General features: G+C 52.8%; 56 protein-coding genes, 3 tRNA genes and 1 other annotated feature (1 of these 60 only partly in view). Of the genes, 39 read left to right on the top strand and 20 right to left on the bottom strand.

Features of this window, described 5'->3' with window-relative positions; translation table 11 throughout:
• Nucleotides 1-204 precede the first annotated feature (204 nt).
• Complete coding sequence (locus OGX97_RS04940; RefSeq protein ID WP_279850924.1) at nt 205-930, top strand: helix-turn-helix transcriptional regulator; 726 nt, start codon at nt 205-207, stop codon at nt 928-930.
• Nucleotides 891-1,568, top strand: a complete 678-nt coding sequence (gene bglJ, locus OGX97_RS04935; protein WP_008786120.1) for a DNA-binding transcriptional activator BglJ — start codon at nt 891-893, stop codon at nt 1,566-1,568. Before OGX97_RS04940 ends, bglJ begins: the two co-directional genes overlap by 40 nt.
• 57 nt (nt 1,569-1,625) lie before the next feature.
• On the opposite strand, the gene OGX97_RS04930 is transcribed toward bglJ, so the two are convergent.
• On the bottom strand, nt 1,626-2,084 hold the full coding sequence (locus tag OGX97_RS04930) for a YbaK/EbsC family protein (RefSeq protein WP_003830001.1): 459 nt from the start codon (nt 2,082-2,084) through the stop codon (nt 1,626-1,628).
• 235 nt (nt 2,085-2,319) lie between these two features.
• On the opposite strand from OGX97_RS04930, the gene OGX97_RS04925 reads away from it, so the two are divergent.
• Both OGX97_RS04925 and OGX97_RS04920 read left to right on the top strand, forming a co-directional pair.
• Entirely contained in the window at nt 2,320-2,463 is a 144-nt protein-coding gene (locus tag OGX97_RS04925; RefSeq protein WP_020996240.1) for a hypothetical protein, read from the top strand.
• Entirely contained in the window at nt 2,453-3,796 is a 1,344-nt protein-coding gene (locus tag OGX97_RS04920; protein WP_057067024.1) for a PTS sugar transporter subunit IIC, read from the top strand. The genes OGX97_RS04925 and OGX97_RS04920 overlap by 11 nt, the downstream gene beginning before the upstream one ends.
• 29 nt (nt 3,797-3,825) lie before the next feature.
• Here OGX97_RS04920 and fhuF read toward each other — a convergent pair whose 3' ends face one another.
• Nucleotides 3,826-4,614 carry a siderophore-iron reductase FhuF gene (fhuF, locus tag OGX97_RS04915; RefSeq protein WP_032942310.1) on the bottom strand — a complete coding sequence of 263 codons (789 nt, stop codon included), beginning with the start codon at nt 4,612-4,614 and terminating at the stop codon, nt 3,826-3,828.
• A 108-nt stretch (nt 4,615-4,722) separates the two neighbouring features.
• Complete coding sequence (locus tag OGX97_RS04910) at nt 4,723-5,799, bottom strand: GGDEF domain-containing protein (protein WP_279850923.1); 1,077 nt, start codon at nt 5,797-5,799, stop codon at nt 4,723-4,725.
• Nucleotides 5,800-6,054: 255 nt separating this feature from the next.
• Between OGX97_RS04910 and OGX97_RS04905 the strand changes: the two genes are divergently transcribed.
• Entirely contained in the window at nt 6,055-6,291 is a 237-nt protein-coding gene (locus OGX97_RS04905; protein WP_003019100.1) for a DUF1435 domain-containing protein, read from the top strand.
• 39 nt (nt 6,292-6,330) lie between these two features.
• On the opposite strand, the gene OGX97_RS04900 is transcribed toward OGX97_RS04905, so the two are convergent.
• The 4 genes from OGX97_RS04900 to rsmC all read right to left on the bottom strand — a co-directional run bounded on the left by OGX97_RS04900 (nt 6,331) and on the right by rsmC (nt 7,903).
• Nucleotides 6,331-6,416, bottom strand: a tRNA-Leu gene (locus tag OGX97_RS04900).
• A 32-nt stretch (nt 6,417-6,448) separates the two neighbouring features.
• Nucleotides 6,449-6,534, bottom strand: a tRNA-Leu gene (locus tag OGX97_RS04895).
• Between the two features lie 28 nt (nt 6,535-6,562).
• Nucleotides 6,563-6,649, bottom strand: a tRNA-Leu gene (locus tag OGX97_RS04890).
• A gap of 222 nt (nt 6,650-6,871) precedes the next feature.
• Nucleotides 6,872-7,903: a 16S rRNA (guanine(1207)-N(2))-methyltransferase RsmC gene (gene rsmC, locus OGX97_RS04885; protein WP_071446015.1), complete on the bottom strand. Its 1,032-nt coding sequence runs from the start codon at nt 7,901-7,903 to the stop codon at nt 6,872-6,874.
• A 103-nt stretch (nt 7,904-8,006) separates the two neighbouring features.
• Here rsmC and holD point away from each other — a divergent pair, with 103 nt between their 5' ends.
• From holD to OGX97_RS04845, 8 genes are all read left to right on the top strand, one after another.
• A complete protein-coding gene (holD, locus tag OGX97_RS04880) occupies nt 8,007-8,420 on the top strand; it encodes a DNA polymerase III subunit psi (protein WP_003829988.1) in 414 nt (137 codons plus the stop codon).
• On the top strand, nt 8,389-8,835 hold the full coding sequence (rimI, locus tag OGX97_RS04875; protein WP_003829985.1) for a ribosomal protein S18-alanine N-acetyltransferase: 447 nt from the start codon (nt 8,389-8,391) through the stop codon (nt 8,833-8,835). Before holD ends, rimI begins: the two co-directional genes overlap by 32 nt.
• A 14-nt stretch (nt 8,836-8,849) precedes the next feature.
• Complete coding sequence (gene yjjG / locus OGX97_RS04870; RefSeq protein ID WP_008786125.1) at nt 8,850-9,530, top strand: pyrimidine 5'-nucleotidase; 681 nt, start codon at nt 8,850-8,852, stop codon at nt 9,528-9,530.
• A gap of 92 nt (nt 9,531-9,622) precedes the next feature.
• Complete coding sequence (gene prfC / locus OGX97_RS04865) at nt 9,623-11,212, top strand: peptide chain release factor 3 (RefSeq protein WP_003829982.1); 1,590 nt, start codon at nt 9,623-9,625, stop codon at nt 11,210-11,212.
• 308 nt (nt 11,213-11,520) lie between these two features.
• On the top strand, nt 11,521-12,138 hold the full coding sequence (gene osmY / locus OGX97_RS04860) for a molecular chaperone OsmY (RefSeq protein ID WP_003829980.1): 618 nt from the start codon (nt 11,521-11,523) through the stop codon (nt 12,136-12,138).
• Nucleotides 12,139-12,265: 127 nt separating this feature from the next.
• Nucleotides 12,266-12,427, top strand: a complete 162-nt coding sequence (locus OGX97_RS04855; RefSeq protein ID WP_003019081.1) for a DUF1328 domain-containing protein — start codon at nt 12,266-12,268, stop codon at nt 12,425-12,427.
• Between the two features lie 120 nt (nt 12,428-12,547).
• On the top strand, nt 12,548-13,621 hold the full coding sequence (locus OGX97_RS04850; protein WP_008786128.1) for a patatin-like phospholipase family protein: 1,074 nt from the start codon (nt 12,548-12,550) through the stop codon (nt 13,619-13,621).
• Nucleotides 13,618-14,394 carry a metal-dependent hydrolase gene (locus OGX97_RS04845; RefSeq protein WP_213752488.1) on the top strand — a complete coding sequence of 259 codons (777 nt, stop codon included), beginning with the start codon at nt 13,618-13,620 and terminating at the stop codon, nt 14,392-14,394. Before OGX97_RS04850 ends, OGX97_RS04845 begins: the two co-directional genes overlap by 4 nt.
• Here the strand turns inward: OGX97_RS04845 and OGX97_RS04840 are convergent.
• From OGX97_RS04840 to OGX97_RS04830, 3 genes are read right to left on the bottom strand one after another with little or no spacing between them, the layout of a single operon-like run.
• A complete protein-coding gene (locus OGX97_RS04840; RefSeq protein WP_279850921.1) occupies nt 14,384-15,028 on the bottom strand; it encodes a hypothetical protein in 645 nt (214 codons plus the stop codon). The two genes, OGX97_RS04845 and OGX97_RS04840, sit on opposite strands and share 11 nt — an antisense overlap.
• Complete coding sequence (locus OGX97_RS04835; protein ID WP_071446020.1) at nt 15,029-15,892, bottom strand: YjjW family glycine radical enzyme activase; 864 nt, start codon at nt 15,890-15,892, stop codon at nt 15,029-15,031.
• A complete protein-coding gene (locus tag OGX97_RS04830; RefSeq protein ID WP_279850919.1) occupies nt 15,864-17,414 on the bottom strand; it encodes a YjjI family glycine radical enzyme in 1,551 nt (516 codons plus the stop codon). Before OGX97_RS04830 ends, OGX97_RS04835 begins: the two co-directional genes overlap by 29 nt.
• A 261-nt stretch (nt 17,415-17,675) precedes the next feature.
• On the opposite strand from OGX97_RS04830, the gene deoC reads away from it, so the two are divergent.
• The 4 genes from deoC (at nt 17,676) to deoD (ending at nt 22,112) form a co-directional block, all read left to right on the top strand.
• Complete coding sequence (gene deoC, locus OGX97_RS04825; protein ID WP_003019042.1) at nt 17,676-18,455, top strand: deoxyribose-phosphate aldolase; 780 nt, start codon at nt 17,676-17,678, stop codon at nt 18,453-18,455.
• Nucleotides 18,456-18,590: 135 nt separating this feature from the next.
• The gene (gene deoA, locus OGX97_RS04820) at nt 18,591-19,913 is read left to right on the top strand and encodes a thymidine phosphorylase (RefSeq protein ID WP_016151609.1); all 1,323 of its coding nucleotides are present in this window, start codon (nt 18,591-18,593) and stop codon (nt 19,911-19,913) included.
• 51 nt (nt 19,914-19,964) lie between these two features.
• Complete coding sequence (deoB, locus tag OGX97_RS04815; protein WP_003019037.1) at nt 19,965-21,188, top strand: phosphopentomutase; 1,224 nt, start codon at nt 19,965-19,967, stop codon at nt 21,186-21,188.
• A gap of 204 nt (nt 21,189-21,392) precedes the next feature.
• Nucleotides 21,393-22,112: a purine-nucleoside phosphorylase gene (gene deoD / locus OGX97_RS04810; RefSeq protein ID WP_000224864.1), complete on the top strand. Its 720-nt coding sequence runs from the start codon at nt 21,393-21,395 to the stop codon at nt 22,110-22,112.
• 150 nt (nt 22,113-22,262) lie between these two features.
• Here the strand turns inward: deoD and lplA are convergent, their stop codons facing one another.
• A complete protein-coding gene (gene lplA, locus OGX97_RS04805; protein WP_111466146.1) occupies nt 22,263-23,279 on the bottom strand; it encodes a lipoate--protein ligase LplA in 1,017 nt (338 codons plus the stop codon).
• A 37-nt stretch (nt 23,280-23,316) separates the two neighbouring features.
• Nucleotides 23,317-23,958 (bottom strand): YtjB family periplasmic protein, encoded by a 642-nt coding sequence (locus tag OGX97_RS04800; RefSeq protein ID WP_003829948.1) that lies wholly within the window; start codon nt 23,956-23,958, stop codon nt 23,317-23,319.
• Nucleotides 23,959-24,073: 115 nt separating this feature from the next.
• Here OGX97_RS04800 and serB point away from each other — a divergent pair, with 115 nt between their 5' ends.
• The 3 genes from serB to nadR all read left to right on the top strand — a co-directional run bounded on the left by serB (nt 24,074) and on the right by nadR (nt 27,826).
• A complete protein-coding gene (serB, locus tag OGX97_RS04795; RefSeq protein WP_003829946.1) occupies nt 24,074-25,042 on the top strand; it encodes a phosphoserine phosphatase in 969 nt (322 codons plus the stop codon).
• A gap of 83 nt (nt 25,043-25,125) precedes the next feature.
• On the top strand, nt 25,126-26,508 hold the full coding sequence (radA, locus tag OGX97_RS04790; RefSeq protein WP_003829944.1) for a DNA repair protein RadA: 1,383 nt from the start codon (nt 25,126-25,128) through the stop codon (nt 26,506-26,508).
• Nucleotides 26,509-26,596: 88 nt separating this feature from the next.
• Nucleotides 26,597-27,826 (top strand): multifunctional transcriptional regulator/nicotinamide-nucleotide adenylyltransferase/ribosylnicotinamide kinase NadR, encoded by a 1,230-nt coding sequence (gene nadR / locus OGX97_RS04785; RefSeq protein WP_032942319.1) that lies wholly within the window; start codon nt 26,597-26,599, stop codon nt 27,824-27,826.
• A gap of 99 nt (nt 27,827-27,925) precedes the next feature.
• Here nadR and ettA read toward each other — a convergent pair whose 3' ends face one another.
• Complete coding sequence (gene ettA, locus OGX97_RS04780) at nt 27,926-29,593, bottom strand: energy-dependent translational throttle protein EttA (RefSeq protein ID WP_032942320.1); 1,668 nt, start codon at nt 29,591-29,593, stop codon at nt 27,926-27,928.
• 331 nt (nt 29,594-29,924) lie between these two features.
• Between ettA and sltY the strand changes: the two genes are divergently transcribed.
• Nucleotides 29,925-31,862, top strand: a complete 1,938-nt coding sequence (gene sltY, locus OGX97_RS04775; protein WP_057067007.1) for a murein transglycosylase — start codon at nt 29,925-29,927, stop codon at nt 31,860-31,862.
• An 89-nt stretch (nt 31,863-31,951) separates the two neighbouring features.
• Nucleotides 31,952-32,278, top strand: a complete 327-nt coding sequence (trpR, locus tag OGX97_RS04770; protein WP_032934222.1) for a trp operon repressor — start codon at nt 31,952-31,954, stop codon at nt 32,276-32,278.
• An 89-nt stretch (nt 32,279-32,367) separates the two neighbouring features.
• Here the strand turns inward: trpR and yjjX are convergent, their stop codons facing one another.
• On the bottom strand, nt 32,368-32,892 hold the full coding sequence (yjjX, locus tag OGX97_RS04765) for an inosine/xanthosine triphosphatase (RefSeq protein ID WP_191215188.1): 525 nt from the start codon (nt 32,890-32,892) through the stop codon (nt 32,368-32,370).
• A gap of 71 nt (nt 32,893-32,963) precedes the next feature.
• Here yjjX and gpmB point away from each other — a divergent pair, with 71 nt between their 5' ends.
• On the top strand, nt 32,964-33,611 hold the full coding sequence (gpmB, locus tag OGX97_RS04760) for a 2,3-diphosphoglycerate-dependent phosphoglycerate mutase GpmB (RefSeq protein ID WP_003019006.1): 648 nt from the start codon (nt 32,964-32,966) through the stop codon (nt 33,609-33,611).
• On the opposite strand, the gene robA is transcribed toward gpmB, so the two are convergent.
• Nucleotides 33,608-34,477 (bottom strand): MDR efflux pump AcrAB transcriptional activator RobA, encoded by an 870-nt coding sequence (robA, locus tag OGX97_RS04755; protein ID WP_048214985.1) that lies wholly within the window; start codon nt 34,475-34,477, stop codon nt 33,608-33,610. The genes gpmB and robA overlap by 4 nt on opposite strands.
• Before the next feature lie 211 nt (nt 34,478-34,688).
• On the opposite strand from robA, the gene creA reads away from it, so the two are divergent.
• Genes creA through creD form a run of 4 tightly spaced genes read left to right on the top strand, consistent with a single transcriptional unit; the run spans nt 34,689 to nt 38,707 of the window.
• A complete protein-coding gene (gene creA / locus OGX97_RS04750) occupies nt 34,689-35,162 on the top strand; it encodes a protein CreA (RefSeq protein ID WP_003018998.1) in 474 nt (157 codons plus the stop codon).
• A 12-nt stretch (nt 35,163-35,174) separates the two neighbouring features.
• On the top strand, nt 35,175-35,864 hold the full coding sequence (creB, locus tag OGX97_RS04745; protein ID WP_008786140.1) for a two-component system response regulator CreB: 690 nt from the start codon (nt 35,175-35,177) through the stop codon (nt 35,862-35,864).
• On the top strand, nt 35,864-37,288 hold the full coding sequence (gene creC, locus OGX97_RS04740) for a two-component system sensor histidine kinase CreC (RefSeq protein ID WP_048214983.1): 1,425 nt from the start codon (nt 35,864-35,866) through the stop codon (nt 37,286-37,288). The genes creB and creC overlap by 1 nt, the downstream gene beginning before the upstream one ends.
• 57 nt (nt 37,289-37,345) lie before the next feature.
• Nucleotides 37,346-38,707: a cell envelope integrity protein CreD gene (creD, locus tag OGX97_RS04735; protein WP_235125497.1), complete on the top strand. Its 1,362-nt coding sequence runs from the start codon at nt 37,346-37,348 to the stop codon at nt 38,705-38,707.
• A 60-nt stretch (nt 38,708-38,767) separates the two neighbouring features.
• Here the strand turns inward: creD and arcA are convergent, their stop codons facing one another.
• Complete coding sequence (arcA, locus tag OGX97_RS04730) at nt 38,768-39,484, bottom strand: two-component system response regulator ArcA (RefSeq protein WP_001194359.1); 717 nt, start codon at nt 39,482-39,484, stop codon at nt 38,768-38,770.
• 95 nt (nt 39,485-39,579) lie between these two features.
• On the opposite strand from arcA, the gene yjjY reads away from it, so the two are divergent.
• From yjjY to thrC, 6 genes are all read left to right on the top strand, one after another.
• Entirely contained in the window at nt 39,580-39,720 is a 141-nt protein-coding gene (gene yjjY, locus OGX97_RS04725; RefSeq protein WP_042998021.1) for a protein YjjY, read from the top strand.
• 399 nt (nt 39,721-40,119) lie between these two features.
• A complete protein-coding gene (locus tag OGX97_RS04720) occupies nt 40,120-40,806 on the top strand; it encodes a tRNA/rRNA methyltransferase (protein WP_003829762.1) in 687 nt (228 codons plus the stop codon).
• 206 nt (nt 40,807-41,012) lie between these two features.
• Nucleotides 41,013-41,139 (top strand) — a sequence feature (Thr leader region).
• Nucleotides 41,018-41,083 (top strand): thr operon leader peptide, encoded by a 66-nt coding sequence (gene thrL, locus OGX97_RS04715; protein WP_032337689.1) that lies wholly within the window; start codon nt 41,018-41,020, stop codon nt 41,081-41,083. Its footprint overlaps the feature before it by 66 nt.
• 23 nt (nt 41,140-41,162) lie before the next feature.
• A complete protein-coding gene (gene thrA / locus OGX97_RS04710; protein WP_003829761.1) occupies nt 41,163-43,625 on the top strand; it encodes a bifunctional aspartate kinase/homoserine dehydrogenase I in 2,463 nt (820 codons plus the stop codon).
• Nucleotide 43,626: 1 nt separating this feature from the next.
• A complete protein-coding gene (gene thrB, locus OGX97_RS04705; RefSeq protein ID WP_128611311.1) occupies nt 43,627-44,556 on the top strand; it encodes a homoserine kinase in 930 nt (309 codons plus the stop codon).
• A gap of 3 nt (nt 44,557-44,559) precedes the next feature.
• Nucleotides 44,560-45,846 (top strand): threonine synthase, encoded by a 1,287-nt coding sequence (gene thrC, locus OGX97_RS04700; RefSeq protein ID WP_235125489.1) that lies wholly within the window; start codon nt 44,560-44,562, stop codon nt 45,844-45,846.
• 84 nt (nt 45,847-45,930) lie between these two features.
• On the opposite strand, the gene yaaA is transcribed toward thrC, so the two are convergent.
• Both yaaA and OGX97_RS04690 read right to left on the bottom strand, forming a co-directional pair.
• The gene (yaaA, locus tag OGX97_RS04695) at nt 45,931-46,704 is read right to left on the bottom strand and encodes a peroxide stress protein YaaA (protein WP_032942329.1); all 774 of its coding nucleotides are present in this window, start codon (nt 46,702-46,704) and stop codon (nt 45,931-45,933) included.
• Nucleotides 46,705-46,781: 77 nt separating this feature from the next.
• Nucleotides 46,782-48,212 (bottom strand): alanine/glycine:cation symporter family protein, encoded by a 1,431-nt coding sequence (locus tag OGX97_RS04690; RefSeq protein WP_020996236.1) that lies wholly within the window; start codon nt 48,210-48,212, stop codon nt 46,782-46,784.
• Nucleotides 48,213-48,485: 273 nt separating this feature from the next.
• Here OGX97_RS04690 and tal point away from each other — a divergent pair, with 273 nt between their 5' ends.
• From tal to OGX97_RS04675, 3 genes are all read left to right on the top strand, one after another.
• Nucleotides 48,486-49,439, top strand: coding sequence for a transaldolase (gene tal / locus OGX97_RS04685; protein WP_003829752.1), 954 nt, complete (start codon nt 48,486-48,488; stop codon nt 49,437-49,439).
• Nucleotides 49,440-49,549: 110 nt separating this feature from the next.
• Nucleotides 49,550-50,137, top strand: a complete 588-nt coding sequence (gene mog / locus OGX97_RS04680) for a molybdopterin adenylyltransferase (RefSeq protein ID WP_003829749.1) — start codon at nt 49,550-49,552, stop codon at nt 50,135-50,137.
• 124 nt (nt 50,138-50,261) lie between these two features.
• Nucleotides 50,262-51,569 carry an MFS transporter gene (locus OGX97_RS04675; RefSeq protein WP_032942331.1) on the top strand — a complete coding sequence of 436 codons (1,308 nt, stop codon included), beginning with the start codon at nt 50,262-50,264 and terminating at the stop codon, nt 51,567-51,569.
• A 34-nt stretch (nt 51,570-51,603) separates the two neighbouring features.
• Here OGX97_RS04675 and satP read toward each other — a convergent pair whose 3' ends face one another.
• Together satP and OGX97_RS04665 are read right to left on the bottom strand one after the other, a co-directional pair.
• Nucleotides 51,604-52,170 (bottom strand): acetate uptake transporter, encoded by a 567-nt coding sequence (gene satP, locus OGX97_RS04670; protein WP_003829744.1) that lies wholly within the window; start codon nt 52,168-52,170, stop codon nt 51,604-51,606.
• Between the two features lie 364 nt (nt 52,171-52,534).
• Nucleotides 52,535-52,939 (bottom strand): DUF2541 family protein, encoded by a 405-nt coding sequence (locus OGX97_RS04665; protein WP_057066993.1) that lies wholly within the window; start codon nt 52,937-52,939, stop codon nt 52,535-52,537.
• A 384-nt stretch (nt 52,940-53,323) separates the two neighbouring features.
• Between OGX97_RS04665 and dnaK the strand changes: the two genes are divergently transcribed.
• From dnaK to nhaA, 3 genes are all read left to right on the top strand, one after another.
• A complete protein-coding gene (gene dnaK / locus OGX97_RS04660) occupies nt 53,324-55,246 on the top strand; it encodes a molecular chaperone DnaK (protein ID WP_003829739.1) in 1,923 nt (640 codons plus the stop codon).
• Nucleotides 55,247-55,331: 85 nt separating this feature from the next.
• Nucleotides 55,332-56,465, top strand: coding sequence for a molecular chaperone DnaJ (dnaJ, locus tag OGX97_RS04655; protein WP_003829737.1), 1,134 nt, complete (start codon nt 55,332-55,334; stop codon nt 56,463-56,465).
• Nucleotides 56,466-56,671: 206 nt separating this feature from the next.
• Nucleotides 56,672-56,947: the beginning of a Na+/H+ antiporter NhaA gene (gene nhaA / locus OGX97_RS04650; protein ID WP_008786152.1), read on the top strand. The gene runs 891 nt beyond the window's last position; 276 of the gene's 1,167 nt are visible here — the first part of the coding sequence; the start codon lies at nt 56,672-56,674; its stop codon lies beyond the right edge, outside the window.

The raw sequence follows: 56,947 nt of genomic DNA, 5'->3' as shown, positions 1-56,947 counted from the left end.
TAATGTATTTATACGTAATTGTGCAATAATAGCTTAGAATTTGGCGCTATTTGGATGGTGCCGTCAATACTTTTTGAAATAAATACCAAGGATAACAATTCACCCCGCTTATTGTTCGGAGTATTTTCCTGTGAGTTAAGATTATTAATCCACTCGGGAGAATTTAATTAAGTACGATTGCGGACTGGTGAGTGTGGAGGGGATATGTTGCCAGGACGCTGCAAAAACGCAATTATTATTAGTAAATCACCGATTATACAAACTGGGCTTAAAGGTATAATGCAGAGAAAGTTTTCCGATTACGAACTTACCTACTGTCGTTCTGTTGAAGAACTGACGTTATTACAGCTACGGTGTGCTGATTTGGTAATTGCTGATTTAACCGGAGACTGCAATCATCCACGTGCAGTTTGCGAACAATATTATTCTTTATTATCTCAGTACCGTGATATTCACTGGGTATTTCTCGTATCTCGTATATTTTATCCTCTGGCGGTTGAACTACTGATGTGTCCTGTCAGCTCGCTGCTCTCTGACGCCGAGCCGATTGAAAGTTTAGTGAATGTCATTCACGCGGGAAATACGCGAGCAGAGAGAATAAGCAAGGCGCTGCTCTCTCCGCCTGCTATGCCGCAATTGTTAGACCATAGCGCACGATCTATCGTTCTCACTCTCTCTGAAAGAAAAGTATTGCGCCTCCTTGGGAAAGGCTGGGGGATTAACCAGATTGCGGCGTTGCTGAAGAAAAGTAATAAAACAATCAGCGCCCAAAAGAATAGCGCTATGCGTCGCTTGTCGATAAATAGCAATGCAGAAATGTATGCCTGGATAAATAGCTCTCAAGGATCGCGAGAGCTTAATTTACCTTCAGTTTATGGAGAAACCACGGAATGGAAAGCAGAATCATCAAAAGAAACGTTGCACTGGTAGAAAAGTGCACGATGAGCAGCGTGGGTATTAAGAGTTTATTTAATACCATGCCAGATGACCAATATAAACTTCATCTCTTTTCAAACCAGCCCGCTTTTAGCCAGGCAATGTTAAAGATGTCGTTTTCGGCAGTTATTTTTTCCCTCTCTGCAATCAGAACCGATCGAAGAGCAGGGTTGACCTATTTAACGGAGCTGGCGATAAATTATCCGCGGATTCGCCGTGTGGTGATTGCCGATGATGACGCTGAAGCGCGTTTAATTGGTTCCCTGTCCCCCTTGCCGTTAGATGGCGTTGTGAGTAAAGCTTCTTCGTTAACGGTGTTGCAGGACGCGTTATTTACGGCGTTAAGCAGCCCTGGCCGGGGAACCGAAGGCACGAAAAACCATTGGTATATTAATCAAAGCCGTATGCTCAGCCCGACAGAACGAGAAATACTGCGCTTTATGTCGAATGGTTATTCAATGCCACAGATTGCTGTTCAGCTTGAACGGAACATCAAAACCATTCGGGCACACAAATTCAATGTGATGTCCAAACTGGGGGTCAGCTCGGATGCCGGGTTACTGGATGCCGCCGACATCCTGCTGTATCTGCGTGCTGGCGAGCCAGCGCCTTTTATGCAGGCGGTTTCGTGACGGGCAACGTTGACGTGTTTCTTGCCGGGCTTGGTCGCCGGTTTAGTGCGTGGAACATTACTGACACACGTCAACCCAGGTGGCAGAAGTCAGTTCAGCCATCCTTTCAGGCGTGATGCGAACTGCGCTGTGGATGGCACCTGCGGCAGGCAGCACTTCAGCGTAGTGTTTCAGAGAAACATCACAGTACACTGATATCGGTGTTTCTAATCCGAAGGGGCAAACGCCGCCAACGGGGTGCCCCGTCGCGTTCACGACCTCATCACTACTTAACATTCGGGCTTTGGCGCCGAACGTACTCTTTAGCTTTTTATTATCCAGTCGGGCATCGCCTTTTGCCACGACCAGGATGATATCGTTCTTCACCTTTAGTGAAAGTGTTTTCGCTATTTGGCCAGGTTCAACGTTATGGGCTTTTGCTGCCAGATCAACGGTTGCTGTGCTCTGGTTTAATTCGATGATCTCGATATCTGGTGCATGTTGCGCCAGGAATTGGCGTACTGATTGCAAACTCATTCTTCTCTCCCTATCGCTTACAGATAGCCCTGCACAGCAGAAAACTGCAGGATGTAATTTGTCATAGGGGCAACCACACTGTAAATATTTTATTGTAACAACATAGCAACATTAGCAGTTTTTCGATCGTCTTCACAATCAAAGAAACCGGTTACAGTAACCGGTTGCAGAATGCTGAAATGACGATTAATACTGAAGTTGTCACTTCCTCTGTATCACATAATAAGAGCCATCTATGAAACTTAACTCGAAAAGCGGTAGCGCTGGTGTTCCTCCCGGCACGGTTGCGAAAAGTGGTAATGGGCTTTACGTGGTGGCGGTGTTGATGCCAGCACGGTTGCAGGGTTTTGCACAACGGGAGAACGGCTATGTCTACTAACCATGCTGTGTTTAACGTGATTTTCCGCTTTGTTGAAAATTACGTCAGCCCTGTTGCCGGGCGCATCTCTTCGCAACGACATGTAATGGCCATTCGCGACGGTTTTATTTCGGCGATGCCTTTTATGATTGTAGGCTCTTTTCTGCTGGTTTTTGCCTACCCGCCTTTTTCTCCGGATACCACCTGGGGATTTGCTCGCGCGTGGCTGGATCTGGCAAAACAGTTTGAAGGCCAAATCCTCACACCGTTTGATATGACGATGGGGATTATGTCGGTCTACATATGTGCGGCTATTGCTTATAACCTGGGCAAGCACTATGTGAAGTCGCATCAGTTAGATCCGTTTATGTGTGCGATGCTATCAATCATGGCTTTTTTGCTGATTGCCGCGCCAAAAACCAAAGGCACAATGCCGGTTGAAAGCCTGGGAGGAACGGGGATTTTCACCGCCATCCTGGTGGCCATTTACTGTGTTGAAATGATGCGCTTCCTGAAGGCGCACAACATCGGCATCCGTTTACCCGATCAGGTGCCGCCGATGATCAAAAACTCTTTCGATCTGCTGATCCCGGTGCTGGTGGTAGTACTGACGCTGTACCCGCTGAGTCTGGTGATACAGTCGCAGTTTGACATGCTGATCCCTCAGGCCATTATGGCCATCTTTAAACCACTGGTGTCGGCTGCAGATTCTCTCCCGGCGATACTTCTGGCGGTATTGATTGGACATCTATTGTGGTTTGCGGGTATTCACGGCGCGGCAATTGTGTCGGGAATGCTGCAAATGTTCTGGCTAACTAATCTTGGGATGAACCAGTCGGCGCTGGCGCAGGGCGCGCCGTTACCGCATATCTTTATGGAAGCGTTCTGGACGTTCTTTATTGTGGTCGGAGGGTCAGGTGCAACGATGGGGTTGGTGATTTGCTATCTGCGTAGTCGTTCGGCTCATCTACGCTCGATTGGGCGTCTGAGCGTAGTCCCCAGCATTTTTAATATTAACGAACCGGTGATTTTTGGTACGCCGATTGTCATGAACCCGGTGTTTTTTATCCCCTTCCTGCTGGCCCCAATGGTGAATGCGGTACTGGCCTGGGCGGCGATGAAACTGGATTTAATTGGGCGGGTCATTTCAGTGGTTCCCTGGACAGCACCGGCACCGGTTGGCGCGGCATGGGCATTAGGCTGGGATTATCGTGCGGCTATTCTGGTGGTGCTGTTGGCGCTGGTGTCGGCCGTTATCTACTTCCCATTCTTTAAGGTCTACGAAAAGCAGCTATTGGCGCAGGAAAAAGAAGAAGCGCAGCGTATGGAAGAGGAAAACCAGCAGGTTGCATAAATATCTGGCGAGGGGCTACGGCTCCTCGCTTACTTCAGCGTGCAGTCTCCGCATTGCTGAACGTCAGGCAGGCGATAGCGTTGGCAGCAGGTTCTGCGTACTAACAGCCCCTCGCGCGGAACAACGGTTCGCCACAGAGGGTTATCCTGACCGCAGGAGAGTTGTTTCTCAAAAAAGCAGGTCTGGCGCAGCGTGGTCAGCAGTTCCTCACCTAGCAACGGCTTCATTTCCGTTAAATACCAGTGAATTAAATATCCGGTGTTGCTCCAGATAAGCTTCGCGTTGATCTCGCCCGTCGCTTCCAGCGCCTGCACAACCGGCGTCAGCGCTGAGAGAATCAGCGTTTCCATGCGTTGTTGAGGGGACAGAGCTGTTGCCTGGTGATCCTGATGGACGTCGATCCAGAAGCAGGCCGCACGGCCCGTTTCGTGAAACTCTACGCGCATATGTTCAGGAGAGACGTCGATAGCCTCTTTTTGCGTCAGTAGGGCCACCATTAACGGAGGCATCATCAGGCCGATATACCATTGCGCCCAAAGAGAAATCAGGGGCTTATTTTCGCGGGGTAGCGTGGGTTGGTTGCGATAGATATGGTCTGAATAAACGGCCAGCAGCGAGCTAAGCGTCGCCGGTTGCGTCCATTCATGCAGCGTCATTGCACCTGGCACAGGCGTTTCGTCAAGACGAATGAAGTCCAGCAGGTGCTCGCGAGTTTTGGCTATCGTTGCGCGTACGGCAGCAGCCAGCGAGGGCATCTCTGAGGGGAGATGGCTACGCCAGATGACATCTTCAACGATCGGTGCGGAACGATAAGCCATGTCGATATAAGGATGTTAATCTTAATGATAATGATTGCTAATCCTATAATTGACATTGAGCGATGGCAAGATCTTTGTCGCCATCCCGAGCGGCAGCGCACAGAAAGCTCAGGTAGAGGGGCAGTTTACCCGCAGCTCATCGCTGACCAGCGTATTGTTACGTCCAAGATTCTTGGCCTCGTAAAGGGCTTTATCCGCTTTGGCGATAGCAGCATCAATATCCTGTTCTACCAGAGGTGCAATGCCGATACTGACGGTTACGTTGGTTGCCACGCTCTCATTAAACATGTGAGGGATTTTAAGATCGTACACTTTCTGGCGGATACGTTCGGCGGCAGCCTGGGCCTGCTGTGGATCGACCGCGGTCAGCAAAATCATAAACTCTTCACCGCCAAAACGCGCCACCACATCCCGGGAGCGTACGGAGTCTCGGATGGCGGCAGAAACACGGATCAACGCCTGGTCGCCCATCATATGTCCGTAATGATCGTTATAGGATTTGAAATGGTCGATATCCAGCAGCAGAACGAAGTGCCTCGAATTACTCAGAGCCAACAGCGTATCGAGCCGGTGTTGCAGCCCCCGGCGATTATACAAACCGGTTAGCGGGTCGAGCATGCTGAGCCCGTTCAGGGTTTCCCTTTCCTCCAGCAGTTTGTACATCAGTTGCTGAGCGAATCCATCGTAGCGCTTTTGTATCACATGCTGAATGGCGATACCGGCCATAGGCAGCGCCATAAAATAGAAAATCCGCAAACCATGTTCGCTGCCGTTAAGCCATAAACAAACGGCGACGGAGGGGAGTGAGTGGAGCGTAAACGCGATGATATTATTGGCAAAAGCGATAGAGCCAATAAACAGTACGCTGAGCAGCGCTATTAACAGGAAATAATAATCATTCTGACCTAGATCATTATATTTCAAGAATATATGTAACGCCCATAACAAGCCAAAAACGATTGAAATAAAAGGGAGATTAATTCTTTTATCCGCGTATTTCCCATGCCATACCAGCAGCAGTGTACTCATCACCAGCATCAGCAACGCCGGTACTGATAAGGCTTTGACCGCAAACAGTGGGAAAAAAAGCGTAAACAGCGCGGAGACTGCGTTGAGCAGCAGAAACAGTCGTAAAGAGAGTTGGTATTTTTTTGTGCGCAGAGTTCGCCAGGATTGTACTGTCATAGGTAAATATTGTTAGTTATCTGCAATGTACGAAGGTGTGTTGGTAAATAAAACAAATAACGAACGGGGTATCATTCGCAGAGGTTTTTATTGTTTTTAGTTGAAGAGCTAACCGGTGAGCAATTTATCACCTTGGATTATTCATGTCATCAATCGTTAAGTAAAACTCATATAATTGATAGTGCTTCACGGCTGACAAATGAGAAATTTTATCATATGATATTGGTTATCATTATCAATGTCATAGGTGAAATCATGTTGCAACGTACGCTGGGCAGTGGATGGGGTGTTCTGCTGCCGGGAATGCTGATTGCCGGGATGGCATATAGCGACCTGTCGGTCTACGTATGGAAGGTGATGATTGTATTAGGATTACTGCTGACTTCGCTCATGCTGTACCACAAACGTTTACGGCACTTTGTTTTGTTACCTTCATGCGCGGCACTGATTGGTGGCATTGTTTTGGTAATGATGAACTGGAATCAGGGATGAACAAAACAGAGAAGGAAATCGAGAGGGAAATAAGATAATTGGTGCGAGGGGGGGGACTCGAACCCCCACATCCTAAGGACACTAACACCTGAAGCTAGCGCGTCTACCAATTCCGCCACCTTCGCACAGTCATCTTATTTTTTTGATATCGCCTCGTTGGTGCGAGGGGGGGGACTCGAACCCCCACATCCTAAGGACACTAACACCTGAAGCTAGCGCGTCTACCAATTCCGCCACCTTCGCCCAGTGCGAGCAATATCAACGTGGATTATGGTGCGAGGGGGGGGACTTGAACCCCCACGTCCGAAAGGACACTAACACCTGAAGCTAGCGCGTCTACCAATTCCGCCACCTTCGCATACCATCGACACTCAAAAAGTATCGTTACCACGGGGGCGAATTCTAGAGATTTTATGCAGGGCGTCAACAGTTAATTTTCGAACTTAACGTGATTGCCGAAAAAAAAGGCGTTTCTTCGGTTTTTGGCGTTTTATGCAGGCCGGATAAGCGATAGCGCCATCCGGCGTTGCTCGGTATCACGCCGGATGGCGGCGTAAACGCCTTATCTGGCCTACAGCCGTTAGACTTTTTTCGCCTGGCGCGTCATCACGGTGCGATAGACCTTGAAACGTCCGGTCTGCGCGATAACTTCATGGAAGCCAAACACTTCATCCAGTACCTTCGGATAAGGCAGGAAGGCGTTCGCCACAATACGCAGTTCACCACCGCTGTTGAGATGACGCACTGCGCCACGAATCAGCGTTTGTGCGGCATCAAGGCTGGTCTGCATACCGTCGTGGAACGGCGGGTTGGAGATGATCATATCAAAACGACCCGTTACGTCAGAAAAGACGTTACTGGCGATGACGTCACCTTCAATGCCGTTGGCTGCAAGCGTTGCGCGGCTGGCTTCAACGGCGGCGGCGCTAACATCGCACAGGGTTAAGCGCACTTTCGGCGAGTGGCTGGCTAAGGCGACGGAGAGAACGCCTGCGCCACAGCCGACATCCAGCACTTTGCCTTTGGTGTGCGGCGTCAGCGTGGAGAGTAGCAGTTGGCTGCCAACATCCAGACCGTCACGGCTGAAGACGCCCGGCAGCGTTTTGATGGTCAGATTTTCTGTCTGGTATTCATCCCAGTATTTTTCTGCATCAAAGACCGGCTGTTTTTCCAGACGACCGTGGTACAGGCCACAGCGACGTGCGCTGTCGACTTTGTTTAACGGTGCGTATTCGGCCAGCATCTGCTCTGCGCTACGTACGCCGCTGCGATTCTCGCCGACAACAAAAATATCGGTGCCCACCGGTAACAGCGACAGAATGTTCATCAACTGGAACTGGGCTTCTGGCTTATTCTTCGGCCAGTAGTAGATCAGCGTATCGCTATCGGCAACGTCATCGGCCTGCGCGACGAGGCTGAAACGGACGTTGTCGCCCATCTGGCGGTTAAGCACCTGCCAGTGGTGAAGTTGCTGGGTGTGCGCACGGCTGGCGGCGCTTTCAAAATGGGCAGGCAGGTCATCCTGCAAATCACCGGCAAACAGAATACGGCTTTGTTCGAAATCATCACTGTGGCGCAGCAAGACTTCACTTGCCGGGGTAAAAGCAGACATGGAATGCTCCTTAAATTGTACAGCGGGGGATTATAGTTGTTTGATGGCACGGATTCGACAAATTTGCTATATTTGCGCCCCTGATAGACAGGAGTGTTTCGCTATGACATCCCGACGAGACTGGCAGTTACAGCAACTGGGCATTACGCAGTGGTCCTTGCGTCGTCCTGGCGCACTGCAGGGCGAGATCGCGATTTCCATTCCTGCGCATGTCCGTTTGGTGATGGTTGCTGCACAGTTACCCGCGCTAACCGAACCGTTGATCAGCGATATTTTACGCGCATTAACCGTTAGCCCGGATCAGGTTTTACAACTGACGCCTGACCGTGTCGCCATGCTGCCGCAAGGCAGTCGCTGTAATAGCTGGCGGCTGGGAACCGAAGAGCCGCTGCTGCTGGAGGGCGCTCAGGTCGAGAGTCCTGCGTTTAATGAATTACGGGAAAACCCAGCGGCACGCGCCGCGTTATGGCAACAAATCTGCGCATATGAACACGATTTCTTCCCTCGAGCCGACTGATTTACCCGCAGCATTTCAGATTGAAAAACGCGCCCACGCTTTTCCGTGGAGTGAAAAAACATTTGCCAGCAACCAGGGCGATCGCTACCTCAATTTTCAGCTGAGGGTTGACGACGTGATGGCCGCCTTTGCAATTACGCAGGTCGTACTGGATGAAGCGACGTTGTTCAATATCGCCGTCGATCCTGACTTTCAGCGCCGGGGCCTGGGGCGTGAGCTGCTGGAGCATCTGATCGATGAGCTGGAAAAGCGTGGCATTTTGACCCTGTGGCTTGAAGTGCGCGCCTCGAATGCGGCCGCTATCGCGCTGTACGAAAGCTTAGGCTTTAACGAGGCGACGATCCGTCGCAACTACTATCCAACGGCCGATGGTCACGAAGACGCCATCATCATGGCGTTGCCAATCAGCATGTAAGATAAGGTGTAATGATGAAGAAGTGGGACTGGATTTTCTTTGATGCCGACGAAACGCTGTTTACGTTTGACTCGTTTACCGGCTTACAGCGGATGTTTCTCGACTATAGCATTACCTTTACCGCTGAAGATTTTCAGGACTACCAGGCCGTGAATAAACCGCTGTGGGTGGATTATCAAAACGGCGCGATTACCTCATTACAACTGCAGCATGCCCGTTTTCAGAGCTGGGCCGAACGCCTGAAGGTTGAACCGGGCCAGCTTAATGACGCATTCATCAATGCGATGGCGGAGATCTGCTCACCGTTGCCGGGGGCGGTTTCTCTGCTCAATGCGATTCGCGATAAAACGAAAATCGGCATCATTACTAACGGCTTTACCGCGTTGCAGCAAATCCGCCTTGAGCGGACGGGGCTGCGCGACTATTTCGACCTGCTGGTGATTTCTGAGCAGGTTGGGGTGGCAAAACCCGACCCCCGTATTTTTGACCATGCGCTGGAGCAGGCGGGTAATCCTGACCGTTCTCGCGTGCTGATGGTGGGTGACACCGCAGAGTCCGATATTCTTGGCGGCATTAACGCCGGGCTATCCACCTGCTGGCTAAATACGCACCACCGCGAGCAGCCAGCGGGCATTCAGCCGACCTGGACCGTAGCGTCATTAAGCGAACTGGAGCAGCTCCTGTGTAAACACTGATTGCCTCCCCCCCGTTGATGGGTAAAATAGCCGCAATTTTTCGTATTCAACTTGCCCGGCCTGTTGCCGTGCTTACCTAAGAAGATTTGACTATGACGTTGTCTCCTTATTTGCAAGAGGTGGCCAAACGCCGCACTTTTGCCATTATTTCTCACCCGGATGCCGGTAAAACGACAATTACTGAAAAGGTACTGTTATTCGGACAGGCCATTCAGACCGCCGGTACGGTAAAAGGCCGTGGCTCCAGCCAGCATGCAAAATCTGACTGGATGGAAATGGAAAAGCAGCGTGGTATCTCCATTACCACCTCTGTGATGCAGTTTCCGTATCATGACTGCCTGGTGAACCTGCTGGACACCCCGGGGCACGAAGACTTCTCCGAAGATACCTATCGTACTCTGACGGCGGTGGACTGCTGCCTGATGGTTATCGATGCCGCAAAAGGCGTCGAGGATCGTACCCGTAAGCTGATGGAAGTTACCCGTCTGCGCGATACGCCGATCCTGACCTTTATGAACAAACTCGACCGTGACATCCGCGATCCGATGGAGCTGCTGGATGAAGTCGAGAACGAACTGAAAATCGGCTGTGCGCCAATCACCTGGCCGATTGGCTGCGGTAAGTTGTTCAAAGGTGTCTATCACCTTTATAAAGATGAAACTTACCTGTATCAGACCGGTAAAGGACACACCATTCAGGAAGTGCGTGTTGTTAAAGGTCTGAACAACCCGGAACTTGATGCTGCCGTGGGTGAAGACCTGGCACAGCAGCTGCGCGACGAGCTGGAGCTGGTGCAGGGCGCGTCCAACGAGTTCGACCATGAGCTGTTCCTCGCGGGCGAAATCACCCCGGTCTTCTTCGGTACCGCGCTGGGTAACTTCGGCGTTGACCATATGCTGGACGGCCTAGTGGAGTGGGCGCCTGCGCCGATGCCGCGTAAAACCGACACCCGCGTCGTCGAAGCCTCAGAAGAGAAGTTCACCGGTTTCGTGTTTAAAATTCAGGCCAACATGGACCCGAAACACCGTGACCGCGTGGCGTTCATGCGTGTGGTATCCGGCAAGTATGAGAAAGGCATGAAAATGCGCCAGGTGCGCATTGGTAAAGACGTGGTGATCTCCGACGCACTCACCTTTATGGCCGGTGACCGTTCTCATGTGGAAGAAGCGTATCCGGGCGATATTCTCGGTCTGCATAACCACGGCACTATCCAGATCGGCGATACCTTTACCCAGGGCGAAATGATGAAGTTCACCGGTATTCCGAACTTCGCACCGGAGCTGTTCCGTCGTATTCGCCTGAAGGATCCATTGAAGCAGAAACAGCTGCTGAAAGGGCTGGTTCAGCTGTCAGAAGAGGGCGCAGTGCAGGTATTCCGTCCGATCGCCAATAACGATTTGATCGTGGGCGCTGTCGGTGTGCTGCAGTTTGACGTGGTGGTTTCACGTCTGAAGAGCGAGTACAACGTTGAAGCGATTTATGAATCCGTCAACGTGGCGACTGCGCGCTGGGTAGAATGTTCTGACGTGAAGAAATTCGAAGAGTTTAAGCGTAAGAACGAAATTCAGCTGGCGCTGGATGGCGGCGATAACCTCACCTATATCGCACCAACCATGGTTAACCTGAATCTCACCCAGGAACGTTACCCGGACGTTCAGTTCCGTAAAACACGCGAACACTAATCGACCTTCCAGGGCACGGTATCCGCCGTGTCCTGCAACTTTTCCTGTCTTTTAAATCCCTTGCGGAATGTTCTTAAAACCTCGCGTTTTTCTTTTGTTTGCCTGTTTTTTAATCAATTCTGACTGCGATCACGAAATCGTGAACTATATTTAACAATGTGATGACATAAATATCGGCGTTAAATGCTTTTTAGGCTGCCTGTTGCAGCGTCTATTGCTGATATTTATTCCACTTACAAGATTAGTTGCTGGTTCAGGCCGTGTAACGGCAGAGCATAGCTTTTAGCAAAACATACAGGAATACATCGATGACAATGACAGGACTTAAGATTTCTAAAACGCTGCTGGCCGTGATGCTGACCTCCGCTGTTGCAACGGGTTCTGCTTATGCAGAAAACGCCACGATGGATAAAGCGCAATCCGGCGTCGAAAGTGCGGGGCAGAAAGTCGATAGCTCTATGAACAAAGTCGGTAATTTCATGGATGACAGCACCATCACCGCGAAAGTAAAAGCCGCGCTGGTGGACCACGAAAGCATTAAGAGCACCGATATTTCCGTCAAAACAGATCAAAAGGTGGTGACACTAAGCGGGTTTGTTGAAAGCCAGGCACAGGCCGAAGAAGCGGTGAAAGTGGCGAAAGGCGTTGAGGGTGTGACCTCCGTTAGCGACAAACTGCACGTGCGTGATAGTAAAGAAACCTCCGTTAAAGGCTATGCGGGCGATACGGCAATCACCAGTGAGGTAAAAGCCAAGCTGCTGGCCGATGATATCGTCCCTTCCCGCAAGGTGAAAGTTGAGACCACCGATGGCGTTGTGCAACTTTCAGGCACCGTCGATTCACAGGCTCAAAGCGATCGTGCTGAGAGCATCGCTAAAGCGATTGATGGCGTGAAAAGCGTCAAAAACGATCTCAAAACTCAGTAATTAGACTTAATTCGTCCTCCTGACGTTTGTCGGGAGGCGTGTTGTGCACCACACTGAAAATATCGCCGATGGGCAGCCTGAGCGCTCATATCAAGCGGTGAAATTAACTATGGTAAAGGAGAAGCATATGTTTCGATGGGGCATCATATTTCTGGTTATCGCGTTAATTGCCGCCGCACTCGGTTTTGGTGGACTGGCGGGTACTGCAGCCGGCGCAGCGAAAATTGTGTTTGTGGTGGGGATCATTCTGTTTTTGGTCAGCCTGTTTACCGGGCGTAAACGACCCTAGCCCATAGCCGTAAAGAAAAATTGCTACTAAGCCAGTCCATTGGACTGGCTTTTACGGTTTTAGCGTCAGGCAATTTGCGTTACTTTGTTGCTCTATTACAAAAACAACAGGAAGGCAGAGGTGGGGCAGAGAATACCCGTCACGCTCGGTAATATTGCGCCGTTATCGTTACGTCCGTTTCAACCAGGCAATATGGCGCTGGTGTGCGAGGGTGGGGGACAAAGAGGTATCTTTACCGCTGGCGTACTGGATGAATTCATGCGCGCGCAGTTTAACCCTTTTGAGCTCTTCTACGGGACGTCCGCTGGCGCGCAAAACCTTTCAGCCTATCTCTGTAACCAGCCCGGTTACGGTCGCAAAGTTATTATGCGATACACCACCCGACGCGAATTTTTTGACCCGGTGCGCTTTGTGCGCGGGGGAAACTTAATCGATCTCGACTGGCTGGTGGATTCGACTGCGTCCCAGATGCCGCTGGCAATGGATAACGCCGAGCGTCTGTTTGCCGCAGGGAAAGCGTTTTATATGTGCGCCTGTCGGGGCGATGATTACACGCCCGGATATTTTTCGCCGAACCGGCAAAACTGGCTCGACCTCATTCGAGCCTCCAGCGCGATTCCCGGGTTCTACCGCACAGGGGTTGTATTGGACGGCGTGAACTATCTGGATGGAGGAGTTAGTGATGCCATACCTGTGCAGGAGGCAGCGAAGCAGGGGGCAAAAACGTTGGTAGTGATTCGCACTGTGCCTTCGCAAATGTACTACACCCCGCAGTGGTTCAAACGTATGGAGCGCTGGTTGGGTGAAAGTAGCCTGCAACCGTTTCTGAATCTGGTGCAGCATCATGAGACCAGCTATCGTGCTATCCAGAGTTTTATTGAGAAGCCGCCGGGCAAGCTGCGTATTTTTGAGATCTATCCGCCAAAACCACTCCATAGCATGGCGTTGGGCAGCCGTATTCCGGCACTGAGGGAAGATTACAAAACCGGACGCCTGTGCGGTCGTTACTTTCTGGCGACAGTCGGCAAACTGCTGGCGAAAAATGCGCCCTTGCCTCGTCAGACACCGAAGATTGTGGTGCCGGGACCGGTGGTAGTTCCTCCCGCACCGGTGGCCAACGATGCCCATGTGCCAGTGGTGACCGATGCGCCTCAGGCGAACGACACGACGTTTGATAATGAGGATTTGGCGTGAGTTATCGTTTTATCGATACGCATTGTCACTTTGATTTCCCGCCGTTTACCGGCGATGAATCTGCCAGCATTCAGCGCGCGGCGGAGGTTGGTGTACAGAGCATTATCGTTCCGGCCACCCAGGCGGCGAATTTTCCCCGCGTACTGGCGTTAGCGGAAAATTATCCTCCATTGTTTGCCGCGCTTGGTCTGCATCCCATTGTTATTGAACAACATAGCGATGACTGCCTGGACCAGTTGCAACAGGAGCTGGATAAGCGCCCACAAAAGCTGGTGGCGGTAGGCGAGATTGGATTGGATCTGTATCGGGACGATCCGCAATTCGATAAGCAAGAGCGGGTGCTGGAAGCGCAGCTAAAGCTGGCGAAGCGGTATGAATTGCCGGTGATCCTGCATTCGCGGCGTACCCATGACAAGCTGGCGATGCACCTGAAACGTCATGCTTTGCCGCGAACTGGCGTGGTGCATGGTTTTTCCGGGAGCGTGCAGCAGGCAGAGCGCTTTGTGCAACTGGGATACAAAATTGGCGTGGGAGGCACCATTACCTATCCGCGCGCCAGTAAAACCCGCGAGGTAATAGCGCAACTGCCGCTGGAATCGCTGTTGCTGGAAACCGACGCGCCGGATATGCCGCTCAACGGCTTTCAGGGGCAGCCTAACCGCCCGGAGCAGGTAGTCAGAGTCTTCGACGTCTTATGCGAACTGCGCCCGGAACCTGCGGACGTGATCGCTGACGCGCTGTATCGTAATACCACGGCGCTGTTTAACGTGTGATTGGGTGGCGTAGCCAGCCGACAAAAGTGTCCGCTTCGTAGGCCTGATAAGCGAAGCGTATCAGGCATATCTTTGCCGGATGGCGGCTTCGTCTTATCCGGCCTACAAAAGTATGCGCTCCGTAGGCCTGATAAGCGAAGCGCATCAGGCATAACTTCGTCGGATGGCAGCTGCGCCTAATCCGGCCTACAAAAGTGTGCGCTTCGTAGGCCTGATAAGCAAAGCGCATCAGGCATAACTTCGTCGGATGGCGGCTGCGCCTTATCCGGCCTACAAAAGTATGCGCTCCGTAGGCCTGATAAGCGAAGCGCATCAGGCATAACTTCGCCGGATGGCGGCTGCGTCTTATCCGGCCTAAAAAAGTGTGTGCTTCGTAGGCCTGATAAGCAAAGCGCATCAGGCATATCTTTGCCGGATGGCGGCTGCGCCTTATCCGGCCTACAAAAGTATGCGCTCCGTAGGCCTGATAAGCGAAGCGCATCAGGCATAACTTCGCCGGATCGCGGCTGCGTCTTATCCGGCCTACAAAAGTGTGTGTTTCGTAGGCCTGATAAGCAAAGCGCATCAGGCATAACTTTGCCGGATGGCGGCTGTGTTTTTTCCGGCCTGCAAATGATGTAGCCGCATCCGGCAATCACAGGTACAGCGCCGGGAAGATCAAATTATCCACCCTGCGCTCGCGCAATCTTTGCGCCAGGTGTTCCACATCCTTCGGCGTGGCGCTCGGCCAGTCCTTCGCTTCGCCATACACCCCGTGCGCATGAAAGGCATTCAGCCGTACCGGTACGTCACCGGTGCGTTTGATAAACGCCGCCAGCGCATCGATATGCTGTAGATAATCTTCCTGACCAGGAATAACCAGCAGGCGGAGTTCCGCCAGTTTTCTCTGCCCGGACAAAAAGGTAATGCTTTGTTTAATCAGCGTGTTATCGCGGCCGGTAAGCTGCCGATGACACGTGCTGTCCCAGGCTTTTAAATCCAGCATTACGCCGTCGCACACCGGCAGCAGCTTCTGCCAGCCGGTTTCGCTCAGCATGCCGTTGCTGTCGACCATGCAGGTCAGGTGTTGCAACTGCGGATCGGTTTTTATCGCGGTAAATAGCGCCACAATAAAGGGGAGCTGGGTAGTCGCTTCACCGCCACTAACGGTTATCCCTTCGATAAACAGTGACGCTTTACGAATATGTTGCAGCACTTCATCAACGCTCATACTCTGCGCCATCGGCGTGGCCTGCTGGGGGCACATATGCAGGCAGGTGTCACACTGCTGACACACATCGGACTGCCACCACACTTTCCCTGCGCTCAGGCTCAGCGCCTCATGCGGGCAATGCAGCACACACTCCCCGCAGTCGTTGCAGCGTCCCATCGTCCACGGATTGTGGCAATTTTTACAGCGCAGATTACATCCTTGCAGAAACAGAGCCAGGCGACTGCCCGGCCCGTCGACGCAGGAGAAAGGAATCAGCCTACTGACTAAAGCGCATCTGCTGTTCATGGCTAATCACGCGAGGTTGTCGTTCCAGAATGCGCGTATTGCGCGCGGCTTCTTCGCCAAGCCAGGTGGTGTTGGTTCGTGACCCTTCGGCGCGATACTTTTCCAGATCCGACAGGCGCACCATATACCCGGTGATACGGACCAGATCGTTGCCGCTCACGTTGGCGGTAAACTCGCGCATTCCGGCTTTAAACGCCCCGAGGCACAACTGCACCAGCGCCTTAGGATTACGCTTGATGGTTTCATCCAGCGTGAGAATGTCGCTGATCCCGGCGTGATAAAACGCGTGATGTGGCGCGACGGTTTGCAGATGGGTGATCGGGTCCGGCTCATCGCCGTAAGGCAGGCGTGCACCTGGCGTGGTGCCGATGTCAGAACTGATCCCCGACTGTGCATGCAGCATCGCGCGCTGCTTCCAGCCATATTTCACCGGGGTATTTTCGACAAACTCCGCCAGGTAGGCGCTAATACGATAGCCGAGCTGATTGGCGAACTCATCTTTCCCATAGCGCGCATTCTGTCCCGACTTATCGCACAGCAGGTTAACCGCCTCCGCCAGACCATACATCCCGAACATAGGCACAAAACGTTCGGGATCAATCAACCCTTCCTGCACGAGGAAGCTATTCTCAAAGAAATGTGATTTCTCATAGAGGAATTCACATCGTGAATCAATGATGGCGATTTGCTGCTGGCAGTAGTGCGGTAGGGTGCGCGTAAAGAAGTCATCGACAGAGGTGCTGCGCTCTGCGATGGCTTTCAGATTAAGCCTGACCAGCGTGCTTCCACCCCCGGCGAGCGGCAAAGAGTTGTAACAACTAACGACGCCATACTGACCTTTTGTGAAAATTTTATCATTTTCAGGGCCGTTGGAAATATGCGGCTTACTGCACTCGCAGATATTTTGTGCCACGTTGAGCAGCAGATCGTCAGGTGTGATTTGCGGGTCATAAATGAATGTCAGATTAGGCGAAACCTGCTTTAACTCTGCATCTGCGCGTAAAATTGCACGGGTGACTGGTGTATCGGTGGGGCCGATATTGGCATGCATAAACGCGTCTGGCAGGGTTCTGTCGAGATAACGCCAGAAACGTTTTATTCGAATATCGATCTCGTCTTGTGTTAGAATTCTAACATACGGTTGCAGCAGGGCATCGAGCTGACCGAGATAAACCGGCATCGACGTCACTGACGGAACATGGTGGTAAAGAATAGTGAGTAAGGATAACGCGTCATCAAGATCCTTGGCGCCTTCCAACTCCAGCCACGATGAGCCATTGGCCAGAAAACGCGCGTAATCGGGTAAAACATAGCGCGGTTTGAACGGGGCATGACCTTCGTACATATCGCAGATTACCCCATCATCCAGCGCCTGACGTGCCTGTGCAGGCAGTTGCGGGTAAGGCAGCGCGTTTTCAGCTTCCAGCGCCAGAAAGTGGCGTTTCTGCTCAGGGCTGAGCACTGGGCTGGTCACGATTTGTTGGCAACGCTGTTGCAGCGCGAGTTCGCTTGAAGTGGGCATCGTTGATTCCTTTTTATCCCGAAGGTGTAACGCCATTGTAGAAAGCAACGCCGCCGCAACCTTTGATCCGGATGCGCCTGATGCCACCGCATCCCTTTAGAAAAGGTGATTTATTTGAAGTAGATCTCATTAGAGTAATGCAAATCTGTATGTGGTTTTCATTAACTGTGATGTATATCGAAGTGTAATAGCGAGCGGATGTTAGAATACTAACAAACTCGCAAGGTGAAATTTTATACGGCGATGCCGTTGGAGAATGTTATGACCGATTTAACAGCAAGCAGCCTGCGTGCACTGAAACTGATGGACCTGACTACCCTGAATGATGACGACACCAATGAAAAAGTGATCGCGCTGTGTCATCAGGCGAAGACCCCGGTTGGCAACACTGCCGCAATCTGTATCTATCCGCGTTTCATCCCTATTGCGCGTAAGACCCTGAAAGAGCAGGGCACGCCGGACATCCGCATTGCAACCGTAACCAACTTCCCGCATGGCAACGACGACATCGAGATTGCGCTGGCTGAAACCCGCGCGGCGATTGCTTACGGCGCAGATGAAGTTGACGTGGTGTTCCCGTACCGTGCGCTGATCGCCGGTAACGAGCAGATTGGTTTCGATCTGGTTAAAGCCTGCAAAGACGCGTGTGCGGCGGCAAACGTGCTGCTGAAAGTCATCATCGAAACCGGTGAGCTGAAAGAAGAAGCACTGATTCGCAAAGCGTCTGAAATCTCCATTAAAGCCGGTGCTGATTTCATCAAAACCTCTACCGGTAAAGTGCCGGTCAATGCGACGCCGGAAAGCGCACGCATCATGATGGAAGTGATCCGCGACATGGGTGTTTCTAAAACTGTAGGTTTCAAACCGGCTGGTGGCGTGCGCACTGCAGAAGATGCACAGCAGTTCCTGGCGATTGCCGATGAACTGTTTGGCGCTGACTGGGCTGATTCTCGTCACTACCGTTTTGGCGCATCCAGCCTGCTGGCGAGCCTGCTGAAAGCGCTGGGTCACGGCGACGGCAAGAGCGCAAGCAGCTACTAAGCCTTATATTGCCGGAGCTGTAGCGACGTAGGCCGGATAAGGCGTAGCCGCCATCCGGCATTAAGACGACTGCCGGGTGGCGCGTTGCTTACCCGGCCTACAACGGCCTTCTACTCTTTTCCCCTGGGGGTTACCGTGTTTCTCGCACAAGAAATTATTCGTAAAAAACGTGATGGTCATGCGCTGAGCGATGAAGAAATTCGTTTCTTTATCAATGGTATTCGCGACAACACCATCTCTGAAGGGCAAATCGCCGCCCTGGCGATGACCATTTTCTTCCACGATATGACAATGCCTGAGCGAGTTTCGCTGACCATGGCAATGCGTGATTCAGGAACCGTGCTGGACTGGAAAAGCCTGCAGCTGAACGGCCCGATTGTGGATAAACACTCTACCGGCGGTGTAGGTGACGTAACGTCACTGATGTTAGGCCCGATGGTCGCAGCGTGCGGCGGCTATATTCCGATGATCTCCGGGCGTGGCCTGGGGCATACCGGCGGTACACTCGATAAACTGGAAGCGATTCCTGGATTTGACATCTTCCCGGACGACGCGCGCTTCCGTGAAATTATTAAAGACGTGGGTGTGGCGATTATTGGGCAAACCAGCTCGCTCGCACCGGCGGATAAACGTTTTTATGCCACCCGCGATATTACCGCGACGGTGGATTCCATCCCGCTGATTACCGGTTCTATTCTGGCGAAAAAACTGGCGGAAGGGCTGGATGCGCTAGTGATGGATGTGAAAGTGGGCAGCGGCGCCTTTATGCCGACCTACGAGCTTTCTGAAGCTCTTGCTGAAGCGATTGTCGGTGTGGCAAACGGTGCGGGTGTACGTACCACCGCGCTGTTAACCGATATGAATCAGGTGCTAGCCTCCAGCGCAGGTAACGCGGTCGAAGTTCGCGAAGCGGTGCAGTTCCTGACCGGTGAATACCGCAATCCACGTCTGTTAGACGTCACCATGGCGCTGTGCGTGGAAATGCTGATCTCCGGTAATCTGGCGAAAGATGACGCCGAAGCCCGTGCGAAATTGCAGGCGGTGCTGGACAACGGTAAAGCGGCAGAGATTTTTGGTCGCATGGTTGCGGCGCAAAAAGGCCCGACCGATTTCGTCGAAAATTATGCGAAGTATCTGCCGACGGCAATGCTCAGCAAAGCGGTATATGCTGATACCGAAGGCTTTGTCAGCGCGATGGATACCCGCGCGCTGGGGATGGCGGTCGTTTCCATGGGCGGCGGTCGTCGTCAGGCTTCGGACACCATTGATTACAGCGTTGGCTTTAGCGATATGGCGCGTCTGGGCGACAGCGTAGACGGACAACGCCCGCTGGCGGTGATCCACGCGAAAGACGAAGCCAGCTGGCAGGAAGCGGCGAAAGCGGTCAAAGCGGCAATTAGCCTTGACGATAAAGCGCCAGAAATTACACCGACAGTCTATCGTCGTATTACCGAATAACTGTATACTGATCTGATCGCTTTTTTGCGGCGCAGATGTATGGAGAACAAGATGAAACGTGCATTTATTATGGTGCTGGACTCCTTTGGTATTGGTGCGACTGAAGATGCGGATCGCTTTGGCGACGTAGGTTCAGACACTATGGGACACATTGCAGAAGCCTGTGCGAAAGGTGAGGCTGACAATGGTCGCAAAGGTCCACTGAATCTGCCTAACCTGACCCGTCTGGGCCTGGTGAAAGCTCACGAAGGTTCTACCGGTAAAATTGCTGCTGGTATGGACGGTAACGCGGAAGTGATTGGTGCCTACGCATGGGCGCATGAACTTTCTTCCGGGAAAGACACGCCGTCTGGCCACTGGGAAATCGCGGGTGTCCCGGTTCTGTTTGATTGGGGTTATTTCTCCGATCATGAAAACAGCTTCCCGCAGGAACTGCTGGATAAACTGGTAAAACGTGCCAACCTGCCAGGCTACCTCGGCAACTGCCACTCTTCCGGTACTGTGATCCTGGATCAGCTGGGTGAAGAGCATATGAAAACCGGCAAGCCGATTTTCTATACCTCCGCTGACTCCGTGTTCCAGATTGCCTGCCACGAAGAGACGTTTGGCCTGGATAAACTCTACGAGCTGTGTGAAATCGCACGTGAAGAGCTGACCGAAGGTGGTTACAACATCGGTCGTGTTATTGCACGTCCGTTTATCGGTGATAAAGCCGGTAACTTCCAGCGTACCGGTAACCGTCACGACCTGGCCGTTGAGCCGCCAGCACCGACCGTGCTGCAGAAACTGGTCGACGAAAAAGACGGTCACGTGGTTTCCGTCGGTAAAATTGCGGATATCTACGCTAACTGCGGCATCACCAAAAAAGTGAAAGCCACCGGTCTGGACGCGCTGTTCGACGCCACCATCAAAGAGATGAAAGAAGCAGGTGATAAGACCATCGTCTTCACCAACTTCGTTGATTTCGACTCTTCCTGGGGACATCGTCGCGATATCGCCGGTTATGCTGCGGGCCTGGAACTGTTCGACCGCCGTCTGCCTGAGCTGATGGAGCTGGTGGGTGAAGATGACATTCTGATCCTGACCGCTGACCACGGCTGCGACCCAAGCTGGACCGGCACTGACCACACCCGTGAACACATCCCGGTACTGGTCTACGGCCCGAAAGTGAAACCAGGTTCTTTAGGTCACCGTGAAACCTTCGCGGATATCGGTCAGACGCTGGCGAGCTACTTTGGTACGTCACCGATGGACTACGGTAAAAACATGCTGTAATACCCGTTGTCTTTCGCGCTGTAGATGCGTTGACTTCATTCGCTCACCCCGGTCACATAGTGAATCTATGCTCCCGGGGATTCACGAATTCGTCGCCTTCCTACAACGCGAAATCCTTAGGGTATTTCACTGTTTTGCATACGTTTTGTAGGCCTGATAAGGCGTAGCCGCCATCAGGCAATAACAACGAAATAAGGACAAAAAATGGCAACTCCACATATTAATGCAGAAATGGGTGATTTCGCTGACGTCGTATTGATGCCGGGCGACCCGCTGCGTGCAAAGCATATTGCTGAAACTTTCCTCGAAGATGTTCGTGAAGTGAACAACGTTCGCGGCATGTTAGGTTTTACCGGTACTTACAAAGGCCGTAAGATCTCCGTTATGGGTCACGGTATGGGTATCCCGTCCTGCTCCATCTACACCAAAGAGCTGATCACCGATTTCGGCGTGAAGAAAATCATTCGCGTAGGCTCCTGCGGCGCTGTGCGTATGGACGTTAAACTGCGTGACGTGGTTATCGGTATGGGCGCTTGCACCGACTCCAAAGTTAACCGTATCCGTTTTAAAGATCATGACTTCGCTGCTATTGCTGACTTCGACATGGTGCGTAACGCGGTTGATGCGGCAAAAGCACTGGGTGTAGACGCGCGCGTGGGCAACCTGTTCTCTGCTGACCTGTTCTACTCTCCGGACGGTGAAATGTTCGACGTGATGGAAAAATACGGCGTGCTGGGCGTGGAAATGGAAGCGGCGGGCATCTACGGTGTTGCTGCGGAATTTGGTGCAAAAGCGCTGACCATCTGCACCGTTTCCGACCATATCCGTACTCACGAGCAGACCACTGCCGCTGAACGTCAGACGACCTTCAACGACATGATCAAAATCGCGCTGGAATCCGTTCTGCTGGGCGATAAAGAGTAAGGGTTGTTATGGCCCGGTGGCGCTGCGCTGGCCGGGCCTATGGGAATGCCGCTATTAATGCCTGATGGCGCTTCGCTTATCAGGCGTACAGGAGCGGTCTTGTAGGCCGGATAAGGCGCAGCCGCCATCCGGCAATTCGCCACTAATCGCTTAACGCACGGCCTTCGCCACCCACGCCGCCAGTTCACGCAGCTCGTTTTCCTGATCCGGATATTCCGTAACCAGCGCTTCGCAAGTCTGCTGTAAAACATCGGCGCGATACTGGCAGCCCTGTAGCCGCTCCGCCAGCGCTTCTAACGGCGCGGGATTGAGACTGTCGGTAAACACCTGTGTGCGCGTGATATGACCTTTTTCGACGTCGAAATGCAGCTCAACGCCACCCCAGGTGAAACGCTCGTCCAGCAGATGCGAGAAAGCAGGTGCCTGACCAAAATTCCATTCCCAACTGCTCTGGCGGGCAAAGGTTTCGGCAAAATTTGGCAGGTCCGGCGTTTTATCTGGTGAGATCACTTCCGCTTCAACGCGTTCGCCATAATGAGCAAAAAAGGCTTCCGTGATGGCCTGACAGACCTGTTCATGGGTGATGCCCGGTAACAGCTCCGTCAAATTCGCCACCCGTGAGCGGACAGAGGTGATCCCCTTTGCCGCGAGTTTCTTTTTGTCGGGATTGAGATAATTTGCCAGGCGGCTGAGATCGGCATTTAGCAGCAGCGTGCCGTGGTGGAAGCCGCGATCTTTCGTTTCCCGATAAGCAGAGCCTGAAACCTTGCGATCGCCGTCTGGCGTTTTCACAACCAGATCGTTACGCCCGGAGGCGTCCGCCGTCACTCCCAGAGAATTCAATGCGTTGAGGACAATCGCGGTGGAAATGGTTTTGTCGTACTCCGGTTTACCGGCCATAAAGGTAAAGCAGGTATTACCTAAGTCATGGAACACCGCGCCGCCGCCGCTGCTACGGCGGGCGAGCCGCACGTTGTCTTCCTCCATACGGCGGGTATTACACTCTTTCCACGGATTTTGCGCCCGGCCAATCACCACCGTATCGGCGTTACGCCACAAGAACAGGACGCGCTGCGTGGCGGGCATCTGGCGAAAAATGCACTCTTCGACCGCGAGGTTAAACCACGGATCATAAGAGTCTGAGATAAGCAGGCGTAGTGTAGTCATGGTTGATTTCCCTTCTGTTTTACAGTTTTTACTGCTTTTACTCTTTTTTCTCGTTGTCTTCTTCCTGCACCGGTTTGTTGGCGGTCAACAGGAAAGGGGATTGCTGCCAGCGGGTACGCTTGCCTTGCAATAAGGTACGGGTGAGCACGACGCCAATCGCCAGCGCCAGCAGCAGCATCAGGCGTAAGATATTGGTGGTGTTATCTACCTGCTTCGCCTCGGTGGCGAGGGTGTGGGTATCCAGCGTCAGACGCAAATAGCCCAGCGGACCATTTTTCCCCTGAATGGGTTCGACAATCTGCTGGTTAAAATAACCCCCGGCTTTTTTGCCGTCGAGCGCCAGTCGGTCACGAACGTTGACGCTCTCGCCGGTGCGCGTAATCAGGTCTCCCTGTTCATCGTATACGCCAGCGTCCAGAATACGGCTACTTTCCGTCAACTGTGTGAGTACCGCTTTGATGCGTTTTTCATCCGGCGTTTCGGTACGCATTAGCGGAGCAACATTTAGCGCCACCTGGCGGGCCAGCGTACGGGCCAGCTCTTCGAGCTGCGGATTACGCTGCTGCTGGTGACTTTGACTAAACCAGGATGCGCCCTGCATCAGGGCGACGAGCAGCGCAAGACAGAACAATACAATCACTGCACGATGAAGTCGGAATTTCAGTTTTGCGCGAGCCATATTCCACCTGCTGAAAATTTGAGACTTAATGTTGCCAGAAGCGCTGGTTACAGGGTAGCCTCATGCGTTATTTTCCCCTGATGATTCCGACCCGAACGATTTTACAGGAGCTTTAATGCCTAACATAACCTGGTGCGATCTACCTGAAGATGTTTCTCTGTGGCCAGGTCTGCCTCTCTCTTTAAGTGGCGATGAAGTCATGCCGCTGGACTACCACGCGGGCCGCAGTGGCTGGCTGCTGTACGGTCGTGGGCTGGATAAACAACGTTTAACGCAATACCAGAGCAAACTGGGTGCAGCGATGGTGATTGTTGCTGCCTGGTGCGTCGAGGATTATCAGGTGATTCGCCTGGCGGGTTCGTTAACGCCGCGCGCGGCAAAACTGGCGCATGATGCCAAACTGGATGTTGCCCCGTTAGGCAAAATTCCGCATCTGCGCACACCGGGTTTACTGGTGATGGACATGGACTCAACGGCAATCCAGATCGAATGCATTGATGAAATTGCTAAACTGGCTGGAACCGGTGAGATGGTTGCGGAAGTCACGGAACGCGCAATGCGCGGCGAACTGGACTTTACCGCCAGCCTGCGTAGTCGCGTGGCGACGCTGAAGGGTGCTGATGCCAATATTCTGCACCAGGTGCGCGAAACGCTACCGCTGATGCCAGGCCTGACACAACTGGTGTTAAAACTGGAGACGCTCGGCTGGAAAGTGGCTATTGCCTCTGGCGGCTTTACCTTCTTTGCCGATTACCTGCGTAATAAACTGCGTCTGACGGCGGCTGTGGCAAACGAGCTGGAGATCATGGACGGCAAATTTACCGGCAACGTGATCGGCGATATCGTCGATGCCCAGTACAAAGCCAATACCCTGACCCGCCTGGCACAAGAATATGAGATCCCGATGGCGCAGACGGTGGCGATCGGCGACGGTGCTAACGATCTGCCGATGATCAAAACGGCCGGGCTGGGTATTGCGTATCATGCTAAACCGAAAGTGAATGAAAAGACGGAGATTACTATCCGCCACGCTGACCTGATGGGCGTGTTCTGCATTCTCTCCGGCAGCATGAACCAGAAATGATTAAATTGCCTGATGGCAGGGTGTCCGTATGCCGGATAAGCGCCTGCGCCATCCGGCAAAAGCGTTAACGAAAGAGGTAAAACGTGGCCAAAGCTCCAAAACGCGCCTTTGTTTGTAATGAATGCGGGGCCGATTACCCGCGCTGGCAGGGGCAATGCAGCGCCTGTCAGGCCTGGAATACCATTACCGAGGTGCGCCTTGCCGCATCGCCAACGGTGGCGCGTAACGAGCGGCTCAGTGGCTATGCCGGGAATGCGGGCGTGGCAAAAGTGCAGAAGCTGTCTGACATCAGCCTTGAAGAACTGCCGCGTTTTTCCACTGGATTTAAAGAGTTTGACCGCGTGCTGGGCGGTGGTGTGGTACCCGGCAGCGCTATTCTGATTGGCGGTAACCCCGGCGCGGGGAAATCAACGCTGCTGCTGCAAACGCTGTGCAAGCTCGCTGAGCAGATGAAAACCCTGTACGTTACAGGCGAAGAGTCACTGCAGCAGGTGGCGATGCGTGCGCACCGGCTCGGTTTGCCGACAGCGAATCTGAATATGCTGTCGGAAACCAGTATCGAACAAATTTGCCTGATTGCCGAAGAAGAACAGCCGAAGCTGATGGTGATCGACTCCATTCAGGTAATGCACATGGCGGATATTCAGTCTTCGCCGGGCAGCGTGGCGCAGGTGCGTGAAACGGCGGCTTACCTGACGCGCTTTGCCAAAACGCGCGGCGTGGCGATTGTCATGGTCGGCCACGTCACCAAAGACGGCTCGCTGGCCGGGCCGAAGGTGCTCGAACACTGTATTGACTGTTCGGTACTGCTCGACGGTGACGCCGATTCCCGTTTCCGTACTCTGCGTAGCCATAAAAACCGCTTTGGCGCGGTGAACGAACTGGGCGTCTTTGCTATGACCGAACAGGGCCTGCGTGAAGTCAGCAACCCTTCCGCTATCTTCTTAAGCCGTGGCGATGAGGTCACCTCCGGCAGTTCGGTGATGGTGGTCTGGGAAGGTACGCGCCCGCTGCTGGTAGAGATTCAGGCGCTGGTCGATCACTCAATGATGGCGAACCCGCGTCGCGTGGCGGTCGGTCTGGAACAGAACCGTCTGGCGATTCTGCTGGCGGTGCTGCATCGTCACGGTGGCTTGCAGATGGCGGATCAGGACGTGTTTGTTAACGTAGTCGGCGGCGTAAAAGTCACCGAAACCAGCGCCGACCTGGCGTTGCTGCTGGCAATGGTCTCCAGCCTGCGTGACAGACCGCTGCCACAGGATTTAGTGGTCTTTGGCGAAGTGGGGTTGGCGGGCGAAATCCGTCCGGTACCCAGCGGGCAGGAGCGTATTTCGGAAGCGGCGAAGCACGGCTTTCGCCGGGCGATTGTCCCTGCCGCTAACGTACCGAAAAAAGTACCGGAAGGCATGCAGGTCTTTGGCGTTAAGAAGCTTGCGGATGCGTTAAGCGTGTTTGACGACCTATAATCAAATACCCGTACATACTGATTTTGTAGGCCTGATAAGCGAAGCGCCATCAGGCAGTGTTACGCGATTTTTCCAGCAGGAGGCTCTTGTGTCATTTGAATATCTGAAAACCGCCATAAAGCAAAAGGGCTGTACCCTGCAACAGGTGGCGGATGCCAGTGGCATGACCAAGGGATACCTAAGCCAACTGCTGAATGCCAAAATCAAAAGCCCCAGCGCGCAGAAGCTGGAGGCGTTGCACCGCTTTCTCGGTCTGGAGTTTCCGCGCCAGCAGAAAAATATCGGTGTGGTATTCGGCAAGTTTTATCCGCTGCACACCGGCCATATCTATCTTATCCAGCGCGCCTGTAGCCAGGTCGATGAACTGCATATCATCATGGGCTATGACGACACGCGCGATCGCAGCCTGTTTGAAGACAGTGCCATGTCACAACAGCCTACGGTGCCCGATCGTTTACGCTGGCTGCTGCAAACCTTTAAGTATCAGAAAAATATCCGTATTCATGCCTTCAACGAAGAAGGCATGGAGCCGTATCCGCACGGCTGGGACGTGTGGAGCAACGGGATCAAAAGGTTTATGCAGGAGAAAGGGATCCAGCCAAACTGGATCTACACCTCTGAAGAATCAGATGCCCCGCAGTATCTCGAACATCTGGGGATCGAAACCGTGCTGGTGGATCCTAAGCGGACGTTCATGAGCATCAGCGGCGGGCAAATCCGTGAAAACCCGTTTCGCTACTGGGAGTATATTCCGACCGAAGTGAAGCCGTTTTTCGTGCGCACCGTGGCGATCCTCGGCGGGGAGTCGAGCGGTAAATCGACGCTGGTGAACAAGCTCGCCAATATTTTTAATACCACCAGTGCGTGGGAATACGGGCGTGATTATGTCTTCTCCCATTTGGGCGGCGATGAGATGGCGTTGCAGTATTCTGACTACGATAAAATCGCCTTAGGACAAGCGCAATACATTGATTTTGCTGTTAAGTACGCCAATAAAGTGGCGTTCATCGACACCGATTTCGTGACCACTCAGGCCTTCTGTAAAAAGTATGAAGGGCGTGAACACCCGTTTGTGCAAGCGCTTATTGATGAGTATCGCTTCGACCTGGTGATCCTGTTGGAAAACAACACCCCGTGGGTGGCGGATGGCTTACGCAGCCTTGGAAGCTCAGTTGACAGAAAAGCGTTTCAGACGCTGCTGGTCGAGATGCTGCAGGAAAACAATATCAATTTCGTGCACGTTCAGGAGCCTGACTACGACGGTCGCTTCCTGCGCTGCGTGGAGTTGGTGAAAGAGTTGATGGGCGAGCAGAGGTAGGTTTTAATGCCGGATGCGCTGCGCTTATTCGGCCTACAAGTCGCACTAACCTCGTAGGCCGGATAAGGCGTAAAGCCGCCATCCGGCACTTAACGCTAATTACTTAGAAATACGCTTGTACTTAATACGTTTCGGCTCCAGCGCATCGGCGCCCAGCGTACGTTTCTTGTACTCTTCGTATTCGGTAAAGTTACCTTCGAAGAACTCAACCTTACCTTCATCCTGGTAATCCAGAATGTGGGTGGCGATACGGTCGAGGAACCAACGGTCGTGCGAGATAACCATCGCGCAGCCCGGGAATTCCAGCAGGGCGTTTTCCAGCGCGCGCAGGGTTTCGATATCCAGGTCGTTGGTTGGTTCATCGAGTAGCAGCATGTTGCCGCCAACCTGCAGCAGCTTCGCCAGGTGCAGACGACCACGCTCACCACCGGACAGCTCGCCGACGCGTTTGCCCTGATCCACACCTTTGAAGTTGAAGCGGCCCACGTAGGCACGGCTTGGCATCTCGGTGTTGCCGATTCGCATGATATCCAGCCCGCCGGAAACTTCTTCCCACACGGTTTTGCTGTTGTCCATGGCGTCACGGAACTGGTCAACGGAGGCCAGTTTGACGGTTTCACCCAGCGTGATGGTGCCGCTGTCAGGCTGTTCCTGACCGGACATCATACGGAACAGTGTAGATTTACCCGCGCCGTTCGGACCGATGATGCCGACAATTGCGCCTTTCGGTACGGAGAAAGTCAGATCGTCGATCAGAACGCGATCGCCGTAGGATTTACGCAGATTGGTGACTTCAACGACTTTATCGCCCAGACGTGCTCCAGGTGGAATAAACAGTTCGTTGGTTTCGTTACGTTTCTGGTATTCGGTGTTGTTCAGCTCTTCAAAGCGTGCCAGACGGGCTTTACCCTTAGACTGACGACCTTTAGCGCCCTGACGCACCCACTCCAGCTCTTTCTCAATGGATTTACGGCGAGCCGCTTCCTGAGAAGCTTCCTGGGCCAGACGCTGATCTTTCTGCTCCAGCCAGGAAGAGTAGTTACCTTCCCACGGAATACCTTCACCACGGTCCAGCTCCAGGATCCAGCCCGCAACGTTGTCGAGGAAGTAACGGTCGTGGGTAATCGCCACTACGGTACCTTCGAAATCGTGCAGGAAGCGTTCCAGCCACGCGACGGATTCCGCATCCAGGTGGTTGGTCGGTTCGTCGAGCAGCAGCATGTCTGGTTTTTCCAGCAGCAGGCGGCACAGCGCAACGCGGCGGCGTTCACCACCGGAGAGATTCTCAATTTTAGCGTCCCAGTCCGGCAGACGCAGGGCGTCAGCGGCACGCTCAAGCTGCACGTTCAGGTTATGGCCGTCGTGCGCCTGGATAATTTCTTCAAACTTGCCCTGTTGTGCGGCCAGTTTATCGAAGTCGGCGTCCGGCTCGGCGTACTTGGCGTAAACTTCATCCAGACCTTTCAGTGCACTAACCACTTCGGCAACCGCTTCTTCAACGGATTCACGAACGGTATGTTCCGGGTTCAGTTTTGGTTCCTGCGGCAGGTAACCGATTTTAATGCCTGGCTGTGGGCGAGCTTCACCTTCGATATCGGTATCAATACCGGCCATGATGCGCAGCAGGGTAGATTTACCCGCACCGTTCAGACCGAGAACACCGATTTTGGCGCCAGGGAAGAAGCTCAGTGAGATGTTTTTAAGAATATGACGTTTCGGCGGAACGACCTTGCCGACACGATGCATGGTATAAACGAATTGGGCCACGTTGGACTCGCCTCTATGTTTATCCCGTCATACTTCAAGCCGCAGATGCGTTGGCTGTGTCGTTCACCCCAGTCACGTACTTTTGTACGCTCAGGGGATTCACTTCCTCGCCGCCTTGCTGCAACTTGAATTATTTAGGGCTAATTATTGGTAAATAGTTATCAAAGGCGAAGTGTAGCCTTTTTCATTGCCCAATCCCAGCCAGCAGATCCCACTCGCAACAAAAGTAAAAAAGTGTCCGTGACGTAGCGCATTCTGCAATGTCTGGTTAGCATGAATTAATTAAGCGGCATGATGCTGCACAGACGTAACATGAGAAGAGGAAGAGCTTGTGGACAAAGCCAATCAATTTACCTGGCGCCTGCTGGCAGCCAGCGTATGTCTGCTGACGGTCAGTCAGGTGGCGCGAGCCGACTCCCTGGATGAGCAGCGCAATCGTTATGCGCAAATCAAGCAAGCCTGGGACAACCGACAGATGGATGTCGTAGAGCAGATGATGCCCGGCCTGAAGAACTATCCTCTGTACCCGTATCTGGAATATCGTCAGATCACTGACGATCTGATGAATCAGCCCACCATTACCGTTACCAATTTTGTGCGTGCCAATCCGACACTGCCCCCTGCGCGTACGCTGCAATCGCGTTTCGTGAATGAACTGGCGCGCCGCGAAGACTGGCGCGGACTGCTGGCGTTCAGCCCGGAAAAACCGGGTACCACGGAAGCGCAATGTAACTATTACTTCGCGAAATGGAGTACCGGGCAAACCGAAGAAGCCTGGCAGGGCGCGAAAGAGCTGTGGTTGACCGGGAAAAGTCAGCCGAATGCCTGTGACAAATTATTTGGCGTATGGCGCGCCTCAGGCACTCAGGATCCGCTGGCGTATCTGGAGCGTATTCGTCTGGCGATGAAAGCCGGGAATACCGGTCTGGTGACGGCGCTGGCCGGGCAGATGCCCGCGCAATACCAAACCATTGCCTCTGCGATCATCTCGCTGGCCAACGATCCGAATTCGGTGATGACTTTTGCACGTACCACCGGCGCCACGGATTTCACCCGACAGATGGCGGCGGTCGCCTTTGCCAGCGTGGCGCGTCAGGATGTGGAAAACGCCCGCCTGATGATCCCGTCCCTGGTGCAGGCGCAACAGCTTAATGACGAGCAAACCCAGGAGCTGCGCGACATTGTTGCCTGGCGCCTGATGGGCAATGACGTCACCGACGAGCAGGCCAAATGGCGTGATGATGCGATTATGCGCTCCAATTCCACCTCGCTTGTGGAGCGTCGCGTGCGCATGGCGCTGGGAACCGGCGATCGTCGTGGCCTGAATACCTGGCTGGCACGTCTGCCAATGGAAGCAAAAGAAAAAGACGAGTGGCGCTACTGGCAGGCTGATCTGCTGCTGGAGCGCGGACGTGATGCGGAAGCCAAAGAGATCCTGCACCAGCTCATGCAGCAGCGTGGTTTCTATCCGATGGTGGCGGCACAGCGCCTGGGCGAAGAGTACGAGCTGAAAGTGGATAAAGCGCCAGCGAACGTTGATTCTGCGCTGACTCAGGGGCCAGAAATGGCACGTGTACGCGAGCTAATGTACTGGAACATGGATAATACCGCGCGCAGTGAATGGGCGAATCTGGTTACCAGCCGTACCAAGTCCGAGCAGGCTCAGTTGGCGCGTTACGCGTTCAACAATCACTGGTGGGATCTGAGCGTTCAGGCGACGATCGCCGGTAAGCTGTGGGATCATCTGGAAGAGCGCTTCCCATTGGCCTATAAAGATCTGTTTACCCGTTACACCAGCGGCAAGGATATTCAGCCAAGTTATGCGATGGCGATAGCGCGTCAGGAAAGCGCCTGGAACCCGAAAGTGAAATCACCGGTCGGCGCCAGCGGGCTGATGCAGATTATGCCGGGCACGGCGACGCATACGGTGAAAATGTTCTCGATTCCAGGTTACAGCAGTCCGAGCCAGCTACTGGATCCTGATACCAACATCAACATTGGTACCAGCTATTTGCAGTACGTATATCAGCAATTCGGCAATAACCGCATCTTTGCGTCGGCAGCCTATAACGCCGGTCCGGGACGCGTTCGCACCTGGCTTGGCAATAGCGCTGGCCGCATTGATGCTGTGGCGTTTGTCGAAAGTATTCCATTCTCAGAGACGCGTGGTTACGTGAAGAATGTGCTGGCTTATGATGCGTACTATCGCTATTTCCTCGGCGATAAACCGGAGTTGATGAGCGACGCAGAATGGCAACGTCGTTACTGATCGTGTCGATTGTGTTATGCTATCGTACTCGTTAAAGAGTACAAAAGGGGGAAGCAAGCACGCTTCCCCCGCAACGATGGCGATATCTTATGACTCAGCAATCACCCTATTCAGCAGAGATGGCAGAACAACGTCACCAGGAGTGGTTACGTTTTGTCGATCTGCTTAAACACGCCTACGAACAAGATTTACACCTGCCGCTGCTCAATTTGATGTTAACGCCGGATGAGCGTGAAGCGTTGGGCACGCGTGTGCGTATCATTGAAGAGCTGCTGCGCGGCGAGATGAGCCAGCGTGAGCTTAAAAACGAGCTCGGGGCGGGGATTGCCACTATTACGCGGGGGTCGAACAGCCTCAAATCCGCACCGGTGGATTTGCGTCAGTGGCTGGAGCAGGTACTGCTAAAAAGTGTCTGATTCTCTCGTAGGCCGGATAAGGCGAAGCCGCCATCCGGCAATGGTGCGCGCTGCTTGCCTGATGGCGCTACGCTTATCAGGCCTACAAATTACAATGACTCATCGTATATCGCGTTATGAAACGGGCTGAGCGCCAGAATCACCGCCTGGTGATAGACGCTTGAGCGCGTCAGCTTGCCCGCGGTAAAAACGCCGATTGCGCCTTCTTTACGGCCAATCTCATCAATACCTGTATAGTCCGACATCACCGGGCCGAGCGCTTCACCTTTACGGACTCTGTCGAGAATGACAGTAGGCAATGGCAGCGTGGCTGAACGGGCTTCACCGCGCTGAATGCCGTTATCAATCACCACCCAACTGAAGGTGGCGTCATCGTCAATTCCTGCTTCAATGGCGACCCAGAAATCAGCCCGCGGGTGCAGGCGGCGAGCGTTATCAACGCGATTTCGTGCGCCAGTGCGCGTTTCCTGGTTTCCGAAAGGTTGTTCCGGCACGCCACTCTCGACGGCGACGGGTTCAATATGGCAGGATCCTTCCCCGAAAATCTCTTCAAATGCCCGCAGAATTGCCTGAATTTTGGCAGGATTGGTGGTCGCAGAGATAACCTTGTGCATAATTAAGCTCAGTTTGAAAATTCATCGCAGAGTCTACTCAAAGTATGACGAGTATATAACGGAAAAAAAGCATGTTACAGGTATACCTTGTTCGCCATGGCGAAACGCAGTGGAACGCCGAGCGACGTATTCAAGGCCAGTCAGACAGCCCACTAACCGCTAAAGGTGAACAACAAGCCATGCAGGTGGGAGAACGCGCCCGCTCGTTTGGTATTACGCATGTCATCAGTAGCGATCTTGGTCGTACACGACGCACCGCAGAAATCATCGCCCAGGCCTGCGGCTGTGATATCACCTATGATTCTCGTCTGCGTGAGCTGAATATGGGGGTGCTGGAAAAACGTCACATCGATACGCTGACGCCAGAGGAAGAGGGCTGGCGTCGCCAGTTGGTGAACGGCACGGTGGATGGTCGTATTCCGGAAGGGGAATCGATGCAGGAGCTGAGCGATCGCGTCAATGCGGCGCTGGCATCCTGTCTGGAGCTGCCGCCGGGAAGTCGTCCACTGCTTGTCAGCCACGGTATCGCGCTGGGTTGCCTGGTGAGCACAATTCTGGGATTACCGGCATGGGCTGAACGTCGCTTGCGTCTGCGCAACTGTTCTATTTCTCGCGTTGATTACCAGGAAAGCTTATGGCTGGCGCCGGGATGGGTCGTTGAAACTGCAGGGGACATCTCACATCTGGACGCCCCTGCGTTGGATGAACTACAGCGCTAGCGGCGAATCGGAATCAGGAATTCGCAGCGCAGGTTGATCGGGCGATCTCCCGCTTTGGCATCTTCTGCCGGGTAGTATCGCTCGATATCCTGTCCTTTACGGCGCGTCAGGTTCAGCATCGGCATGCATGTGCCGTAAACCGTCAGGATAAACTCTTGCACGCCGGTTCCCAGCCCTTCGTAGGTAAACATCACGTACTCGCCACCCTGTAACAGGATAGGCTGCGCCGACGGCACATAGCCATTGGCCTGTTCCGGCGTCAGTGCTGTGGTGTAAAACACTTCCTGTTCGTCGTCTTTTTCAATGCTCGGACGCGTTTCGTTAAGCCCGTACAGCACTGGCGGGATCGCCGGAGCCTGAGCAAGGAAGTCGCGCCAGAACTGAATACGCATTTCATGACGGAAATCTGAAATCTGTTCCAGCGAGCAGGAATAGCTTTGTGTGGTGCCGAGCAGTTGCGTATCTTCCAGCGTAACGAACTCGTGCGCAGGCATCGCAAATTCACCCAGTCGCATTGGCGGGCGAATACCAAACGCACTCCATTCCGGTGAACGGCGATACAGCGCTGGTGTCTGCGAAAATTGTTTCTTGAATGCGCGAGTAAATGTTTGTTGAGAGTCGAAACGATATTGCAGCGCAATATCCAAAATTGGACGCGCAGTCAGGCGCAGCGCCACTGCGGATTTCGATAAACGACGGGCGCGGATATAGGCGCCAATAGCATGGCCCGTCACGTCCTTAAACATTCTCTGCAGGTGCCACTTGGAATAGCCCGCTTTTGCCGCCACATTGTCAAGCGACAAAGGCTGATCCAGATGACCTTCCAGCCAGATTAATAGGTCGCGAATAATGCCAGCCTGATCCATAAAATATCCTCATCCTTTCAACAACGAGTACCTGACGTCAGGTATGAGGATAATAGCATTTTTTGCTGTTTTAGCATTCAGTGTTTTTTTTGCTCATAAGTGCTTTTTTCGGACATACGAAAGCGTGATTATTGTAATCCTGTGATCTGTATACATTTTATCTTAGAATGTTTAATAATTACGCAGAACAACTTTTAAGAATGGTAACAATATGAAATATAAGAGCTTAGTCATTTCCTCAATTCTGCTGATGTTGGCGCAGGTCGCCCATGCGGAGCAGATTGGATCTGTCGATACGGTGTTCAAAATGTTTGGGCCGGATCATAAAATTGTGGTCGAAGCGTTTGACGATCCGGATGTTACCAATGTGACCTGTTACGTGAGTCGTGCGAAGACCGGCGGCATCAAAGGTGGACTGGGGCTGGCGGAAGATACCTCCGATGCCGCTATCTCTTGCCAGCAGGTTGGGCCGGTAGAACTGAGCGACAGAATCAAGAACGGTAAAGCTCAGGGCGAAGTGGTATTTAAGAAACGTACCTCGCTGGTGTTTAAATCTTTACAGGTCGTGCGTTTTTACGATGCGAAACGTAATGCGCTGGCCTATCTGGCGTATTCAGATAAAGTTGTCGATGGATCGCCCAAAAATGCCATCAGTGCGGTACCCATCATGCCGTGGCGGCAATAACAAGGAAGCACAATGCAACAGCCGTTGATCTGGTTGGTTGAGGATGAGCAGGGAATCGCTGATACGCTTATCTACATGCTGCAACAAGAAGGGTTTAGCGTAGAGGCGTTTGAGCGCGGATTTCCCGTGCTGGAGAAATCTCGCCAGCAATGCCCTGATGCCATCATTCTGGATGTCGGGCTACCGGATATCAGCGGTTTTGAACTGTGCCGACGTTTACTGGAACGCCACCCGGCGTTGCCGATCCTCTTTCTGACCGCGCGCAGCGATGAAGTGGATCGCCTGTTGGGGCTGGAAATTGGCGCAGATGACTATGTTGCCAAGCCTTTCTCGCCGCGCGAGGTGTGCGCTCGTGTGCGTACGCTGCTGCGGCGGGTGCAAAAATTCTCCACGCCTTCATCGATGACACGCTGTGGGGATTTTGAACTTAATGAGCTGGCCGCGCAGATTACCTGGTTCAGCATACCGTTGAACCTGACGCGTTATGAATTCCTGCTGCTGAAAACATTGCTGATGTCGCCGGGACGTATTTACTCTCGCCAGCAACTGATGGATTTAGTCTGGGCAGACGCACAGGATACCTTTGACAGAACGGTTGATACTCACATCAAAACGCTGCGCGCCAAGCTGCGGGCTATCAATCCGGAGCTTTCCCCCATCAATACACATCGCGGTATGGGATACAGCCTGAGGAATTGCTGATGCGCATTGGCATGCGTTTGCTGCTCGGCTATTTTCTGATTGTCGCGGTCGCCGCCTGGTTTGTTCTGTCGATCTTTGTGCAGGAAATTAAGCCAGGCGTTCGTCGGGCGACCGAAGGTACTTTAATTGATACCGCCACGCTGCTGGCTGCACTGGCGCGTGATGACGTGCTCTCTGACTCACCGGCTAACGGCAAGCTGGCGCAGGCATTTGCGCAGCTGCATAACCGCCCATTTAACGCCAACATCAGCGGCATTAACAAAGTGCGTAATGAATACCATGTCTATATGACGGACGCGCAGGGCAAGGTGTTGTTTGATTCAGCTAACCAGGCCGTCGGTCAGGACTACTCCCGCTGGAACGATGTGTGGTTAACGCTGCGTGGGCAGTATGGCGCCCGCAGCACGCCGCAAAACCCGAACGATCCGGAAAGCTCGGTGATGTACGTTGCCGCGCCGATCGTAGACGGTGGGCGTATTATCGGCGTGCTCAGTGTCGGCAAACCAAATGCGGCGATGGCACCGGTGATTAAACGCAGTGAACGGCGAATGCTGTGGGCCAGCGCCGTATTGCTGGGCATTGCCCTGGTGATTGGCTTCGGGATGGTATGGTGGATAAACCGATCCATTGCCCGGCTGGCGCGTTATGCCGACTCCGTTACCGAGAATCGCCCCGTCCCACTGCCTGATTTAGGCAGCAGCGAGTTACGCAAACTGGCGCAGGCGCTGGAAAGTATGCGTCTGAAGCTCGAAGGCAAGAACTACATTGAGCAGTATGTCTACGCGTTAACGCATGAGCTGAAAAGTCCGCTGGCGGCCATTCGTGGCGCGGCAGAGATATTGCGCGAAGGCCCGCCGCCAAACGTGGTAGCGCGTTTTACCGATAATATTCTGACGCAAAATGCGCGTATGCAGGCGCTGGTCGAAACTTTGCTGCGCCAGGCGCGACTGGAGAATCGACAGGACATTACGTTGACGGCAGTGGAAGTAGATACGCTTTTTGCTCAGCTCAAAGAGGCGCGTAGCGTGCAGCTGGCGGCAAAAAACATTACGCTGACCATTCTGCCTTCATCGCTTAGCGTCGCTGCCGATCCCGCGTTACTGGAGCAGGCATTGGGGAACTTGCTCGACAACGCTATCGACTTCACGCCACAGGGCGGGACGATTACGTTGAGTGCGCATCAGCAGGAGGAGCTGGTCACATTGCAGGTTACCGACAGCGGTAGCGGGATCCCTGATTTTGCGTTGCCGCGTATTTTTGAGCGCTTCTACTCGCTGCCCCGCGAGAATGGGCACAAGAGCAGCGGTTTGGGGCTGGCGTTTGTCAGTGAAGTTGCACGACTGCATGAAGGTACGGTGACATTATCTAACCGACCAGAGGGCGGCGCCCAGGCCTCGTTTACGCTTCACCGTCACTTCACATAACTTCAAATTCTCCGCACATAGCTGTTCTACCTTGCTGATATTGCAAAGGAGAACGCTATGTTTAAATCACCCCTGTTTTGGAAAATCGTCACCTTAGGCGGCGCAATATTACTGCTGTTAATTCCACTGACGATGGTCAGGCAGATAATCGTTGAGCGATCGGATTATCGTGATGAAGTCGAAGATGCTATTCGTCAGAGCACCAGCGGGCCGCAAAAGATGGTCGGGCCGCTGATTGCCGTCCCGGTGACGGAACTGTATATCGAGCTGGAAGGCGACAAACAGATCCAGCGTAAGCGCAGCTATATCCATTTCTGGCTGCCGGAGTCGTTGGTGGTTGAGGGGAATCAGAACGTTGAAGCGCGTAAAATCGGTATTTACGAAGGCCAGGTCTGGCACAATGACCTCTCGGTGAAGGCCGAGTTTAACGCTGAACGCTTGCGTGATTTAAACCATCCCAACGTCAGCGTCGGCAAACCGTTTATCGTGGTTGGCGTGGGGGATGCGCGCGGGATCGGCGTGGTGCAAGCGCTGCAGGTCAATGGGGAATCGCTGGCCGTTGAGCCAGGGACGGGGCTGGATGGAGGAGCTCAAGGGATCCACATTCCGCTACCTGACGCGAGCTGGGCGGAGCAAAACCTGAGCATGGTGCTGTCGTTGAATTTGAGCGGAACCGGAGATTTCTCCGTTGTTCCGGTTGGCCGTAACAGTGAAATGACTTTAACCAGCAACTGGCCGCATCCCAACTTTCTGGGGGATTTCCTCCCGGCGAAGCGCGAAATCAGCGAATCAGGATTTAAGGCCCAGTGGCAAAGCAGCTGGTTCGCGAATAACCTCGGCGAACGCTTTGATGGCGAAAAGATTGGCTGGAAGGGAATGCCTGCATTTAGCGTTGCCGTCGCCACGCCAGCGGATCAGTATCAGTTAACGGACAGGGCTACCAAGTATGCCATCCTGCTGATTGTACTGACCTTTATGTCTTTCTTCGTGCTTGAAAGTATGACCAGCCTGCGTCTGCACCCGATGCAGTATCTGCTGGTGGGGCTATCGCTGGTGATGTTTTATCTGCTGCTGCTGGCATTGTCTGAGCACATTGGGTTTACGGCGGCGTGGATTACGGCAAGCCTGGTAGGCGCGTTAATGAACGGGGTGTATCTGCAGGCGATATTACAGAGTCGGCGGAACAGTATTTTATTCACCGTGGCGCTGCTGGGGTTGGATGGGGTGATGTGGGTGCTGCTACGTTCACAGGACAGCTCTTTACTGCTGGGAACCGGCGTGCTGTTGGTCGCGTTGTGTGGCGTGATGTTCCTGACGCGTCATCTTGACTGGCACTCGCTGGCACAGCCAAAACCAAAGCCGACAGAAATTCCGGAGCCTCTGCCTGCGCAGAGTGACGAGTTTCGCTTATGGAAATAGGGCGGTGGGGAAATGAAAAACGGCGCATAACGCGCCGTTTTTTTACCTGTAAGGATTGAATTAATCCTGCAGGTCGCCGCAGAAACGGTAGCCTTCACCGTGAATGGTGGCGATGATTTCTGGCGTATCCGGCGTAGATTCGAAATGTTTACGAATGCGGCGGATAGTCACGTCAACGGTACGGTCATGCGGCTTCAGTTCGCGACCGGTCATTTTTTTCAGCAGTTCTGCGCGAGACTGGATTTTGCCCGGATTCTCACAGAAGTGAAGCATTGCACGGAATTCGCTGCGTGGCAGTTTATACTGCTCGCCGTCAGGACCAATCAGAGAGCGGCTGTTGATGTCCAGCTCCCAGCCGTTGAACTTGTAGCTTTCGACGCTACGGCGTTCTTCGCTGACAGTACCCAGGTTCATGGTACGGGACAGCAGGTTACGAGCACGGATAGTCAGTTCGCGCGGGTTAAACGGCTTGGTGATGTAATCGTCTGCGCCGATTTCGAGGCCGAGAATTTTATCGACTTCGTTATCACGGCCCGTCAGGAACATCAGCGCAACGTTAGCTTGTTCGCGAAGTTCGCGCGCTAACAGGAGGCCATTTTTCCCAGGCAGATTGATATCCATAATCACAAGGTTGATGTCATATTCAGAGAGAATCTGATGCATTTCCGCGCCATCTGTCGCTTCGAATACATCATAGCCTTCTGCTTCGAAAATGCTTTTCAACGTGTTGCGTGTTACTAACTCGTCTTCAACGATAAGAATGTGCGGGGTCTGCATGTTTGCTACCTAAATTGCCAACTAAATCGAAACAGGAAGTACAAAAGTCCCTGACCTGCCTGATGCATGCCGTAAATTAACATGATCGGCGTAACATGACTAAAGTACGTAATTGCGTTCTTGATGCACTTTCCATCAACGTCAACAACATCATTAGCTTGGTCGTGGGTAGTTTCCCTCTGGACCCGACAGTGTCAAAAACGGCTGTCATCCTAACCATTTTAACAGCAACATAACAGGCTAAGACATGCCGGACACCCAATAAAACTACGCTTCGTTGACATATATCAAGTTCAATTGTAGCACGTTAACAGTTTGATGAAATCAACGTATCCAAATGTTTGCTTTCATCACAAAATTGCAATATTACAACTAGTTGCACGAGCTAATTAATAAATGTAATGAATCCAACCAATGCGATCCATTTTAAAATAAATTATCATGGATAAACAGAGGGATATACAACTTTTGTTAACATAAAAAGCAATAGTACAGTTTGGAAATAGTTTAGCATTTTTTACCGGATGCGAAATCCTTTTTCAGTGACTTCTGTTAAAAAAATGTAAATTCGCGCTGCGTAATATGTTGACGTGCGTCACATTATTACTTGCAGACTGACCAAAAAGAGTATCGAAATGCGTTTAACAATTATTCTGGTTGCCCCTGCCAGAGCGGAAAATATTGGTGCGGCTGCCCGTGCGATGAAGACCATGGGATTCACTCAATTACGTATCGTTGACAGCGAGGCGCACCTGGAACCCGCCACGCGATGGGTCGCGCATGGATCGGGCGACATTATTGATAATATTAACGTTTTTCCAACGTTAGCCGATGCGCTTCACGACGTTGATTTTACCGTTGCGACCACCGCGCGTAGCCGGGCGAAGTTCCATTATTACGCCACCCCGGTCGAACTGGTTCCCCTGTTACAGGAGAAATCCACGTGGATGGAACATGCAGCGCTGGTGTTTGGTCGTGAAGATTCGGGGCTGACCAATGAAGAATTAGCGCTGGCAGATGTACTCACTGGTGTACCGATGGTCGCTGACTATCCTTCACTCAATTTGGGGCAGGCGGTGATGGTGTATTGCTATCAATTAGCAGGTTTAATACAACAACCGGCCAAAAACGTTGAGGTGACGGATGAACTTCAGCTGCAGGCATTGCGCGCACGCGTTTTGCGTTTATTAGCCACGCTGAACGTTTCTGACGACATCAAGCTGACGGACTGGTTGCAACAGCGAATGGGTCTGTTGGGGCAGCGAGACACGGCAATGTTGCACCGTTTTTTACATGATATTGAAAAAAACATCACAAAATAAAATGTCGAACAATTTTTGCTGTGTAGTGTTTTGTTCTTGGTTCAAGTGGGCTCAACATGCTGTATTGGTTGAAAGTAAAAGGGCAAGCAGTCGCTCATGAACAAGTTTCGGAATGTGATCAATTTAAAAATTTATTGACTTAGGTCAGCAGATACTTTAACCCTAAAAGAATACAGGACAGATAATAAATAATTACAGAGCACACAACATCATGAAACGCATCAGCATCACCATTACTACAACCATCACCATTACCACAGGTAACGGTGCGGGCTGACGCGTACAGGAAACACAAGAAAAAGCCCGCACCTAAACAGTGCGGGCTTTTTTTTCGACCAAAGGCAATGAGGTAAACCATGCGAGTGTTGAAGTTCGGCGGTACATCAGTGGCAAATGCAGAGCGCTTTCTGCGGGTTGCCGATATTCTGGAAAGCAATGCCAGACAGGGGCAGGTCGCAACCGTTCTCTCTGCCCCCGCAAAAATTACCAACCATCTGGTGGCGATGATTGAGAAGACCATCGGTGGTCAGGATGCTTTAGCTAATATCAGCGACGCCGAACGCATTTTCTCCGAGCTGCTGGTGGGTCTTGCCGCCGAGCAACCAGGTTTTCCGCTGGCGCAGCTCAAAGCCTTTGTTGAACAAGAATTTGCTCAGATTAAGCACGTCCTGCACGGCATCAGCCTGCTGGGACAGTGCCCGGACAGCATCAATGCCGCGCTTATCTGCCGTGGTGAAAAAATGTCGATTGCTATCATGGCCGGCCTGCTGGAAGCACGCGGGCATAACGTAACGGTCATCGACCCGGTGGAGAAATTGCTGGCTGTCGGCCATTACCTCGAATCTACCGTTGATATCGCCGAATCTACGCGCCGCATCGCCGCCAGCCGTATTCCTGCGGACCACATGATTCTGATGGCAGGGTTTACCGCTGGAAATGAAAAAGGTGAGTTAGTGGTGTTGGGGCGTAATGGCTCTGACTACTCTGCCGCCGTACTGGCCGCCTGTTTGCGTGCCGATTGTTGTGAAATCTGGACCGATGTCGACGGTGTATATACTTGCGATCCGCGTCAGGTACCCGACGCCCGACTGCTTAAGTCGATGTCTTATCAGGAAGCGATGGAGCTTTCTTACTTCGGCGCTAAAGTGCTGCACCCGCGCACCATTACCCCTATTGCCCAGTTCCAGATCCCGTGCCTGATTAAAAATACCGGCAATCCGCAAGCGCCCGGTACGCTGATCGGTGCCAGCAGTGATGACGATGATTTGCCGGTAAAAGGTATTTCTAACCTCAATAACATGGCGATGTTTAGCGTTTCCGGCCCTGGAATGAAAGGCATGGTGGGCATGGCGGCGCGCGTTTTTGCCGCAATGTCGCGTGCGGGCATCTCGGTAGTGCTGATCACCCAATCCTCTTCTGAATACAGCATCAGCTTCTGCGTCCCGCAGGGCGACTGCGCGCGTGCACAACGCGCTATGCAGGATGAATTCTACCTCGAGCTGAAAGAAGGCCTGCTGGAGCCGCTGGCGGTGACTGAGCGTCTGGCCATCATCTCTGTTGTTGGTGATGGTATGCGCACCCTGCGCGGCATCTCGGCGAAGTTCTTTGCCGCGCTGGCTCGGGCGAACATCAATATTGTAGCGATCGCCCAGGGCTCGTCTGAGCGTTCTATTTCGGTGGTGGTGAATAACGATGACGCGACCACCGGCGTGCGCGTGACCCATCAGATGCTGTTCAACACCGACCAGGTGATTGAAGTGTTTGTGATTGGCGTAGGTGGCGTGGGCGGTGCACTGCTGGAGCAGCTTAAACGTCAGCAAACCTGGCTCAAAAAGAAGCATATCGATCTGCGCGTGTGCGGCGTGGCGAACTCGAAGGCTCTGCTGACCAACGTCCACGGTCTGAATCTGGAAAACTGGCAGTCGGAGCTGGAGAGCGCGAAAGAGCCTTTCAACCTTGGGCGCTTAATTCGTCTGGTGAAAGAATACCATCTGCTCAATCCGGTGATTGTCGACTGTACGTCAAGCCAGGCGGTAGCAGACCAATATGCCGACTTCTTGCGTGAAGGCTTCCACGTGGTTACACCGAACAAAAAGGCCAACACGTCGTCGATGGATTACTATCATCAGCTGCGTTTTGCCGCCGCGAAGTCTCGTCGTAAATTCCTGTACGACACCAACGTGGGCGCGGGCTTGCCGGTTATTGAAAACCTGCAAAATCTGCTCAGCGCAGGTGATGAACTGCAACGTTTTTCAGGCATCCTTTCTGGCTCACTGTCGTTTATTTTCGGCAAGCTGGATGAAGGCATGAGCTTCTCGCAGGCCACCACCCTGGCGCGTGAGATGGGCTATACCGAACCCGATCCACGTGACGATCTTTCCGGTACGGACGTGGCGCGTAAGCTGTTGATCCTGGCCCGTGAAACCGGTCGTGAGCTGGAGCTTTCTGACATTGTCATTGAGCCGGTCCTGCCAAAAGAGTTTGATGACTCCGGTGATGTTTCCGCGTTTATGGCGAAATTGTCGCAGCTGGATGACGTCTTTGCCGCGCGTGTGGCGAAAGCCCGTGATGAGGGAAAAGTATTGCGCTATGTTGGCAATATCGAAGAGGACGGCGTTTGTCGCGTGAAAATTGATGCAGTAGACGGCAACGATCCGCTGTTTAAAGTGAAAAACGGTGAAAACGCGCTGGCGTTCTATAGCCACTACTATCAGCCGTTACCGTTGGTTCTGCGCGGATATGGCGCGGGTAACGATGTGACGGCGGCGGGCGTCTTTGCCGACTTGCTACGCACCCTTTCATGGAAGTTAGGAGTCTGACATGGTGAGAGTTTATGCCCCGGCTTCCAGTGCCAATATGAGCGTCGGGTTTGATGTGCTCGGTGCAGCGGTAACGCCGGTGGACGGTTCGCTGTTGGGTGATGTGGTGTCCGTTGAGGCGGCTGACCAGTTCAGCCTGAACAACCTTGGGCGCTTTGCCAACAAACTGCCGCCTGAGCCGCGAGAAAACATTGTCTACCAGTGCTGGGAGCGATTCTGTCAGGAGCTGGGTAAAAGCGTTCCGGTGGCGATGACGCTGGAAAAAAATATGCCGATTGGCTCCGGGTTAGGCTCCAGCGCCTGTTCCGTCGTGGCGGCGCTGGTCGCTATGAACGAACATTGCGGTAAGCCGCTCAACGATACGCGCCTGTTAGCGATAATGGGCGAACTTGAAGGGCGTATCTCCGGCAGTATTCATTACGATAACGTCGCCCCGTGCTTTTTGGGCGGTATGCAGTTAATGATTGAAGAAAACGGCATTATTAGCCAGCAGGTGCCAGGCTTTGATGAGTGGCTGTGGGTACTGGCGTATCCAGGGATTAAAGTGTCGACGGCAGAAGCGCGGGCGATTCTCCCAGCGCAGTATCGCCGTCAGGACTGTATCGCTCACGGGCGGCATCTGGCTGGATTCATCCATGCCTGCTATTCCCGTCAGCCTCTTCTGGCCGCGAAGCTGATGAAAGATGTCATTGCTGAGCCGTATCGTACCCGCTTGCTGCCAGGCTTTAGCCAGGCGCGTCAGGCGGTCGCAGAAATTGGCGCGCTGGCCAGCGGTATATCTGGGTCTGGGCCGACGCTGTTCGCTTTGTGCGATAAGCCGGATACGGCACAGCGCGTAGCAGATTGGCTGGGTAAAAATTACCTACAAAATCAGGAAGGCTTTGTTCATATTTGCCGGCTGGACACGGCGGGCGCACGGGTACTGGGATAATCAATGAAACTGTATAATCTGAAAGATCACAACGAACAGGTCAGCTTTGCACAGGCTGTTACGCAAGGACTGGGCAAGAATCAGGGATTGTTTTTTCCGCACGATCTACCGGAATTCAATCTGACAGAAGTGGATGAGATGCTGAACCAGGACTTCGTTAGCCGCAGCGCGAAGATCCTGTCCGCATTTATTGGTGATGAGATCCCTCAGGAAATTCTGGAAGAGCGCGTGCGTGCGGCATTTGCCTTTCCGGCTCCGGTTGCCCAGGTTGCCGCGGATGTCGGCTGTCTGGAACTGTTCCACGGCCCTACGCTTGCATTTAAAGACTTTGGCGGGCGCTTTATGGCGCAGATGCTGACGCACATCAGTGGCGACAAACCGGTAACGATTCTGACGGCGACTTCCGGAGACACCGGGGCGGCGGTTGCGCATGCCTTTTATGGCCTGAAAAATGTGCGCGTGGTGATCCTCTACCCGAACGGCAAGATCAGCCCATTACAGGAAAAACTGTTCTGTACGCTGGGCGGTAATATTGAAACTGTGGCGATTGATGGCGATTTTGATGCCTGCCAGGCGCTGGTGAAACAGGCGTTTGATGACGAAGAGCTGAAGGTGGCTCTGGGACTGAACTCGGCGAACTCAATTAACATCAGCCGCCTGTTGGCGCAAATCTGTTACTACTTTGAGGCTGTGGCCCAACTGCCGCAAGAGGCGCGTAATCAACTGGTGATTTCCGTTCCCAGCGGTAACTTTGGCGATCTGAGCGCCGGGCTGCTGGCGAAATCACTGGGCTTGCCGGTGAAGCGTTTTATCGCGGCGACTAACGTTAATGATACGGTTCCGCGTTTCCTTGCAGAAGGTGAGTGGGCGCCGAAAGCGACCCAGGCAACGTTGTCGAATGCGATGGATGTCAGCCAGCCGAACAACTGGCCGCGCGTGGAAGAACTGTTCCGCCGTAAAATCTGGCGTCTGAATGAGCTGGGTTATGCCGCTGTTGACGATGCGACGACTCAGGACACGATGCGTGAGTTACATGAGATAGGCTACACCTCAGAACCGCATGCAGCGGTGGCTTACCGAGCGCTGCGTGACCAACTGAATCCTGGCGAGTACGGCCTGTTCCTTGGTACTGCGCATCCGGCGAAGTTTAAAGAAAGCGTTGAAGAGATTCTTGACCTGACGCTGGCGTTGCCAAAAGAACTGGCGGAACGCGCGGACCTGCCGCTGCTTTCTCATCACCTGCCAGCTGATTTTGCTGAACTGCGCAAGCTGATGATGACCCGCGGTTAACGGTTGCGCCCGCTGGCGCTTTGCATAGCGGGCCGACAAAACCTGTAGGCCGGATAAGGCGTTAGCCGTCATCCGGCCTTTTTACTATTGCTCGTGGCGTTTAAACACCAGTTCGCCGTTTCCTGATGCTTCTTCATCAAAGAAGTAGCCTTCGCTGTTAAATGCGGTCAGCTGTTCCGGTTGCGTTAAGCGGTTCTCAATAATGTAGCGACTCATCAGGCCGCGCGCTTTTTTGGCATAGAAGCTGATGACTTTAAACTTGCCGTTCTTCTCGTCGAGGAAGACCGGTTTGATAAGCTCAGCGTTGAGTTTTTTCGGCTTCACGGATTTAAAATACTCATCCGAGGCGAGGTTGATCACCACGCTGTCGCCTTGCGCTTCCAGCGCTTCGTTAAGTTTATCGGTGATGGTATCTCCCCAGAACTGGTAGAGATCTTTACCCTTCGCATTGGCCAGACGAATGCCCATCTCCAGACGGTATGGCTGCATCAAATCCAGCGGACGCAAAACGCCGTACAACCCGGACAGCATCCGTAAATGCTGTTGAGCGAAGTCGAAATCCGCCTCGCTGAAGGTTTCAGCCTGCAACCCTGTATAGACGTCGCCTTTAAACGCCAGAATGGCCTGACGTGCATTGTCCGGCGTGAAGTCAGGCTGCCAGTCATGGAAACGGGTGGCGTTCAGATCCGCCAGCTTGTCGCTAATCCCCATCAGCTTGCCAATCTGCGGTGCAGAGAGCTGGCGTGCCACGTGAATAAGCTGCTGAGAGTGATCCAGCAACTCGGGCAGCGTATGACGTGTCGTTGCCAGCGGGCTTTGGTAGTCGAGCGTTTTTGCAGGTGAAATCAGAATCAGCATATCCAGTCCTTGCAGGAAATTTACTGCGACTTTAGCAAAAAAAACGACTGAATTGATCGATGGTTGCGATTGCCGCGCTATTCGCGCGGCGTTTCATCCCAGCTATCGGGCGCAAGCTGTTGTCTGATATCAGGATAACGGCGCGGATCGAATTCCGGGCGCACCCCGAGTTTTCGCTGGCGCAGATAGTCGCTGGCGATGGTATGGACAACCGGAGAAAGCAGAAGAATCGCCGTCAGGTTAGTAATGGCCATACAGGCCATGATGATGTCGGCAAGTTGCCAGACCAGCGGAAAACTGATTAACGTACCGCCAATGACGGTGCAAACGGTGGCAATACGTAATAACCAGATAACCCGGATGTTGTCCAGTTTCAGGAAAATGAGGTTGTTTTCCGCATAAATGTAGTTGGCGACGATAGAGCTAAAGGCAAACAGAATCACTATTAAGGCAACGAATCCGGCCCCCCATTCACCCGTCAGCGAGACCATGGCTCGTTGCAGCAACTGGATGCCTTCCATTGGCACATAAGTGGTGCCATTACCCGCCAGTAAAATGATCATTGCGCTGGCCGTACAAAGAATTAGCGTATCGCCCAATACACCAATCATTTGCACAATGCCTTGTGCTGCAGGGTGTGGCGGCCAGGATGCTGCCGAGGCAGCCGCGTTCGGAGTTGAGCCCATTCCGGCTTCATTAGAGAACATACCGCGCTGAAAACCGCTGGCAATGGCCTGGCTTAGCGTATACCCGGCTGCACCGGCCGCGGCTTCCTGCCAGCCAAAGGCGCTTTTTATGATGGTCATGATAATGCCGGGGAGCTGTCCGAAATGCCAAAGGCAGATGACGAGGCTACAACCGATCCACAGCAGCGCCATCATCGGAACAAACCATTGCATCAGGCGGGCAACGCCTTTAATGCCGCCGACGATGACCAGTAATGACACTATTGCCAGTGCGATACCGGAGAAGAGGGGAGGGATGTCAAAAGCAAAGGTCAACGCACGAGAGACTGAGTTTGCCTGCACGCTGTTAAAAATCAGGCCATAGGCAATGAGTAAAAAGATGGCAAACAGCACGCCCATCCAGCGCATGCCCAATCCACGGGCCATATACCATGCAGGACCGCCGCGAAACTGTCCCTTGCTGTCGCGCTCTTTATACAGCTGGGCAAGGGAACATTCGGCGAATGAGGTTGCCATACCAATGACCGCCGAGACCCACATCCAGAAAATGGCTCCCGCGCCGCCGGCAGCGATCGCCAACGCCACACCCGCCAGATTTCCGCTACCGACGCGCGCGGCAAGACTGGTGCACAGAGCCTGAAAAGAAGTTAAACCGCCCGGCTGCGGGCTGATGCTGTTTTTAAGACTTTTGCCAAACTGGCGAATATAGCGGAACTGCACGAACCCTGTACGCCAGGTGAACCAACATCCTGCGCCAAGCAGGAGGTAGATCATCACCGATCCCCAGAGTATTTCATTAATAAATGAGAAAAAATCAGGCATTAACATCCCTCTTGTTGATGCCGGTAAGCGCGAATAATCCCGTGTAAGCGCTACCAATTATCGACCAGTATATACCTTATAAGGTGATTGATTGCGGGAGTTTACCATAACAATAGGTATATCCTTAATTGCGCATCACGAGCTGTGAGATGCGTAATCAGGGCTGAGCGGCGGGTCGGACAATCCAGGCGGTTGCGCTGAGAGTGCGTCGTGCTATCATCAGGGAAGATCGGTTACATCCCCCTAACAAGCTGTTTAAAGAGAATCGCTATCATGACGGACAAATTGACCTCCCTTCGTCAGTTCACCACAGTAGTGGCCGACACCGGAGACATCGCGGCAATGAAGCTGTATCAGCCTCAGGATGCCACAACTAACCCTTCTCTCATTCTTAACGCAGCGCAGATCCCAGAATACCGCAAGCTGATTGATGACGCTGTAGCCTGGGCTAAGCAGCAGAGCAACGACCGCGCACAGCAGATCGTCGACGCGACCGACAAACTGGCAGTAAATATCGGTCTGGAGATCCTGAAACTGGTCCCGGGCCGTATCTCTACTGAAGTTGACGCTCGTCTGTCTTACGATACCGACGCGTCCATCGCGAAAGCAAAACGTCTGATCAAAATGTACAACGATGCTGGCATCAGCAACGATCGCATTCTGATCAAACTGGCTTCAACCTGGCAGGGCATCCGTGCCGCTGAGCAGCTGGAAAAAGAAGGTATCAACTGTAACCTGACTCTGCTGTTCTCCTTCGCGCAGGCGCGCGCATGTGCAGAAGCTGGCGTATACCTGATTTCTCCGTTTGTTGGTCGTATTCTGGACTGGTACAAAGCCAACACTGACAAGAAAGAGTATGCACCGGCAGAAGATCCGGGTGTGGTTTCCGTAACGGAAATCTATGAGTACTACAAACAGCACGGTTACGAAACCGTGGTGATGGGTGCGAGCTTCCGTAACGTCGGCGAAATCATTGAGCTGGCAGGCTGCGATCGTCTGACTATTGCTCCGGCACTGCTGAAAGAACTGGCGGAAAGCGAAGGCACTATCGAACGTAAACTGTCCTTCTCTGGCGAAGTGAAAGCGCGCCCTGCACGCATCACCGAAGCTGAGTTCCTGTGGCAGCACAACCAGGATCCGATGGCTGTAGACAAACTGGCGGACGGTATCCGTAAGTTTGCTGTAGACCAGGGTAAACTGGAAAAAATGATCGGCGATCTGCTGTAATCATTAATGCGTGGCCCTGATATGGGTCACGCTACCTCTTCTGAAACCTGTCTGTCCTTCCCTTCGCAGTGTATCATTCTGTTTAACGAGACTGTTTAAACGGAATAATCATGAATACTTTACGCATTGGCCTGGTTTCCATTTCTGACCGTGCTTCCAGCGGCGTTTACCAGGATAAAGGTATCCCGGCCCTTGAAGAGTGGCTGGCATCTGCCCTTACCACCCCTTTTGAGCTGCAAACGCGACTGATCCCGGATGAACAGGCGATCATCGAACAGACCTTATGTGAGCTGGTGGATGAAATGAGCTGTCATCTGGTGCTGACTACCGGCGGAACGGGTCCGGCCCGCCGCGATGTAACGCCTGATGCCACGCTGGCCGTAGCCGACCGCCAGATGCCGGGCTTTGGCGAGCAGATGCGCCAGATAAGCCTGCACTTTGTGCCAACGGCTATTCTCTCCCGCCAGGTTGGTGTGATTCGCAAACAGGCGTTGATTCTGAATCTGCCAGGGCAGCCGAAATCGATCAAAGAAACGCTGGAAGGCGTGAAAGATGCCGACGGTAAGGTTATCGTGCCGGGTATTTTTGCAAGTGTACCGTATTGTATACAGTTACTGGATGGGCCGTATGTGGAAACCGCACCGGCTGTTGTAGCATCTTTTCGTCCTAAAAGCGCAATCCGCGATATAAACGCCTGAAAGTAGCCCGATCGTGACATAAGTGCCAATGACAGTGGAGTATTGAATTGTTTACGATATAGTAATTTTTGCTTTACATATATCGACAGACAGATTCAATAACTCCACTGACTCATGGTTTGCTATGTCACAACACACTCGACCGCTGAATCGCCAGGATTATAAAACTCTTACGCTTGCTGCCCTCGGCGGTGCGCTTGAGTTTTATGATTTCATTATCTTCGTCTTCTTTGCCGCTGTTGTTGGCGAACTCTTCTTCCCGGCAGACATTCCTGAATGGCTACGTCAGGTGCAAACCTTCGGCATTTTTGCCGCCGGATATCTGGCGCGTCCACTGGGTGGCATCATCATGGCGCACTTTGGTGATCTGGTCGGGCGTAAGAAAATGTTCACCCTGAGCATTTTGCTGATGGCGATACCGACGCTGGCGATTGGTCTTTTGCCTACCTACGCCTCAATGGGGATCCTCGCGCCGCTGCTGTTACTCCTGATGCGCATTTTGCAAGGCGCTGCCATCGGCGGAGAAGTGCCGGGCGCGTGGGTGTTCGTGGCAGAGCACGTACCGGAGCGCCGCATCGGCATTGCCTGTGGCACGCTGACCGCCGGGCTGACGGTGGGGATTCTGCTGGGATCGGTGGTTGCGACGCTGGTGAATACCAGCCTGACGCAGCAGGCGGTGCATGACTACGGCTGGCGTATCCCGTTCCTGCTGGGGGGCGTGTTTGGGCTGGTGGCGATGTACCTGCGTCGCTGGTTGCAGGAAACGCCCATTTTCCTCGAAATGCAGCAGCGTAAAGCGCTGGCGCAAGAGCTACCGGTGAAGTCGGTGGTGAGCAAACATAAAAAAGCGGTGGTTATTTCTATGCTGCTGACTTGGCTGTTATCGGCCGGGATTGTGGTGGTGATCCTGATGTCGCCAGTCTGGTTGCAGAAGCAGTATGGTTTTGCACCGGCGTTGACGTTACAAGCCAACAGTGTCGCGACCATTATGCTGTGCGTCGGCTGTCTGCTGGCCGGGTTTATTGTCGACCGGGTCGGCGCCAGCAAAACCTTTATTGTCGGCAGCCTGCTGCTGGCCTGTTCAAGCTGGTTTTTCTATCATCTGACCGGCAGCCATCCTCAGCACTTGTTCTTGCTATACGGGCTGGTAGGGTTGTGCGTTGGCGTGGTGGGGGCTGTGCCTTATGTGATGGTGCGGGCGTTTCCGGCGGAGGTCCGCTTTACCGGAATCTCCTTTTCTTACAACGTGTCGTACGCCATTTTTGGTGGTCTGACACCAATCGCCGTGACGATGTTAATGAGCGTGTCGCCAATGGCTCCGGCCTGGTATGTGCTGGCGTTATCGCTGGTGGGATTAGGTCTGGGGGTTTGGCTGCGACAGGATATTTATCATCGCGATACGAGCGTGCAGGGAGAGTTACAGCGCTTGTAAGGAATATCCCCCCGTTCGGGGGGATAGCGTCAGATTAGTGCGCTTCACCAATCGGCAGGATGGTACGGCCAAACTGTTCGTTCAGCACTTCACCCATCGCCAGGTAAATGGCGCTTGCGCCACACACTAAGCCAATCCAGCCAGCAACGTGAATGATCGCTTCGTTACCTGCAATGTTGCCGACCGCCAGCAGTGCGAACAGCACTGTCAGGCTCAGGAAGACAAACTGCAACGCGCGGTTAGCTTTCAGCGTGCCGAAGAACATGAACAGTGTAAACACGCCCCACAGACCCAGGTATACGCCCAGGAACTGACCATTGGTTGCATCCGCCAGGCCCATTTTCGGCATGATCAGGATTGCAACCAGCGTCAGCCAGAACGAACCGTAGGAGGTAAAGGCGGTTAAACCGAAGGTGTTGCCTTTTTTATATTCCAGCAGACCGGCAAATATTTGCGCGATACCGCCGTAGAAAATGCCCATCGCCAGAATAATAACGTCAAAGGCGAAGAAACCCGCGTTGTGCAGGTTAAGCAGAATGGTGGTCATGCCAAAGCCCATCAGGCCCAGCGGTGCCGGATTAGCCAACTTAGTGTTGCCCATAATTCCTCAAAATCATCATTGATTGAATGGTGAAATAGTTTCCCCAAATAACGATCACTGTCTTCGGGGCGCGGCATGATAATCAGGGGAGAGGGCACTGTCTATGATCTAACGAAGGGAAAATGAATTATTTTCCCTGTGATGGACATCACGCTTACGCGTGGTTGATCATTTTGCTAAGACAGACGATTTGAAGTACCGCCGGGAGCTGAGGGATTTGGTGGACGATCTGGTAAGAAATACCCATCGCCAGATGGCGCTGCTTCATGGGCGCGGCAGTGGTTATTCCAGATCAAAGGCTTTCACATCAACCGCGTGTCTGCCCCGCATGTTTTCTATGGCTTCTGAATCAAAATGTGCGGAATTAATCGTCGCCAATAACTTTCAGCGTTGCCATGTCAGAGGAGTTTACTGACTGGCCTGAGAAGGTGATTTTAGACACGCAGCGTTTATTGTCGTTGTCGCTATTAATAGTGATCCAGTTGGTCGTTTGTCCCTCTTTAATGGATGACGGGACGTTCAGGCTTTGGCTGGAAGTGCGTACTGCTTTGAAGTAGACGGATGCGCCGTTAAGTTTAATATCGCCGCGATCGGCGGTGAGCTGAATGCGCTTCACTACCCGGCAAACGGGAATTCTCAGCGTGAGATCGTTGGTTGCGTTGCGGGGCATCGCAATCATACCCAGAACTTTATGATCGTTAGCGTGCGCGGCGCTGCTCAGCAGCAGGCCCATAAGCAGGCTGGTGGAAAGGGTTAACACGGATTTCATGGAATTTCTCTTTGACGGCTGTAAAAGTGTGTGACATCAGACCATCTTACCGCCGACGGGAAACCGTTTCATGGTCGTAATCTTTTCTTTTTATTACAATTTTCACATGAATGACCGTGCTGGTTTTGATTTGTTTTGTGAATTGATTTTGATTGGAAACTATTCGTTTTTTTGCCTTTCTGCCTTTTTACCTTAATTTTATCGCCACTGTGCTAAAAAAAATTTTCATGCCCCCCTTGATGACGTGGGTTACGACCCCATCTTGTAGACAACCGCAGTGGTGAGTCTGAAAAAAAACGATTCAGGGTAGTTGAAACCGCACGTTTCGCCCTTATTACAGATTCACAACCACATGATGACCGAATTTTTAGTGGAGACGTTTAGATGGGTAAAATTATTGGTATCGACCTGGGTACTACCAACTCTTGTGTAGCGATTATGGATGGCACTACTGCACGTGTGCTGGAGAACGCCGAGGGCGATCGCACCACGCCTTCTATCATTGCTTATACCCAGGATGGTGAAACTCTGGTTGGTCAGCCGGCTAAACGTCAGGCAGTGACAAACCCGCAAAACACCCTGTTTGCGATTAAACGCCTGATTGGCCGCCGCTTCCAGGACGAAGAAGTACAGCGTGATGAAGCCATCATGCCGTACAAAATCATCGGTGCTGACAACGGTGATGCATGGATTGACGTAAAAGGTCAGAAAATGGCACCGCCGCAGATTTCTGCTGAAGTGCTGAAAAAAATGAAGAAAACGGCTGAAGATTACCTGGGCGAACCGGTAACTGAAGCGGTTATCACCGTACCTGCATACTTCAACGATGCTCAGCGTCAGGCAACCAAAGATGCTGGCCGTATCGCAGGTCTGGAAGTAAAACGTATCATCAACGAACCGACCGCAGCGGCACTGGCTTACGGTCTGGATAAAGAAGTCGGCAACCGTACTATCGCGGTTTATGACCTCGGTGGTGGTACTTTCGATATCTCTATTATCGAAATCGACGAAGTTGACGGCGAAAAAACCTTCGAAGTTCTGGCAACCAACGGTGATACCCACCTGGGTGGTGAAGACTTCGACAGCCGTATGATCAACTACCTGGTTGACGAATTTAAGAAAGATCAGGGTATCGATCTGCGTAATGACCCGCTGGCGATGCAGCGTCTGAAAGAAGCCGCTGAGAAAGCGAAGATCGAACTGTCTTCCGCTCAGCAGACCGACGTGAACCTGCCGTACATTACTGCAGACGCGACTGGTCCGAAACACATGAACATCAAAGTGACCCGTGCGAAACTGGAAAGCCTGGTTGAAGACCTGGTTAACCGTTCTATCGAGCCGCTGAAAGTTGCTCTGCAGGATGCTGGTCTGTCTGTTTCCGACGTTCAGGACGTTATCCTGGTCGGTGGTCAGACTCGTATGCCGATGGTACAGAAGAAAGTTGCTGAGTTCTTCGGTAAAGAGCCGCGTAAAGACGTTAACCCGGACGAAGCAGTGGCAATCGGTGCTGCCGTTCAGGGTGGTGTATTGACCGGTGATGTGAAAGACGTGCTGCTGCTGGACGTTACCCCGCTGTCTCTGGGTATCGAAACCATGGGTGGCGTGATGACTCCACTGATCGCGAAAAACACCACTATCCCGACCAAGCACAGCCAGGTGTTCTCTACCGCTGAAGACAACCAGTCTGCGGTAACTATCCACGTGCTGCAGGGTGAACGTAAACGCGCCGCTGATAACAAAGATCTGGGTCAGTTTAACCTGGATGGTATCAGCCCGGCTCCGCGCGGTATGCCGCAGATCGAAGTTACTTTTGACATCGATGCCGACGGTATCCTGCACGTTTCCGCGAAAGACAAAAACAGCGGTAAAGAGCAGAAGATCACCATCAAGGCTTCTTCTGGTCTGAACGAAGAAGAAATTCAGAAAATGGTTCGCGAAGCAGAAGCGAACGCAGAATCTGACCGTAAGTTTGAAGAGCTGGTTCAGACTCGTAACCAGGGTGACCATCTGCTGCACAGCACTCGTAAGCAGGTTGAAGAAGCAGGCGACAAACTGCCAGCTGACGACAAAACTGCCATCGAGTCTGCACTGACAGCGCTGGAAACTTCTCTGAAAGGCGAAGACAAAGCGGATATCGAAGCGAAAATGCAGGCGCTGGCACAGGTTTCCCAGAAACTGATGGAAATCGCTCAGCAGCAGCACGCACAGCAGCAGGCTGGTGCAGCAGGCGCTGATGCTTCTGCAAACAACGCGAAAGATGACGACGTTGTCGATGCCGAGTTTGAAGAAGTGAAAGACAAAAAATAATCGCCCTTTGAACGGGTAATTACTGGCACGGGCGAAGAGGTTTCCTCTCCGCCCGTGCACGCATGTTAGGGGCAGATAAAAAGAGATGGCTAAGCAAGACTATTACGAGATTTTAGGCGTTTCCAAATCAGCGGAAGAGCGTGAAATCAAAAAGGCCTACAAGCGCCTGGCCATGAAATTTCACCCGGACCGCAACCAGGGTGATAAAGAGGCCGAAGCCAAGTTTAAAGAGATCAAAGAAGCGTACGAAATCCTGACCGATGCGCAAAAACGTGCGGCTTACGATCAGTACGGTCATGCTGCGTTTGAGCAAGGCGGCATGGGCGGCGGCGGCGGTTTTGGCGGCGGGGCTGACTTCAGCGATATCTTTGGTGACGTGTTTGGCGATATCTTTGGCGGCGGTCGTGGTCGTCAGCGCGCCTCACGTGGTGCTGATTTACGTTACAACATGGATCTCACTCTGGAAGAAGCCGTGCGTGGCGTCACCAAAGAGATCCGTATTCCGACTCTGGAAGAGTGTGACGTCTGCCACGGTAGCGGTGCGAAGGCAGGTACTCAGCCACAGACCTGTCCAACCTGTCACGGTTCTGGTCAGGTACAGATGCGTCAGGGCTTTTTTGCCGTACAGCAGACCTGTCCACACTGTCAGGGCCGCGGTACGCTGATCAAAGATCCGTGCAACAAATGCCACGGTCATGGTCGTGTTGAGAAAAGCAAAACGCTGTCCGTTAAGATCCCGGCAGGGGTTGATACCGGCGACCGCATTCGTTTAGCGGGCGAAGGTGAAGCCGGTGAACATGGTGCGCCAGCAGGTGATTTGTACGTTCAGGTGCAGGTAAAACAGCACCCAATTTTCGAACGTGAAGGCAATAACCTGTACTGCGAAGTACCGATTAACTTTGCGATGGCTGCGCTGGGCGGCGAGATTGAAGTCCCAACGCTGGACGGTCGCGTGAAGCTAAAAATTCCGGGCGAAACGCAAACTGGCAAACTTTTCCGCATGCGTGGAAAGGGCGTCAAGTCTGTACGCGGTGGCGCTCAGGGCGACCTGCTGTGCCGCGTGGTGGTTGAAACCCCAGTGGGCCTGAACGACAAGCAGAAGCAACTGCTCAAAGATCTGCAGGACAGCTTTGGCGGCCCGACCGGCGAACAAAACAGTCCGCGCTCCAAAAGTTTCTTCGACGGTGTGAAGAAGTTCTTTGACGATCTGACTCGCTAATTCGCAGTTTTATCTCGAATAAAAAGCCTGGGACTGAAAAGTCTCAGGCTTTTTTATTTCTGTTTTCCGCTCGGAAAATCTTTATCGACTTACTCTGTATAGATCGTAAAAACCGATTTATCCATCATGAATAATCTAATTTTAACGAGCTTTTTGAGGGTGTAAGATAGTATTTACGAAGTATTCACCCAATAGAGAGAATAAAAGTGAAACATCTGCATCGTTTTTTTAGTAGTGACGCCTCGGGGGGCATCATTCTGATCATCGCAGCCGTGGTCGCTATGCTGATGGCAAATATCGGGGTTACCAGTGGATGGTACCACGCCTTTTTGGAAACGCCCGTTCAACTGCGGGTTGGCGCGCTTGAGATCAACAAAAATATGCTGCTGTGGATCAACGACGCGTTGATGGCGGTGTTCTTCCTGTTGATTGGTCTGGAAGTAAAGCGCGAGTTAATGCAAGGTTCGCTGGCCAGTCTGCGT

It is taken from the genome of Citrobacter sp. Cpo061, from assembly GCF_030332845.1.
Lineage (GTDB): Bacteria > Pseudomonadota > Gammaproteobacteria > Enterobacterales > Enterobacteriaceae > Citrobacter > Citrobacter portucalensis.
This window is presented reverse-complemented; position numbering and strand designations above follow the sequence as displayed.

What these genes read in the sequence shown, in the direction of transcription:
- OGX97_RS04855 (WP_003019081.1), top strand. Translation starts at nt 12,266, where the DNA reads ATGTTTCGATGGGGCATCATATTTCTGGTTATCGCGTTAATTGCCGCC.
- serB (WP_003829946.1), top strand. Translation starts at nt 24,074, where the DNA reads ATGCCTAACATAACCTGGTGCGATCTACCTGAAGATGTTTCTCTGTGG.
- OGX97_RS04910 (WP_279850923.1), bottom strand. Translation starts at nt 5,799, where the DNA reads ATGACAGTACAATCCTGGCGAACTCTGCGCACAAAAAAATACCAACTC.
- thrB (WP_128611311.1), top strand. Translation starts at nt 43,627, where the DNA reads ATGGTGAGAGTTTATGCCCCGGCTTCCAGTGCCAATATGAGCGTCGGG.
- fhuF (WP_032942310.1), bottom strand. Translation starts at nt 4,614, where the DNA reads ATGGCTTATCGTTCCGCACCGATCGTTGAAGATGTCATCTGGCGTAGC.
- OGX97_RS04690 (WP_020996236.1), bottom strand. Translation starts at nt 48,212, where the DNA reads ATGCCTGATTTTTTCTCATTTATTAATGAAATACTCTGGGGATCGGTG.
- thrC (WP_235125489.1), top strand. Translation starts at nt 44,560, where the DNA reads ATGAAACTGTATAATCTGAAAGATCACAACGAACAGGTCAGCTTTGCA.
- gpmB (WP_003019006.1), top strand. Translation starts at nt 32,964, where the DNA reads ATGTTACAGGTATACCTTGTTCGCCATGGCGAAACGCAGTGGAACGCC.
- OGX97_RS04925 (WP_020996240.1), top strand. Translation starts at nt 2,320, where the DNA reads ATGAAACTTAACTCGAAAAGCGGTAGCGCTGGTGTTCCTCCCGGCACG.
- yjjX (WP_191215188.1), bottom strand. Translation starts at nt 32,892, where the DNA reads ATGCACAAGGTTATCTCTGCGACCACCAATCCTGCCAAAATTCAGGCA.
- OGX97_RS04930 (WP_003830001.1), bottom strand. Translation starts at nt 2,084, where the DNA reads ATGAGTTTGCAATCAGTACGCCAATTCCTGGCGCAACATGCACCAGAT.
- bglJ (WP_008786120.1), top strand. Translation starts at nt 891, where the DNA reads ATGGAAAGCAGAATCATCAAAAGAAACGTTGCACTGGTAGAAAAGTGC.
- arcA (WP_001194359.1), bottom strand. Translation starts at nt 39,484, where the DNA reads ATGCAGACCCCGCACATTCTTATCGTTGAAGACGAGTTAGTAACACGC.
- creC (WP_048214983.1), top strand. Translation starts at nt 35,864, where the DNA reads ATGCGCATTGGCATGCGTTTGCTGCTCGGCTATTTTCTGATTGTCGCG.
- dnaJ (WP_003829737.1), top strand. Translation starts at nt 55,332, where the DNA reads ATGGCTAAGCAAGACTATTACGAGATTTTAGGCGTTTCCAAATCAGCG.
- thrA (WP_003829761.1), top strand. Translation starts at nt 41,163, where the DNA reads ATGCGAGTGTTGAAGTTCGGCGGTACATCAGTGGCAAATGCAGAGCGC.
- OGX97_RS04940 (WP_279850924.1), top strand. Translation starts at nt 205, where the DNA reads ATGTTGCCAGGACGCTGCAAAAACGCAATTATTATTAGTAAATCACCG.
- OGX97_RS04675 (WP_032942331.1), top strand. Translation starts at nt 50,262, where the DNA reads ATGTCACAACACACTCGACCGCTGAATCGCCAGGATTATAAAACTCTT.
- yjjY (WP_042998021.1), top strand. Translation starts at nt 39,580, where the DNA reads ATGACTAAAGTACGTAATTGCGTTCTTGATGCACTTTCCATCAACGTC.
- prfC (WP_003829982.1), top strand. Translation starts at nt 9,623, where the DNA reads ATGACGTTGTCTCCTTATTTGCAAGAGGTGGCCAAACGCCGCACTTTT.
- OGX97_RS04720 (WP_003829762.1), top strand. Translation starts at nt 40,120, where the DNA reads ATGCGTTTAACAATTATTCTGGTTGCCCCTGCCAGAGCGGAAAATATT.
- OGX97_RS04800 (WP_003829948.1), bottom strand. Translation starts at nt 23,958, where the DNA reads ATGGCTCGCGCAAAACTGAAATTCCGACTTCATCGTGCAGTGATTGTA.
- deoC (WP_003019042.1), top strand. Translation starts at nt 17,676, where the DNA reads ATGACCGATTTAACAGCAAGCAGCCTGCGTGCACTGAAACTGATGGAC.
- rimI (WP_003829985.1), top strand. Translation starts at nt 8,389, where the DNA reads ATGAACACGATTTCTTCCCTCGAGCCGACTGATTTACCCGCAGCATTT.
- yjjG (WP_008786125.1), top strand. Translation starts at nt 8,850, where the DNA reads ATGAAGAAGTGGGACTGGATTTTCTTTGATGCCGACGAAACGCTGTTT.
- deoB (WP_003019037.1), top strand. Translation starts at nt 19,965, where the DNA reads ATGAAACGTGCATTTATTATGGTGCTGGACTCCTTTGGTATTGGTGCG.
- creD (WP_235125497.1), top strand. Translation starts at nt 37,346, where the DNA reads ATGTTTAAATCACCCCTGTTTTGGAAAATCGTCACCTTAGGCGGCGCA.
- OGX97_RS04905 (WP_003019100.1), top strand. Translation starts at nt 6,055, where the DNA reads ATGTTGCAACGTACGCTGGGCAGTGGATGGGGTGTTCTGCTGCCGGGA.
- OGX97_RS04830 (WP_279850919.1), bottom strand. Translation starts at nt 17,414, where the DNA reads ATGCCCACTTCAAGCGAACTCGCGCTGCAACAGCGTTGCCAACAAATC.
- tal (WP_003829752.1), top strand. Translation starts at nt 48,486, where the DNA reads ATGACGGACAAATTGACCTCCCTTCGTCAGTTCACCACAGTAGTGGCC.
- OGX97_RS04920 (WP_057067024.1), top strand. Translation starts at nt 2,453, where the DNA reads ATGTCTACTAACCATGCTGTGTTTAACGTGATTTTCCGCTTTGTTGAA.
- dnaK (WP_003829739.1), top strand. Translation starts at nt 53,324, where the DNA reads ATGGGTAAAATTATTGGTATCGACCTGGGTACTACCAACTCTTGTGTA.
- OGX97_RS04835 (WP_071446020.1), bottom strand. Translation starts at nt 15,892, where the DNA reads ATGAACAGCAGATGCGCTTTAGTCAGTAGGCTGATTCCTTTCTCCTGC.
- lplA (WP_111466146.1), bottom strand. Translation starts at nt 23,279, where the DNA reads ATGACTACACTACGCCTGCTTATCTCAGACTCTTATGATCCGTGGTTT.
- mog (WP_003829749.1), top strand. Translation starts at nt 49,550, where the DNA reads ATGAATACTTTACGCATTGGCCTGGTTTCCATTTCTGACCGTGCTTCC.
- robA (WP_048214985.1), bottom strand. Translation starts at nt 34,477, where the DNA reads ATGGATCAGGCTGGCATTATTCGCGACCTATTAATCTGGCTGGAAGGT.
- creA (WP_003018998.1), top strand. Translation starts at nt 34,689, where the DNA reads ATGAAATATAAGAGCTTAGTCATTTCCTCAATTCTGCTGATGTTGGCG.
- holD (WP_003829988.1), top strand. Translation starts at nt 8,007, where the DNA reads ATGACATCCCGACGAGACTGGCAGTTACAGCAACTGGGCATTACGCAG.
- rsmC (WP_071446015.1), bottom strand. Translation starts at nt 7,903, where the DNA reads ATGTCTGCTTTTACCCCGGCAAGTGAAGTCTTGCTGCGCCACAGTGAT.
- deoD (WP_000224864.1), top strand. Translation starts at nt 21,393, where the DNA reads ATGGCAACTCCACATATTAATGCAGAAATGGGTGATTTCGCTGACGTC.
- osmY (WP_003829980.1), top strand. Translation starts at nt 11,521, where the DNA reads ATGACAATGACAGGACTTAAGATTTCTAAAACGCTGCTGGCCGTGATG.
- OGX97_RS04665 (WP_057066993.1), bottom strand. Translation starts at nt 52,939, where the DNA reads ATGAAATCCGTGTTAACCCTTTCCACCAGCCTGCTTATGGGCCTGCTG.
- satP (WP_003829744.1), bottom strand. Translation starts at nt 52,170, where the DNA reads ATGGGCAACACTAAGTTGGCTAATCCGGCACCGCTGGGCCTGATGGGC.
- yaaA (WP_032942329.1), bottom strand. Translation starts at nt 46,704, where the DNA reads ATGCTGATTCTGATTTCACCTGCAAAAACGCTCGACTACCAAAGCCCG.
- creB (WP_008786140.1), top strand. Translation starts at nt 35,175, where the DNA reads ATGCAACAGCCGTTGATCTGGTTGGTTGAGGATGAGCAGGGAATCGCT.
- trpR (WP_032934222.1), top strand. Translation starts at nt 31,952, where the DNA reads ATGACTCAGCAATCACCCTATTCAGCAGAGATGGCAGAACAACGTCAC.